General features: G+C 63.7%; 50 protein-coding genes and 1 tRNA gene (1 of these 51 running past the window's edge). 31 read left to right on the forward strand and 20 right to left on the reverse strand.

Annotated features, from left to right (window positions below; translation table 11 throughout):
• The 4 genes from aceE to lpdA all read left to right on the forward strand — a co-directional run.
• A partial coding sequence (aceE, locus tag ACO550_RS25305; protein ID WP_485994994.1) for a pyruvate dehydrogenase (acetyl-transferring), homodimeric type occupies positions 1–2214 on the forward strand: 2214 nt, incomplete at its 5' end.
• A gap of 199 nt (positions 2215–2413) precedes the next feature.
• Positions 2414–4069 (forward strand): dihydrolipoyllysine-residue acetyltransferase, encoded by a 1656-nt coding sequence (gene aceF, locus ACO550_RS25310; RefSeq protein ID WP_315596727.1) that lies wholly within the window; start codon positions 2414–2416, stop codon positions 4067–4069.
• A 165-nt stretch (positions 4070–4234) separates the two neighbouring features.
• The gene (locus tag ACO550_RS25315) at positions 4235–4855 is read left to right on the forward strand and encodes an MFS transporter (RefSeq protein WP_315596728.1); all 621 of its coding nucleotides are present in this window, start codon (positions 4235–4237) and stop codon (positions 4853–4855) included.
• Positions 4856–4895: 40 nt separating this feature from the next.
• Positions 4896–6680, forward strand: coding sequence for a dihydrolipoyl dehydrogenase (gene lpdA, locus ACO550_RS25320; RefSeq protein WP_315596729.1), 1785 nt, complete (start codon positions 4896–4898; stop codon positions 6678–6680).
• A 458-nt stretch (positions 6681–7138) separates the two neighbouring features.
• On the opposite strand, the gene phaP1 is transcribed toward lpdA, so the two are convergent.
• Positions 7139–7717 (reverse strand): TIGR01841 family phasin PhaP1, encoded by a 579-nt coding sequence (phaP1, locus tag ACO550_RS25325; protein WP_315596730.1) that lies wholly within the window; start codon positions 7715–7717, stop codon positions 7139–7141.
• A gap of 445 nt (positions 7718–8162) precedes the next feature.
• On the opposite strand from phaP1, the gene ACO550_RS25330 reads away from it, so the two are divergent.
• The 3 genes from ACO550_RS25330 (at position 8163) to ACO550_RS25340 (ending at position 10446) form a co-directional block, all read left to right on the forward strand.
• A complete protein-coding gene (locus ACO550_RS25330; protein ID WP_315596731.1) occupies positions 8163–9134 on the forward strand; it encodes a histone deacetylase in 972 nt (323 codons plus the stop codon).
• Positions 9135–9261: 127 nt separating this feature from the next.
• The gene (locus tag ACO550_RS25335) at positions 9262–9708 is read left to right on the forward strand and encodes a thioesterase family protein (RefSeq protein ID WP_315596732.1); all 447 of its coding nucleotides are present in this window, start codon (positions 9262–9264) and stop codon (positions 9706–9708) included.
• A 42-nt stretch (positions 9709–9750) separates the two neighbouring features.
• Positions 9751–10446 (forward strand): nitroreductase family protein, encoded by a 696-nt coding sequence (locus ACO550_RS25340; RefSeq protein WP_315596733.1) that lies wholly within the window; start codon positions 9751–9753, stop codon positions 10444–10446.
• 355 nt (positions 10447–10801) lie between these two features.
• On the opposite strand, the gene ACO550_RS25345 is transcribed toward ACO550_RS25340, so the two are convergent.
• On the reverse strand, positions 10802–10990 hold the full coding sequence (locus ACO550_RS25345) for a hypothetical protein (protein ID WP_485994995.1): 189 nt from the start codon (positions 10988–10990) through the stop codon (positions 10802–10804).
• Between ACO550_RS25345 and pbpG the strand changes: the two genes are divergently transcribed.
• On the forward strand, positions 10977–11942 hold the full coding sequence (gene pbpG, locus ACO550_RS25350) for a D-alanyl-D-alanine endopeptidase (protein WP_485994996.1): 966 nt from the start codon (positions 10977–10979) through the stop codon (positions 11940–11942). The genes ACO550_RS25345 and pbpG overlap by 14 nt on opposite strands.
• A gap of 92 nt (positions 11943–12034) precedes the next feature.
• Here pbpG and ACO550_RS25355 read toward each other — a convergent pair whose 3' ends face one another.
• Positions 12035–12820, reverse strand: a complete 786-nt coding sequence (locus tag ACO550_RS25355) for an IclR family transcriptional regulator domain-containing protein (protein WP_315596735.1) — start codon at positions 12818–12820, stop codon at positions 12035–12037.
• Between the two features lie 240 nt (positions 12821–13060).
• On the opposite strand from ACO550_RS25355, the gene ACO550_RS25360 reads away from it, so the two are divergent.
• The 3 genes from ACO550_RS25360 to ACO550_RS25370 are packed head-to-tail and all read left to right on the forward strand — an operon-like array spanning position 13061 to position 15483.
• The gene (locus tag ACO550_RS25360) at positions 13061–13786 is read left to right on the forward strand and encodes a (Fe-S)-binding protein (RefSeq protein ID WP_315596736.1); all 726 of its coding nucleotides are present in this window, start codon (positions 13061–13063) and stop codon (positions 13784–13786) included.
• A 21-nt stretch (positions 13787–13807) separates the two neighbouring features.
• Positions 13808–15220, forward strand: coding sequence for a LutB/LldF family L-lactate oxidation iron-sulfur protein (locus ACO550_RS25365; protein ID WP_485994997.1), 1413 nt, complete (start codon positions 13808–13810; stop codon positions 15218–15220).
• A complete protein-coding gene (locus ACO550_RS25370; RefSeq protein WP_315596738.1) occupies positions 15217–15483 on the forward strand; it encodes a hypothetical protein in 267 nt (88 codons plus the stop codon). The genes ACO550_RS25365 and ACO550_RS25370 overlap by 4 nt, the downstream gene beginning before the upstream one ends.
• Positions 15484–15545: 62 nt before the next feature.
• Here the strand turns inward: ACO550_RS25370 and ACO550_RS25375 are convergent, their stop codons facing one another.
• From ACO550_RS25375 to ACO550_RS25390, 4 genes are all read right to left on the reverse strand, one after another.
• A complete protein-coding gene (locus tag ACO550_RS25375) occupies positions 15546–16340 on the reverse strand; it encodes an ATP-binding cassette domain-containing protein (RefSeq protein ID WP_315596739.1) in 795 nt (264 codons plus the stop codon).
• Position 16341: 1 nt separating this feature from the next.
• A complete protein-coding gene (locus ACO550_RS25380; RefSeq protein ID WP_315596740.1) occupies positions 16342–17238 on the reverse strand; it encodes an ABC transporter permease in 897 nt (298 codons plus the stop codon).
• Positions 17239–17338: 100 nt separating this feature from the next.
• Positions 17339–18319, reverse strand: a complete 981-nt coding sequence (locus tag ACO550_RS25385) for an ABC transporter substrate binding protein (protein ID WP_315596752.1) — start codon at positions 18317–18319, stop codon at positions 17339–17341.
• 364 nt (positions 18320–18683) lie between these two features.
• Positions 18684–19196: a cytochrome P460 family protein gene (locus ACO550_RS25390; protein WP_315596741.1), complete on the reverse strand. Its 513-nt coding sequence runs from the start codon at positions 19194–19196 to the stop codon at positions 18684–18686.
• A gap of 383 nt (positions 19197–19579) precedes the next feature.
• On the opposite strand from ACO550_RS25390, the gene ACO550_RS25395 reads away from it, so the two are divergent.
• The 5 genes from ACO550_RS25395 (at position 19580) to ACO550_RS25415 (ending at position 28612) form a co-directional block, all read left to right on the forward strand.
• Positions 19580–19966 (forward strand): response regulator transcription factor, encoded by a 387-nt coding sequence (locus tag ACO550_RS25395; protein WP_315596742.1) that lies wholly within the window; start codon positions 19580–19582, stop codon positions 19964–19966.
• Between the two features lie 52 nt (positions 19967–20018).
• Positions 20019–21467 carry an aldehyde dehydrogenase family protein gene (locus tag ACO550_RS25400; protein ID WP_315596743.1) on the forward strand — a complete coding sequence of 483 codons (1449 nt, stop codon included), beginning with the start codon at positions 20019–20021 and terminating at the stop codon, positions 21465–21467.
• Positions 21468–21521: 54 nt separating this feature from the next.
• Positions 21522–26609, forward strand: coding sequence for a trifunctional serine/threonine-protein kinase/ATP-binding protein/sensor histidine kinase (locus ACO550_RS25405; protein ID WP_315596744.1), 5088 nt, complete (start codon positions 21522–21524; stop codon positions 26607–26609).
• 125 nt (positions 26610–26734) lie between these two features.
• Entirely contained in the window at positions 26735–27403 is a 669-nt protein-coding gene (locus ACO550_RS25410) for a response regulator transcription factor (protein ID WP_315596745.1), read from the forward strand.
• Positions 27404–27517: 114 nt separating this feature from the next.
• The gene (locus ACO550_RS25415) at positions 27518–28612 is read left to right on the forward strand and encodes a sensor histidine kinase (protein ID WP_315596746.1); all 1095 of its coding nucleotides are present in this window, start codon (positions 27518–27520) and stop codon (positions 28610–28612) included.
• 11 nt (positions 28613–28623) lie between these two features.
• Here ACO550_RS25415 and ACO550_RS25420 read toward each other — a convergent pair whose 3' ends face one another.
• Entirely contained in the window at positions 28624–29658 is a 1035-nt protein-coding gene (locus ACO550_RS25420) for a quinone-dependent dihydroorotate dehydrogenase (RefSeq protein ID WP_315596747.1), read from the reverse strand.
• Between the two features lie 83 nt (positions 29659–29741).
• On the reverse strand, positions 29742–30539 hold the full coding sequence (locus ACO550_RS25425; RefSeq protein ID WP_315596748.1) for an arginyltransferase: 798 nt from the start codon (positions 30537–30539) through the stop codon (positions 29742–29744).
• A gap of 164 nt (positions 30540–30703) precedes the next feature.
• On the opposite strand from ACO550_RS25425, the gene ACO550_RS25430 reads away from it, so the two are divergent.
• Positions 30704–31192, forward strand: a complete 489-nt coding sequence (locus ACO550_RS25430; protein ID WP_315596749.1) for a hypothetical protein — start codon at positions 30704–30706, stop codon at positions 31190–31192.
• A 5-nt stretch (positions 31193–31197) separates the two neighbouring features.
• Here ACO550_RS25430 and aat read toward each other — a convergent pair whose 3' ends face one another.
• A complete protein-coding gene (gene aat, locus ACO550_RS25435) occupies positions 31198–31944 on the reverse strand; it encodes a leucyl/phenylalanyl-tRNA--protein transferase (protein ID WP_485994998.1) in 747 nt (248 codons plus the stop codon).
• Between the two features lie 34 nt (positions 31945–31978).
• Positions 31979–32563: a zinc ribbon domain-containing protein gene (locus tag ACO550_RS25440; protein WP_315597790.1), complete on the reverse strand. Its 585-nt coding sequence runs from the start codon at positions 32561–32563 to the stop codon at positions 31979–31981.
• A gap of 97 nt (positions 32564–32660) precedes the next feature.
• On the opposite strand from ACO550_RS25440, the gene ACO550_RS25445 reads away from it, so the two are divergent.
• Complete coding sequence (locus tag ACO550_RS25445) at positions 32661–32816, forward strand: hypothetical protein (protein ID WP_315597791.1); 156 nt, start codon at positions 32661–32663, stop codon at positions 32814–32816.
• Here the strand turns inward: ACO550_RS25445 and ACO550_RS25450 are convergent.
• The 7 genes from ACO550_RS25450 to ACO550_RS25480 form a co-directional block, all read right to left on the reverse strand.
• Positions 32795–32871 (reverse strand) — tRNA-Met (locus ACO550_RS25450). The two genes, ACO550_RS25445 and ACO550_RS25450, sit on opposite strands and share 22 nt — an antisense overlap.
• Before the next feature lie 110 nt (positions 32872–32981).
• Positions 32982–33746, reverse strand: coding sequence for an RES family NAD+ phosphorylase (locus ACO550_RS25455; protein ID WP_315597792.1), 765 nt, complete (start codon positions 33744–33746; stop codon positions 32982–32984).
• Entirely contained in the window at positions 33706–34095 is a 390-nt protein-coding gene (locus tag ACO550_RS25460) for an antitoxin Xre/MbcA/ParS toxin-binding domain-containing protein (RefSeq protein ID WP_315597793.1), read from the reverse strand. Before ACO550_RS25460 ends, ACO550_RS25455 begins: the two co-directional genes overlap by 41 nt.
• Before the next feature lie 102 nt (positions 34096–34197).
• On the reverse strand, positions 34198–35445 hold the full coding sequence (gene boxA / locus ACO550_RS25465) for a benzoyl-CoA 2,3-epoxidase subunit BoxA (protein WP_315597794.1): 1248 nt from the start codon (positions 35443–35445) through the stop codon (positions 34198–34200).
• Positions 35446–35470: 25 nt separating this feature from the next.
• A complete protein-coding gene (boxB, locus tag ACO550_RS25470) occupies positions 35471–36895 on the reverse strand; it encodes a benzoyl-CoA 2,3-epoxidase subunit BoxB (RefSeq protein ID WP_315597795.1) in 1425 nt (474 codons plus the stop codon).
• A gap of 43 nt (positions 36896–36938) precedes the next feature.
• On the reverse strand, positions 36939–38618 hold the full coding sequence (boxC, locus tag ACO550_RS25475) for a 2,3-epoxybenzoyl-CoA dihydrolase (RefSeq protein ID WP_315597796.1): 1680 nt from the start codon (positions 38616–38618) through the stop codon (positions 36939–36941).
• A gap of 125 nt (positions 38619–38743) precedes the next feature.
• Positions 38744–39694 (reverse strand): shikimate kinase, encoded by a 951-nt coding sequence (locus ACO550_RS25480; protein ID WP_315597797.1) that lies wholly within the window; start codon positions 39692–39694, stop codon positions 38744–38746.
• 261 nt (positions 39695–39955) lie between these two features.
• Here ACO550_RS25480 and ACO550_RS25485 point away from each other — a divergent pair, with 261 nt between their 5' ends.
• The 8 genes from ACO550_RS25485 (at position 39956) to ACO550_RS25520 (ending at position 49568) form a co-directional block, all read left to right on the forward strand.
• On the forward strand, positions 39956–41638 hold the full coding sequence (locus ACO550_RS25485; RefSeq protein WP_315597798.1) for a benzoate-CoA ligase family protein: 1683 nt from the start codon (positions 39956–39958) through the stop codon (positions 41636–41638).
• Positions 41639–41686: 48 nt separating this feature from the next.
• Positions 41687–42502 (forward strand): alpha/beta fold hydrolase, encoded by an 816-nt coding sequence (locus ACO550_RS25490; protein WP_315597799.1) that lies wholly within the window; start codon positions 41687–41689, stop codon positions 42500–42502.
• Between the two features lie 77 nt (positions 42503–42579).
• Positions 42580–43800, forward strand: a complete 1221-nt coding sequence (locus ACO550_RS25495) for an ABC transporter substrate-binding protein (protein WP_315597800.1) — start codon at positions 42580–42582, stop codon at positions 43798–43800.
• Between the two features lie 28 nt (positions 43801–43828).
• Positions 43829–44695 (forward strand): branched-chain amino acid ABC transporter permease, encoded by an 867-nt coding sequence (locus tag ACO550_RS25500; RefSeq protein WP_315597801.1) that lies wholly within the window; start codon positions 43829–43831, stop codon positions 44693–44695.
• A gap of 16 nt (positions 44696–44711) precedes the next feature.
• Positions 44712–45776, forward strand: a complete 1065-nt coding sequence (locus tag ACO550_RS25505; RefSeq protein ID WP_315597802.1) for a branched-chain amino acid ABC transporter permease — start codon at positions 44712–44714, stop codon at positions 45774–45776.
• Between the two features lie 17 nt (positions 45777–45793).
• Complete coding sequence (locus ACO550_RS25510; RefSeq protein WP_485995002.1) at positions 45794–46579, forward strand: ABC transporter ATP-binding protein; 786 nt, start codon at positions 45794–45796, stop codon at positions 46577–46579.
• Entirely contained in the window at positions 46576–47292 is a 717-nt protein-coding gene (locus tag ACO550_RS25515; RefSeq protein WP_315597804.1) for an ABC transporter ATP-binding protein, read from the forward strand. The genes ACO550_RS25510 and ACO550_RS25515 overlap by 4 nt, the downstream gene beginning before the upstream one ends.
• A 374-nt stretch (positions 47293–47666) precedes the next feature.
• Positions 47667–49568, forward strand: coding sequence for a KUP/HAK/KT family potassium transporter (locus ACO550_RS25520; RefSeq protein ID WP_315597805.1), 1902 nt, complete (start codon positions 47667–47669; stop codon positions 49566–49568).
• Between the two features lie 66 nt (positions 49569–49634).
• Here the strand turns inward: ACO550_RS25520 and ACO550_RS25525 are convergent, their stop codons facing one another.
• On the reverse strand, positions 49635–51992 hold the full coding sequence (locus ACO550_RS25525) for a Tex-like N-terminal domain-containing protein (protein WP_315597806.1): 2358 nt from the start codon (positions 51990–51992) through the stop codon (positions 49635–49637).
• A gap of 177 nt (positions 51993–52169) precedes the next feature.
• Between ACO550_RS25525 and ACO550_RS25530 the strand changes: the two genes are divergently transcribed.
• From ACO550_RS25530 to yoaA, 3 genes are all read left to right on the forward strand, one after another.
• The gene (locus ACO550_RS25530) at positions 52170–52961 is read left to right on the forward strand and encodes a hypothetical protein (protein WP_315597807.1); all 792 of its coding nucleotides are present in this window, start codon (positions 52170–52172) and stop codon (positions 52959–52961) included.
• A gap of 57 nt (positions 52962–53018) precedes the next feature.
• Positions 53019–53222, forward strand: coding sequence for a DUF465 domain-containing protein (locus ACO550_RS25535; RefSeq protein WP_315597808.1), 204 nt, complete (start codon positions 53019–53021; stop codon positions 53220–53222).
• 102 nt (positions 53223–53324) lie between these two features.
• Positions 53325–55523, forward strand: a complete 2199-nt coding sequence (yoaA, locus tag ACO550_RS25540; RefSeq protein WP_485994999.1) for a DNA repair helicase YoaA — start codon at positions 53325–53327, stop codon at positions 55521–55523.
• Between the two features lie 42 nt (positions 55524–55565).
• On the opposite strand, the gene ACO550_RS25545 is transcribed toward yoaA, so the two are convergent.
• Complete coding sequence (locus ACO550_RS25545) at positions 55566–56276, reverse strand: response regulator (protein ID WP_315597809.1); 711 nt, start codon at positions 56274–56276, stop codon at positions 55566–55568.
• Positions 56277–56483: 207 nt separating this feature from the next.
• On the opposite strand from ACO550_RS25545, the gene ACO550_RS25550 reads away from it, so the two are divergent.
• Together ACO550_RS25550 and ACO550_RS25555 are read left to right on the forward strand one after the other, a co-directional pair.
• Entirely contained in the window at positions 56484–57524 is a 1041-nt protein-coding gene (locus ACO550_RS25550) for a polysaccharide biosynthesis/export family protein (protein WP_315597810.1), read from the forward strand.
• A protein-coding gene (locus ACO550_RS25555; protein ID WP_315597811.1) for an arsenate reductase/protein-tyrosine-phosphatase family protein crosses the window boundary here: on the forward strand, positions 57521–57671 show its start. It continues 287 nt past the right edge of the window; the window shows 151 of its 438 coding nt (coding positions 1–151); the start codon lies at positions 57521–57523; the stop codon falls past the right edge of the window. The genes ACO550_RS25550 and ACO550_RS25555 overlap by 4 nt, the downstream gene beginning before the upstream one ends.

A 57671-nucleotide genomic window follows, 5' to 3' on the forward strand; every position in this document is an offset into this window, starting at 1 on the left:
TTCCTGCTGGGCCGCCTGACCACCGAACAGCTCGACAACTTCCGCCAGGAAGTGGACGGCAAGGGCATCTCGTCGTACCCGCACCCGTGGCTGATGCCGGACTTCTGGCAATTCCCGACCGTGTCGATGGGCCTGGGCCCGATCATGGCCATCTACCAGGCACGCTTCATGAAGTACCTGGGCAGCCGCGGCCTGACGAACGCGGGCGACCGCAAGGTGTGGGCGTTCCTGGGCGACGGTGAAACCGACGAACCGGAATCGCTGGGCGCGATCGGCATGGCCGGCCGCGAGAAGCTGGACAACCTGGTCTTCGTGATCAACTGCAACCTGCAGCGCCTGGACGGTCCGGTGCGCGGCAACGGCAAGATCATCCAGGAACTGGAATCGGAATTCCGCGGCTCGGGCTGGAATGTGATCAAGGTGGTGTGGGGCAGCCGCTGGGACCAGCTGCTGGCGCGCGACACCAAGGGCCTGCTGATGAAGCGCATGATGGATTGCGTGGACGGCGAGTACCAGACCTTCAAGGCCAAGGACGGCGCCTACGTGCGCGAGCACTTCTTCAACACGCCGGAACTGAAGGCCATGGTGGCCGACTGGTCCGACGACGACATCTGGCGCCTGAACCGTGGCGGCCATGATCCGCACAAGGTGTACGCGGCCTACAAGGCGGCCAGCGAGCACAAGGGCCAGCCGACGCTGATCCTGGCCAAGACCATCAAGGGCTATGGCATGGGCGATGCCGGCCAGGCCATGAACGTGGCCCACCAGCAGAAGAAGATGCCGGTGGACGCGATCCGTGCGTTCCGCGACCAGTTCAACATCCCGGTGCCGGACGACAAGCTGGAAGACGTTCCGTACCTGACCTTCGACGAAGGTTCGAAGGAACTGGAATACATGCGCCAGGCGCGCATGAACCTGGGCGGCTACCTGCCGGCCCGCCGCCAGAAGGCCGACGCGCTGAAGGTGCCCGAGCTGTCGGCGTTCGACGCGCTGCTCAAGGCCACCGGCGAAGGCCGCGAAGTGTCCACCACGATGGCCTTCGTGCGGATCCTGAACACGCTGCTCAAGGACAAGCAGATTGGCAAGCACGTGGTGCCCATCGTGCCGGACGAGTCGCGCACCTTCGGGATGGAAGGCCTGTTCCGCCAGGTTGGTATCTGGAACCAGGAAGGCCAGAAGTACGTGCCGGAAGACCATGACCAGCTGATGTTCTACAAGGAATCGCAGACTGGCCAGGTGCTGCAGGAAGGCATCAACGAAGCCGGCGCGATGTGCGACTGGATCGCCGCCGCCACGTCGTACTCGACGCACGGCGTGCAGATGATTCCGTTCTACATCTACTACTCGATGTTCGGCATCCAGCGTATCGGCGACCTGTGCTGGGCGGCTGCCGACATGCGCTCGCGTGGCTTCCTGCTGGGCGGCACCTCGGGCCGTACCACGCTGAACGGTGAAGGCCTGCAGCACGAAGACGGCCACTCGCATGTGTTCCATGCCGTGATCCCGAACTGCATCTCGTACGATCCGACGTTCCAGTACGAACTGGCCGTGATCATGCAGGACGGCCTGCGCCGCATGTACGCCGAACAGGAAGACGTGTACTACTACCTGACGGTGATGAACGAGAACTACGAGCATCCGGAAATGCCGGCTGGCGTGGAGAAGGACATCGTCAAGGGCATGTACCAGTTCCGCAAGGGCGTGGAAAACAGCAACGCACCGCGCGTGCAGCTGCTGGGTTCGGGCACGATCTTCCGCGAAGTGATTGCCGCCGCCGACATGCTCAAGAAGGACTGGGGTGTGGAATCGGACATCTGGAGCTGCCCGAGCTTCACCGAACTGGCCCGCGAAGGCCAGGACACCGAGCGTCACAACCTGCTGAACCCGACCGAAGCCCCGCGCGAGTCGTTTGTCGCGCAGAAGCTCAAGGGCGTGCGCGGTCCGGTCATCGCCTCGACCGACTACATTCGTGCGTTTGCCGAGCAGATCCGTCCGTTCGTGCCGCGCCGCTATGTGGTACTGGGCACCGACGGCTTCGGCCGCTCGGATACCCGCGAGAAGCTGCGCCACTTCTTTGAAGTGGACCGCAACTGGGTGACGGTGGCCGCGCTGAAGGCGCTGGCCGACGAGGGTGCGATCGGTCGCGAGAAGGTGGCCGAAGCCATCAAGAAGTACAACCTCGACCCGAACAAGCCGAACCCGATGTCGGTCTGATTCCCGGACTTGCACGACTGAACCCCCGCAGCGCGGTATCCGACGCGCCGCGGGGCGCCCCCGGCTGAGCCGGTGGTGCCCCACGGCGCGGGTGATGCGCGGCAGCGTGACAGATGCGTGCGGCGAGAGTAACCTCGCCGGGCGTTTGTCGCGTTTGTCGTATCTGACCAGAGTGCCGGCTGCCCAGGAGAGACACTGAATGAGTCAAGCGATTGAAATCAAGGTGCCGGATATCGGCGACTATGACGCCGTTCCCGTCATCGAAGTGCATGTGAAGCCGGGCGACCAGATCAACGCGGAAGACGCGCTGGTCACGCTGGAGTCCGACAAGGCCACGATGGACGTGCCGTCGCCACAGGCCGGCACCGTCAAGGAAGTGCGGATCAAGGTGGGCGACAACGTGTCCGAAGGCTCGGTCCTGGTGATGCTGGAGCCTGCCGGCGCCGCCGCGTCGGCTCCGGCCCCCGCTGCCGCAGCACCCGCACCGGCCCCCGCTGCCGCCGCGCCCGCGCCGGCAGCTGCTGCTCCGGCCCCGGCCGCCGCGCCGGCTGGCGGTGGCGGTACGGTCGAGGTCAAGGTGCCCGACATTGGCGACTACGACGCCGTGCCCGTGATCGAAATCCATGTGAAGCCGGGTGACCAGATCAACGCGGAAGACGCGCTGGTGACGCTGGAGTCCGACAAGGCCACGATGGACGTGCCGGCCCCGCAAGGCGGCACCGTCAAGGAAGTCAAGGTCAAGGTTGGCGACAATGTGGCACAGGGCACGTTGATCCTGATCCTGGAAGCTGCAGGTGGTGCCGCGGCTGCCCCGGCGCCGGCACCGGCTGCAGCAGCGCCGGCTCCCGCGCCTGCCGCCGCCCCGGCTCCTGCCGCGGCTGCTCCCGCCCCGGCACCGGCTGCGGCCGCCGCACCGGCCCAAGGCGTCACGGGCAAGGCTGCTCACGCCAGCCCGTCGGTGCGCAAGTTTGCGCGCGAGCTCGGTGTCGATGTGTCCCGCGTACCGGGCTCCGGTCCCAAGGGCCGTATCACGCAGCAGGACGTGCAGGGCTTCGTGAAGGGCGTGATGTCCGGCCAGACCGCCGCGCCGGCGGCTGCCGCCGCCGCTGGGTCGGGCGTGGGCCTGGACCTGCTGCCGTGGCCGAAGGTTGATTTCACGCGCTTTGGCGAGGTGGAATCGAAGCCGTTGTCGCGCATCAAGAAGATCTCGGGCGCCAACCTGCATCGCAACTGGGTCATGATTCCGCACGTCACGAACTGTGACGAGGCCGACATCACCGACCTCGAAGCTTTCCGCGTACAGCTGAACAAGGAAAACGAGAAGGCCGGCATCAAGGTCACGATGCTCGCGTTCATGATCAAGGCCACCGTGGCGGCGCTGAAGAAGTTCCCGAACTTCAATGCATCGCTGGACGGCGACAACCTGGTGCTGAAGAAGTACTTCAACGTCGGGTTTGCGGCCGACACGCCGAATGGCCTGGTCGTTCCGGTGATCAAGGATGCCGACAAGAAGGGCGTGTTCCAGATCAGCCAGGAAATGGGCGAACTGGCCAAGCTGGCCCGCGACGGCAAGCTCAAGCCGGACCAGATGCAGGGCGGCTGCTTCTCGATCTCGTCGCTGGGCGGCATCGGTGGCACGTACTTCACGCCGATCATCAACGCGCCGGAAGTGGCCATCATGGGCGTATGCAAGTCGTACATGAAGCCGGTCTGGGACGGCAAGCAGTTCGAGCCGCGCCTGACGCTGCCACTGTCGCTGTCGTGGGATCACCGCGTGATCGACGGCGCCGAGGCGGCACGCTTCAACACGTACTTCGCCCAGTTGCTGGCCGATTTCCGCCGCATTCTGCTGTAAGCGGTCGCTTAAAGATGATTCTGGCGTCGTTGCGCGGCCTTGCCGTACCACTTGTACTGTCTGCGGCCGCGCGCCTAGCCAGAACCGCTTCGCTTCACCTTGAAGCAACCGCAACGCACACCGGCTTTGCCGGTGTGCGAACTGCGTGACGCTTGGAGAGGGTCCATGACTACCTGCGTTGTCGTACGTAAGGGTGACGAGGTGGCGATCGCGGCCGATGCGCTGGTGACGTTCGGCGACACGCGGCTGTCGCGTGCCTATGAGCGCAACCAGAAGGTGATTCCCGTGGGCGAGAGTTTCGTCGCGCTGGCGGGCACCACCGCGCATTTTCCGGTGATGCGCGCGCTGTTGACGGGCATGGGCGACGAATGCCGCCTGTTGACGCGCGACGATGTGTTCCGGACCTTCCTCAAGGTGCATGAACGGCTCAAGAACGAGTACTTCATCAACACCAAGGAAGACGAGGACGACCCTTATGAGTCATCGCAGATCGTCTGCCTGATCGCCAATCCGGGCGGCATCTATGGCGTCTATTCCTACCGCGAGGTGTTTTCGTTCGACCGCTTCTGGGGTATTGGCTCGGGCCGCAACTATGCGCTCGGGGCAATGCATGCGGTGTACGACCAGCCCGGCCTGGGTGCCGGGGACATTGCGCGGATCGGCGTCGATGCCGGGATCGAATTCGACAAGAGTTCGGCCGGACCGATCGATGTGCATACGGTGAAGCTTCAGATGACGCCCCTGCAGCCGGGCGACGTGGCAACCAACAACGACGGCGCGCCCTGACCCCGCGAGCGGGCGGGACGCGCATCCCAGGAGGAAAAGCATGAGTGTGATCGAAGTCAAGGTGCCGGATATCGGCGATTTCGACGCGGTGGAAGTGATCGAGGTGCTGGTCAAGGCCGGCGACACGGTCGAGGTAGAGCAGTCGCTGATCGTGCTGGAAAGCGACAAGGCCAGCATGGAAGTGCCGTCGTCGTCGGCCGGCAAGGTCGTGGACGTCAAGGTCAAGGTAGGCGACAAGGTGGCCAAGGGCACCGTGATCTGCACCGTGGAAGCGGGTGCGGCCGCAGCGCCGGCACCGGCTCCCGCCGCGGCGCCTGCTCCCGCGGCAGCCCCGGCACCGGCCGCTGCGCCGGCTGCGGCACCCACGGCCGCCAAGCACAGCGGCAGTGCCGACATCCAGTGCGACATGCTCGTGCTGGGCGCAGGCCCCGGCGGCTACTCGGCAGCCTTCCGCTCGGCGGACCTCGGCATGAACACGGTGCTGGTGGAGCGCTACGGCACGCTGGGCGGCGTCTGCCTGAACGTCGGTTGCATCCCGTCGAAGGCACTGCTGCATAACGCGGCCGTGATCGACGAGGCCAAGGCGCTGGCCGCGCACGGCATCCTGTTCGGCGAAGCCAAGATCGACCTGGACGGCCTGCGTCACTACAAGGAAAGCGTGGTCAACAAGCTGACCGGTGGTCTGGCTGGCATGGCCAAGTCGCGCAAGGTACAGGTGGTGCGCGGTATCGGCACGTTCCTCGACCCGAATCACCTCGAAGTGCAGGAAACCGAGGGCGATGCCAAGGCGACCAATGGCAAGAAGACCGTGATCCGCTTCGAGAAGGCGATCATCGCGGCCGGTAGCCAGGCCGTGAAGCTGCCGTTCATTCCTGAAGATCCGCGCATTTTCGATTCGACGGGCGCGCTGGAACTGCGCGATATCCCGAACAAGATGCTGGTGATCGGCGGCGGCATCATCGGCCTGGAAATGGCCACGGTGTACAGCACGCTGGGCGCACGCATCGACGTGGTGGAAATGCTCGACGGCCTGATGCAGGGCGCCGACCGGGACCTGGTCAAGGTCTGGGACAAGATGAACAAGCAGCGCTTCGACAACGTAATGCTGAAGACCAAGACGGTTGGCGTGGAAGCCAAGCCGGACGGCATCTACGTGAAGTTCGAAGGTGAGGGCGCGCCGGCTGAACCGGTTCGCTACGACGCGGTGCTGGTATCGGTGGGCCGCTCGCCGAACGGCAAGAAGATTGGTGCCGAGAAGGCTGGCGTGGCAGTGACCGACCGCGGCTTTATCGACGTCGACAACCAGTTGCGCACCAACGTGCCGCACATCTTCGCGATTGGCGACATCGTCGGCCAACCGATGCTGGCCCACAAGGCCGTGCACGAAGCCCACGTGGCCGCGGAAGCCGCCCATGGCGAGAAGGCGTACTTCGACGTCAAGCAGATTCCTTCGGTGGCCTACACCGATCCGGAAGTGGCCTGGGCCGGCCTGACCGAGGAACAGTGCAAGGCGCAGGGCATCAAGTACGGCAAGGGCGTATTCCCTTGGGCCGCCTCTGGCCGCGCCATCGCCAATGGCCGCGACGAAGGCTTCACCAAGCTGATCTTCGACGAGGAAACGCACCGCATCATCGGTGGCGGCATTGTCGGCACCCATGCGGGCGACCTGATCAGCGAAGTGTGCCTGGCCATCGAGATGGGCGCCGATGCCGTGGATATCGGCAAGACGATCCACCCGCACCCGACGCTGGGCGAATCGGTTGGCATGGCTGCGGAAATCTACGAAGGCGTCTGCACGGACGTACCGCCGCCGCGCAAGCGTTAAGCGCTGGAAGTTGCTGTAACTGCTGTAGCGAAGGAAACCCGCCATCAGGCGGGTTTCTTTTTGGGCAGTTGTTCAATTAACCGCCAAGATTTCAAACTCCACAAGCTACCGCCCCTCTCCCGCGATGCGGGAGAGGGGCGGGGGGAGAGGGCAAGGCCGCTCAAGCTGAGACGCGTCGCAATTTGAACCTCAGGCCCTCTCCCCCGACCCCTTGTATGTCGCGCGGGAGAGGGGAGCCTCTTGTAAAACCCAGACGAAAAAAATCCCGGCTACCTGCATGCAGGGGCCGGGCTGGAATCGATACCTTTTGGATTCAGTACCGAGGAGACATTGGTACGAGGCGATTGACGCTTGACTCAGTCATTCACCACCGTTGGCAAAACGTCCGCGCATAAGGCTGGGTAGGGCGCTTTGCCAACGGACCGGCCGAAGCCGGTACGCTGGAGTACTACGGGTGCTTAGGCAGCAGTTGCCGACTTCTTGGCAGCCGTGCGAGCCGTGGCGCTGGCTTGCTGGGCAGCCTTGGTCGCGGCGGTGGCAGCGGCCTGGAAGTTGGTCTCGGCCATTTCAACAGCCTGCTTCGTGGCCTTCTGGACCGACTCGTAGGCGTTGTTGGCGGCGGAGATTGCCGACTTCACGATAGCCACGGTCGATTCCGAACCTGCCGGTGCGTTCTTGGCGAAGTTGTCGACCAGGGCTTGCACGTTCTTGGTGCCTTCGGCCAGTTGGGCTTCAGCAACCTTGGTGAACTCGCTTTGGGTTTCCGAAGCGATTTCATACAGGTGGCGCGTGTAGGCCAGGGTCTTTTCGGCAACCGGTTGCACGAGCGATGCCTGGATGGCCAGCAGTTCCTGGGCATCCTTGGCGGACAGCGCCTTCTTGGCGTTGTCGACGTTTTCGGCGAACGTAGCCTTGACCACTTGCAGGTTCAGCTCAACCAGCTTCTCGACGCCTTCGAAGGCTTTCGAGGTCAGGCCGAACAGGGTCTCGAGGTTGGCTTTTTGTGCGGCTGCAACTTGTTCAGGGGTCAGGATCATTGCTGGTCTCCAGTGGTGAACTTCAAGGTCAAGCAAAAGTGAAATTAAGCCGCCCAGATGTCAAAGCCATGACTTATGTCTTGACTAGCCCGAGCGTGTATCTATTTGTGGGCGTCAGGCTGGGTCGTGTAAAACTTCCCTGCCTTTGATGCGCCGCAACAATTCCAATTCTAAGAAAACCAAGATGGGTGTCAAGCGGTTTTTGTGCATCGCACAAAAAATAGTCCGGTGAAACGGTCTGCAAGGGCAGGAAAATCCACGTGGAGCCCATGGGGCAAGGGTTTATCCTGATCTCCGCGCGTGGTGCGGCGCCAGAAATTCAGGCGTTTCAAGCGCCATGCGGCGACGCAGCCGGCTCGGTGCTACCATCGCTGACTGCCCGGTCGGCGAATGATGCCAAAGCATCACAAGCGACCCGTTTGTCCGCACCCGCCCCCAACCCTCGATGCTTGCCTTTTACGCCGACCACTTTGTCCTGCCGCTGCCGCCGGGGCATCGCTTCCCGATGCGCAAATACAGCATGCTGCGCGATGCCGTGCTGCGCGACTTGCCGGAGGTGCAGCTGCATGAGGCGCCGCGCGCCGACGACGCGGCGCTGGCCTTGGCGCACACCGCCGAATACATCGCCGCGGTCTCGGGCGGCCAGCTCGATCCGGCACGCCAGCGCGAGATCGGTTTTCCGTGGTCGCATGAAATGGTGGAACGCTCACGGCGTTCGGCCGGTGCCACGATGGCTGCGTGCCGTACGGCGCTCGACCAGGGTATAGCGGTCAACCTCGCGGGCGGCACGCACCATGCGTATGCCGACAAGGGCGGTGGCTTCTGCGTGTTCAACGATGCTGCAATTGCCGCGCGCCATTTGCAGCGGGATGAAGTCGGGCAACGCGTGCGTCGCGTGGCGGTCATCGATCTCGACGTGCACCAGGGCAACGGCACTGCCTCGATCCTGCGCGACGATCCGAGCGTGTTCACGTTGTCGCTGCACGGCGAGAAGAACTATCCGTTCCGCAAGGAGGCCAGCGACCTCGATGTCGGCTTGCCCGATGGTTGCGATGACGATGGATATGCGCAGGCGTTGGCCGGTGCGCTCGACACGCTGCAGGCGCGCTTCGCGCCCGACCTGCTGGTCTACCTGGCGGGTGCCGACCCACACGAGGATGACCGCCTGGGGCGGTTGCGCCTGACGATGGCAGGTCTTGCGCGGCGCGACACGATGGTGTTCGACTTTGCCCTGGCTCGCCGGCTGCCGATTGCGGTCGCCATGGCGGGTGGCTACGGCAACCAGATCGAGAACACTGTGGCGGTGCACACGCAAACCGTCACGCTGGCGTCGCACTATCACGCCCTCTATCACGCCCAGTATTGCGCATCGCAGAACCGCGTCATCGCGCCTGGCGTGGCAACGCAAGCAACATGAACGTTGCAGATAAAGAAAAAAGTTTGGAACCTTGCGGCAAACCGTACGCTCATACGAACCTGTCGTGTGGCTGTGGCATCGCAATTCAAGATTCCGTCTCTCATGGACGTCCACTGATTCATCATCGATGAAGCCTGAACCCGATCGTCGCGGTGCGTATGCGCACTTCCAATCCATCACGACACGTTGGATGGATAACGATGTCTATGGTCACGTGAACAACGTTGTCTACTACAGTTACTTTGATACCGTTGTTAATACGTACCTGATTCGCGAAGGCGTGCTCGACATCGAGGCAGGCCCGACCATCGGCCTGGTGATCGAGACGCAGTGCAATTACTTCTCGTCGCTGAGCTTTCCCGATACGGTCGTAGCCGGTTTGCGCGTGGCGAAGCTTGGCAATTCGAGCGTGCGCTACGAAGTCGGTTTGTTCTGCAACGACGATGACGTGGCTGCGGCGCAGGGACACTTCGTTCACGTGTACGTGGATCGCGCGACGCGCAGGCCGGTGGCATTGCCGCCCGCGTTGCGCCAGGCATTGCAGCGGCTGGTGGTGAACCAGCCGGACCAATGAGCAGGATTTGAGGAATTCAAGGAATTGAGGAGACCGCAGAGCATGTCGAATCCCGGTGACGCAGCGATCGTTGATCGCGCCATCACGACCCGCCGTTCGGTGCGCGCGTTCCTGGACGCGCCGGTGCCGCGCGAAACCGTCGAGGAGATCCTTGCGGTGGCCAGCCGCGCGCCGTCTGGTACCAACACGCAGCCGTGGAAGGTCTATGTGTTGTCGGGCGACGCCAAGGCGCGCTTCTGTGCCGACGTGCTGGCCGCCTACGACGACCCCGAGCGCGATTCAAAGTATCGCGAGGAATATCCGTACTATCCGCGCGAATGGGCCGACCCGTACCTGGCGCGTCGGCGCAAGGTTGGCTGGGACCTGTACAGCCTGCTGGAGATTCGTCGCGAGGACAAGGCGCGCATGCACGAGCAGCATGCGCGCAATTTCCGTTTCTTCGATGCGCCGGTTGGCCTGATCTTCACGATCGACCGGATCATGGAGCAGGGCAGTTGGCTCGACTACGGCATGTTCCTGCAAAGCATCATGGTGGCGGCACGCGCACGGGGTCTCGATACCTGCCCGCAAGCCGCCTTTACGCAATTTCACAGCATCATCAAGCAGCAACTGAGGCTGACCGAGGAGGAGATGGTTGTGTGCGGGATGTCGCTGGGCTATGCAGACCCGAATGCGACAGCCAATCAGTTGACGACGGAACGTGAACCGGTAAGCGGGTTCGTGCGTTTCCTCTCATGATTTGCCCTGATTTGCCATCAGGATTCTGCCATGCAGGCCGATATCGACGTATAGATGATGTAGAGGGACAGGTCGTTGCAGTGGATTGTCGACACCGATGTCGGCATCGATGTCGACGTGACGGTTGATGCTCAGCGACCGACCGAAGTGTTGTTTTTGAGTTGGCGGGTAAATGTCTTAAACGTCTCTTTTCCCGTAATGTGGAAATGTTTGCGAATCAAACTTTAAAGAGCCGCTGTAAGTCATTAATCTTGCTAAGAATTTCTTAATTTCCTAAACTAGCGCCATTCCGCACTAGCGCTGAACAGACCATGTTCCGGACCGAATCCTTTATGTCTCGACTTTTCGGCCTTCCTCAATTGACCGCCCTCGCCACTACGGCGCTGGTATCGGTTGCCCTGATGGCCGCGCCGGCCACGTACGCAGCGACGAAGTCGACTGCGGCGAAAACGTCGGCGAAAAAGACCGAAAAAGCTTCTAAAACAAGCAAAAAAACCGCTTCCGAAAAGGTGGCGGCGTCTCCACGCAAGGTGATTGTCGTCAAGAACGGCAAGCGAACAGCCGTAGCCAGCCATGCCGCGCCGGTCCGGGCGGCCTTCGTGCCGGCCAAGCCGTCGCTGGGTGAGGCGATGGGCTTGCGCGATACCGATGACGCGCTGTCGCTGCGTTCGTCGGTTGCGCTGGTGATGGACCAGAACACCAATGAGGTGTTGTTCCAGAAGAATCCGACGGCCGTGCTGCCGATTGCTTCGATCACCAAGCTGATGACGGCCCTGGTGGTGATGGATTCGCGCCTGCCAATGGATGAAATGCTGACGGTGTCCGAGGACGATCGCGACACCGAGAAGCACAGCAGCTCGCGCCTGCGTTTCGGCACCACGCTGACCCGCCACGAGATGCTGTTGCTGGCACTGATGTCTTCGGAGAATCGCGCCGCCTCGGTGCTGGGTCGCAGCTATCCGGGCGGTTTGCCGGCGTTTGTCGGCGCCATGAACAAGAAGGCGCGCGAGCTTGGCATGAACGACAGCCACTTTGTCGATTCGAGCGGCTTGTCGAGCAGCAATGTGTCGAGCGCGATGGACCTGGCACGCCTGGTCAACGCTGCGTACCGCAATCCGACCATCCGCGAGTTCTCGACCCAGACCGAACATGAAGTGAACGTGCTCGGCCGCACGCAGCACTACGTAAGCACGAACCGCCTGGTGCGCGGCGGCAGCTGGGATATCGGCCTGCAGAAGACTGGCTACATCTCCGAGGCGGGGCAGTGCCTGGTGATGCAGACGCGTGTGAACGACCGCAACGTGGTGATGGTGTTCCTGGATTCGGTTGGCAAGCTGTCACGCTTTGCCGATGCCACGCGCGTCCGTACCTGGCTCGAGCATCAACCGTCGACGGCAGGGGGCCAACCGCGCCCTTTCCCTTCAACGCCCAATCTTACGCAGGGTCCTAAATCCCCTGCGGCGATCCTGGTATCGCAGCAGTCGCACGGCACCTGAGCTGTTGCCGTTGCGCATGGAAAACGCGCCGTCGGGCTACTGCCCCCGGCGCGTTCTTTTTTGTGCTGCGATTGCCCAATGGGCGTTCGAGGTCAGGCGATGGGCTCCGACACGTAGCCCATGCCGCGTGAGATCTGCAGGGCCGTGTCCTTGAGATTCTGCAGCCAGCTGTCCTGCAGGCGGTCCGCCGGTGCCGACAGCGACAGGCCTGCCACAAGCCGGCGCGAATCGTCATAGATGCCAGCGGCGATGCAGCGCACGCCAAGCTCCAGTTCCTCGTTGTCGCGTGCATAGCCATTCGAGCGTACCCAGCTCAACTCGCGTTCCAGCTTGGAAATGTCGGTAATCGACGTGCGGGTATGCCCGGCCAGCCCTGTGCGCGTGGCGTAATTGCGCACACGCGCCGATTCATCGGCTGCCAGGAACAGCTTGCCGACCGAGGTCAGGTGCAGCGGCGCGCGGCCACCTATGGCGCGCACCACCTGCATGCCCGAACGTTCGCTGTAGGCACGTTCGATATAAACGATTTCGTCGCCCTGGCGTACCGACAGGTTGACGGTCTGTCCGGTCACGCGATGCAGTGCACGCATCGGCGCCAGCGCCGCATCTCGCACCGACAGGCGCGCCTTTACCAGGTTGCCCAGCTCCAGCAGGCGCATGCCCAGCCGGTAGCTGCCCGGATCGGATCGATCCACAAAGCGGCAGGCCACCATGTCGTTCAGGATCCGGTGCGCGGTCGAGGGATGCAGCCCCGTGGCCAGCGAGAGTTCCTTCAGGCTGACGGGATCCGCGTGCTGGGCCAGCGCGTCCAGCAGCGTCATCATGCGCTCGATCACCTGGATCGAGGTCTTGCCGGGTGACTTGTCTGCTTCTGCCATGTGAAAAATGTTGCCTTGCGGCAAATTAAGCGTCTGCCTGATTCTATCTCGCATTGTGAAAATTTCAACTGGTGAAACGTGATTCCCGAGATTTCATTCCAGAGATTGCGCGGTGAGCGCACACGCAGCATGAGCCACATTAGGTGTCGGGCTGAGCAAGTTTGCGGCGCGCGATGCTCGCAGCGGCGTGGCGAAGGCGCATAATTGCGAGGTTTCAGGGTCTGGAAGAAAAGGGAAACAATGCGAATCGGACTGTTCGCCACCTGTCTGGTGGACCTCATGCGCCCGGAAATCGGGTTCTCCGTGCTCAAGTTGCTGGAATCCGCCGGTTATGAGGTCATGGTGCCCGAGGCCCAGACGTGCTGCGGACAGCCGGCGTACAACTCTGGCGAACGTGCGGTATCGCGCGACCTGGCCGAGAAATTCCTGCGCGAGTTCGAGATGTTCGACTACGTGGTCGTACCGTCGGGTTCATGCGGCGGCATGATCAGCCATCACTACCAGGACTTGCTGCGCGACGATCCCGAATTGCATGGCCGCTACGAGCGGTTGCGCGAACGCGTGTTTGAACTGACCGATTTCCTGGTCAATGTGGCGAAGGTCGATGCGCTCGATTCAGGTTTTTCCGGCCATGTCACTTACCACGACTCCTGCTCGGGGTTGCGCGAACTCGGCGTCAAGCAGCAGCCGCGCGCGCTACTTGGCAAGCTGCCCAACGTGCAACTGACCGAGATGAAGGATTGCGAGGCGTGCTGCGGTTTCGGCGGTACGTTCTCGGTCAAGTACGGCAACATCTCCACGGCGATCGTCGATGAGAAGTGCGCCAATATCAAGGCCAGCGGTGCCGACGCGGTAGTGCTCGGCGACCTCGGCTGCATGCTCAATATCGAAGGTCGCCTGCGGCGTTCCGGCGATTCGCGCACCCGCGTGCTCCATATCGCGCAGGTGCTGGCCGGCGACGCCTGAGCAAAAACGGGAGCCCCCACGATGCAAGTGCACAGCATGGAATTCAAGGCGCGTGCCGGTCAGAAACTGGCCGATCAGCGCCTGCAACAGAACCTGAAGAAACTGTCCACGAAGTTTGTGACCGCACGCGCTGATGCGATCCGCGACATCGACTTCGATGCCACGCGCGCCGCGCTGAAGGAGCGCCGCAACCGCGCGCTTGAAAACCTCGACGTCTGGCTGGCCACGTTCGAGGAGAACGCCACCAGGCGCGGCGCCACGGTGCTATTTGCCGAAAGCACGGCCGATGCGGCAAGGCTGGTGGCCGAGATTGCCCAGAAGCATGGCGTCAGGAAGGTCATCAAGAGCAAGTCGATGGTGACCGAGGAAATGCGCCTGAACCAGGTGCTGGGCGAGATGGGCGTGCAGAGCATCGAGACCTATCTCGGCGAGTACATCCTGCAGATCAATGACGCCGAGCCTCCCTCGCACATCATTGCGCCGGTCATCCACAAGGACAAGGACGAGATTGCGGACCTGTTTGCCAAGGTCCACAACAAGCCGCGCCTGACCGATATTCCCGAGATGACGCGCGAGGCGCGCGAGGTGTTGCGCCCGGAATTCCTGTCCGCCGACATGGGCGTGACCGGAGGCAACTTCATCATTGCCGAAACCGGTTCGGTTGCCGTGGTCACCAACGAAGGCAACGAGGGCATGTGCACGATCATGCCGCGTGTGCATGTGGCCGTAACCGGTATCGAGAAGGTGCTCCCAACGCTGGAAGACCTGGCCACCGTGATGCGACTGCTGCCGCGTTCGGCGACGGGACAGGCCATCTCGAACTATTTTTCGCTGCTGACCGGGCCGCGCGCCGAAGGCGAACGCGATGGCCCCGAGCACATGTACTTCGTACTGGTCGACGGCGGCCGCAGTGGTCTGATCGGCGGCGAATTCCAGGAGATGCTGCGCTGTATCCGCTGCGGCGCGTGCATGAACCACTGCCCGGTGTACCAGAAGATTGGCGGACACGCCTATGGGTGGGTCTATCCTGGTCCGATGGGCAGTGTGCTGACGCCGAGCTATGTCGGTCTGGCCAACGCCGTGGACCTGCCGCAGGCGGCCACGCTGTGCGGCGAATGCAACCGGGTATGTCCCGCGTCGATCCCGCTGTCCGACCTGCTGCGCAAGCTGCGTGAAAAGCAGATGGAGCGTCATCTGCGGCCGTGGCAGGAGCGTCTGGCATTGCAGGCGTGGGGCTACGTAGCGCGTCGCCCAGGCCTGTATGCGTTCATGACGCGCGTTGGCGCACGTATCCTGTCGCGCATGGGCGGGCACAGCAAGCTGATTGCGAGCCTGCCGATGGCCGGCAAGGGCTGGACCGAAACACGCGACATGCCGGCCCCGAGCGGCCGCACGTTCCGCGAGCTCTACAAGGAAAGGAGGGCGCGTTCATGAGCGCCAATCAGGCAACGCTGGCAACCATGCGCCAGACACTGGAAGCACACCTGGCCGGCAATCTGCCGGTTAGCGATCTGATCGCGCAATGGCGCACCATGGCATCGTCGCTGACGTTGCCACCAGTCTTTGGTCAGGCAATGGAAGAGTTGCTGCGCCGCATGGAGATGTCGGCATCATTCGCGCAGGACAGCTGCTCGTTTTCGAGCACGGCGATTACCGACCAGCTGAAGAAGTGGCTGGACAAGGCCGGGACCGTTTGAACTGCTGAGGGAAGATCCCCTCTCCCGCCTGGCGGGAGAGGGGAGCACACCAGTACCGTAACTCAGCTCAGCAGCAACGCATCGTCGTCGAGTTGCTCGTGCCGCGTCTGCTCGAACATCTTGAGCAGGTCGGGTACATCGAGCCCCTTGCGCTGGTCGCCCGAAACGTCGAGCACTACCTGTCCCTGATGCAGCATCACGGTGCGCTGGCCATAGTCCAGCGCCTGGCGCATCGAGTGCGTGACCATCATCGTCGTCAGCTGGCTTTCCTCGACGATGCGTGCGGTCAGCTCCAGCACGAATGCTGCCGTTTTCGGATCCAGTGCAGCCGTATGCTCGTCGAGCAGCAGGATGCGCGACGGCTGCAGCGAGGCCATCAGCAGGCTCACTGCCTGGCGCTGGCCGCCCGACAGCAGGCCGATGCGGTCGGTCAGGCGGTTTTCCAGCCCGAGGTTCAACAGGCGCAGCTTGTCGCGGAACAGGTCGCGCGACGGCTTGTTCAGCGCCGGGCGGAAGCCGCGACGCGAGCCGCGCGCCATCGCCAGTGCCATGTTTTCCTCGATCGTCAACGCTTCGCAGGTGCCCGCCATCGGGTCCTGGAAGACGCGGGCCACCAGATGAGCGCGGTCCCAGGCAGGCTGGCGCGTGACATCGGTGTCGTCGATCATGATGCGGCCACTGTCGACCATCGTGTCGCCGCTGACGGCGTTGAGGAAGGTCGACTTGCCCGCGCCATTCGAGCCGATCACGGCCACGAACTGGCCGGCCGGGATCTCGAGGCTCAGGCCGCGCAGTGCGCGGTTCTCGATCGGCGTGCCCGGATTGAAGGTCAGCTTCAGGTTTTCAGCGCGCAACATCTCAGGCACCTCCGTTCTTGCGGGCGAACAGCTTCTTGCGCGTGGCCGGCAACACCAGCGCCAGCGTCACGAGCGCCGCGGTCACGAGGTTCAGGTCCTGCGCCTTGAGGCCGATGAACTCGGAGTTCAACGCCAGTGCGATGAAGAAGCGATAGAGGATCGCGCCAATCACCACGGCCAGCGTCACATACACGAGGCGGCGCGCCGGAATGATGGTTTCGCCGATGATCACGGCGGCCAGGCCGATCACGATCGTGCCGATACCCATCGAGATATCGGAACCGCCCTGCGTTTGCGCGAACAGCGCGCCGGCCAGGGCCACGAGTGCGTTGGAGAGCGCCATGCCGGCCAGCGTGGCGCGGCCGGTGGGTACGCCCTGGGAGCGTGCCATGCGCGGGTTTGCGCCGGTCGCACGCATGGCCAGGCCAAGTTGCGACGAGAAGAACCAGTCCAGTGCCAGCTTGGCCACCACGACCACCACCAACAGCAGCACGGGGCGCAGCACGTAGTCCGGCATCCATTCCGGTTGCAGGATCGTGAAGATGGTCGGTTCGGTGATCAGCGGCACGTTAGGACGGCCCATGATGCGCAGGTTGACCGAGTACAGCGCGATCATCATCAGGATACTGGCCAGCAGGTCCATGATCTTGAGCCGTACATTGAGCCAGCCCGTGACGAAGCCAGCCATCGCACCGGCCACGATCGCCACCAGCGTGGCCACGAACGGGTCCTGGCCGGCGGCGATCAGCGTGGCCGCGACCGCGCCACCCAGCGGGAAGCTGCCATCGACAGTCAGGTCGGGGAAGTTGAGGATGCGGAACGAGATCAGCACCCCGAGCGCCACAAGGCTGAAGATCAGGCCGATCTCCAGGGCGCCCAGCAGGGAAAAGAGGGACATTGGGAAAATCCTTTGCAGGCCATCCGGCCGGCCCGGATAGGGCCATCGGGGGCGCTTCCGTCCGCGCACCGCAGGGTAGGGTGCGCGGAACCGGAGGGTATTACTTGATAACGGTCTTGGCTTCCTTGATCAGGTCCGGCGACAGCGCCACGCCTTGCTTCTCGGCGGCGCCCGTGTTCACGAACAGTTCAAGGTTGTCGGAAGTCTGCGAGGCGATCGCGCCGGGCTTCTCGCCCTTCAGGATACGCACCACGACCTTGCCGGTCTGGTGACCGAGGTCACCGTAGTTGATGCCCAGCGCGGCAACGGCGCCACGCTTGACGCTGTCGGTGTCGGCGGCCACCAGCGGGATCTTCGATTCGTTGGCGACCTTGACCAGCGATTCGTAGGCCGACACCACGTTGTTGTCGGTGTTCGTGTAGATCACGTCGACCTTGCCGATCAGGCTCTTGGCGGCCGGGCCGATGTCCACGGTACGCGGGGCGGCGGCTTCCTTGAGCGACATGCCCTGCTTGGCCAGCAGGTCCTTCAGTTCCTTGACCACCACCACCGAGTTGGCTTCACCGGGGTTGTAGACCATGCCGACGGTCTTGGCCTTGGGCACCACGCGCTTGATCAGCGACACCTGCTTGTCCAGCGGCAGCTTGTCCGACACGCCGGTCACATTGGTGCCCGTCGCGCTCCAGCTCTTCACCAGTTGTGCGGCGACCGGATCGGTCACGCCCGAGTACACCACGGGCACGGTCTTGGTGGCGGCCACCACGGCCTGGGCCGACGGCGTGGCGATGGCCACGATGGCGCTCGGCTGGTCGCCCACGAACTTGCGGGCGATCTGTGCCGCCGTGCCCGGGTTGCCCTGGGCGCTCTGGTATTCCCACTTCAGGTTCTTGTCGGCGTCGTAGCCGGCCGTCTTCAGTTCGTCGCGCACGCCGTCGCGGATAGCGTCGAGTGCAGGGTGATCCACGATCGACAGGACCTTCACGGTTGCGGTCTGGGCCTGCGCGGCGCCGCCGTAGAGCAGGGCCAGCGCAATCGCGCTGCCGAGGATGGTCTGGGTAGTGGATGCCTTGAGACGCAGCATGTAGTTGTTCTCCCCCGAAGGATCGGTGCTTTCAGTCATTCAGCCGCAAATGGTACGACAGCCGTCCTGGCGGGCGGCCGCAGACGCGGGAGCGTACTGCGGCGCAACCCGGCGGTCCTGATGCGGATGTCGTGCGCCCGGCGGCAGGTGCAGGCGCGCGCGTGGCCGCATCGGATACGACGGCGCGAAGCCTGCGAGCATACCATTTTCGGGGTGTGGGTGGCTCGCTTTTAGTGCTGCATAGCGGCATATCCTGCTGAAAAACACCGTAAGAGCGGAGGCGTGCCGCAAATTATTGCGTCAAAAAGCCGAATTCGGCGTGATTGCGCTCATCGGTGAGCACGGGCCCGGAGTACAAATTGCGTCATGGCGCAAGGCGGGTAAACACATAGTCGCGATCCTTCACCCGCGACGCATGGCAGGCGAAACAGGTCTGGTGCTGCGCTTCGTCCGCGGGCTTGCCGTTGATAAAGCGCCCGTAACCCCAACCGCCCGACGCCGCGTATTTCTTCGAGTCCTTGACCATTACCTGCACCGTGGTGGCCTGCGCCGGCACCAGCGCGGGCTCGAAATCCGGCGACTGGGTGTACTTCCAGGCCAGCTTCACCAGCACCGCGCCATCGGGGAACGGCAGCTGGCCGCGCTTGTAGGCATCGATCGCGATCTGGTTGCCGACCACGGTACGTAGTTCGTTGAGCGGGGCACCTTCGAGCGCCGGTCCCACCAGTTCCCATTTGCGATAGCCGTCAGGGATCGTCACGCCATAGATCGGCGATGCATTCTCCCTGGCCGATGGCTTGTCAGCGGCGACGGAAGCGACTGCGAACAGCGTGGCGGCGGTGGCCAGGCCAAATACGGCGGCGTGCATGGGTTTCATGGTCATTCCTCAGGACCGTTGATCGAACTCCCATTGATGCGTGGCCGTGTATAGCGCGTATGTCGTGCAATCGCCGGCCGTGTATCGACATGAATCGGTGCACCGTGGCGACACATGCCGATACAAAAGCGACGAGCCTTGTATGTACCTGTATCTGGACTTGGCGCCGATACGTCGGATGACAGAAATGCTGTCCCGTTGCTACGGGCGCGATACGCGAGCCTTCTACATTGGCTGCAAGGGCTGCAACGTACCGGGGTTTCTCCCGACGCGGATATACGGACATATGATGGCGCCAAAGCAGAGGCAGGCTGTATGTTGGGGCAAACGGCAACGCGTGGACCCGTGTCTACGTGTTGCACCGATCCTGAGCGAGAACGCCGTTGTCACCACCTACTCCTGAACTCGTTTCGATTGTCGACGACGATCCCTCCATCCGGGCCTCCACCGCGAGCCTGGTCCGTTCATTCGGATGGGAGGCGCACGCGTTCGCGTCGGCAATTGCCTTTCTGGAGTCGGATGCGTTGTGCCGCACGCGCTGTCTGATCTGCGATGTGCAGATGCCCGTGATCGATGGAATCGCGTTGCTGGAGCGGCTTGAAAACGCGGGCATCCGCTTGCCGACACTGTTTATCACGGCCTATGCGTCGCCCAGGCTGCTGAGGCTCGTGCAAGCCAGTTCGGCCATGCATCTGGTGGAAAAACCGATCGACGCCGCGGAGCTCGAAGCCTGGATCGTGCGTGCCCTGGATAGTCACGCGGGGCGATAGCGCGCGAGGGACGGAACAGAACGGAACAGAACGGAATGGAATGGGAAACAGCATGCAAAGACTGAACAGTGCCTATATCGGTGGCGAATTCGTGACCGTGCAGGGTTCGGAAACCGTGGAGGTTGCCAATCCGGCGACGGAAGAAGTCATCGGTACCGTGACGCTGGGTAACCGCGAGGACGCGAAGCGCGCGATTGCCGCCGCCAATCGCGCGCAGTCGATGCTGCGTCATACCGGCAAGGCGGAGCGTATCGACATGCTCCGGCGCCTGCAGTCCGCGGTGCTCAAGCACACGGACCGGATCCGGGAAGTCACCATCGACGAATATGGGGCACCGCAGGCACGGGCCCAATGGGTCAGCCGCTATGCATCGCAGTGCTTTGAAAATGCGGCGCAGATACTGCAGGACTATCCGCTGGAGCGTGCCGCGGGTGGCGCCAGCGTGGTGATGGAACCGGTCGGTGTGGCCGCACTGATCGCGCCATGGAACAGCACGGCCGGCACGGTTTGCAGCAAGCTCGCGTCGGCGCTTGCCGCCGGATGTGCCTCGGTCATCAAGCCCAGCGAACTGAGCCCGATCCAGACCCAGGTCCTCTGCGAAGCGTTGCATGAAGCCGGCTTGCCGTCAGGGGTCTTCAATGTCGTGCTGGGACGCGGCACCGATGTCGGCGATGAGATCAGTACCAGCGCCGGCATTGCCAGGATCTCGTTCACAGGGTCGACGCAGACGGGCAAGACGATTGCGCGCGCAGCCCTTGAAACGATGAAGCGCGTCAGCCTCGCGCTTTCGGGAAAGTCCGCCGCCATTGTGCTGGACGATGCCGATCTCGCCAGTGCGCTGCCATTGGCGGTCAATGCCGCATTCATGAACAACGGCCAGGCGTGCGTGGCGGGTTCCCGTCTGCTGGTGCCGCGGGCGCGCATGGCCGAGGTTGTGAAGCAGGTGCGGGCCATCGTCGCCGGCATGGTGGTCGGCGACCCCCGCGATCCCGCCACCACGCTTGGCCCGTTGGCGAGCCAGGGCCAGTTCGAACGCGTGCAGCACTACATCCGGCGCGGCCGCGAGCAGGGCGCGGAACTGGTTGCCGGTGGCGAAGGCCGGCCAGACGGCATTGCCAGGGGCTGGTTTGTCCGGCCCACGGTACTTGCCAACGTGCGCAACGATATGGATATCGCGCGCGAGGAAATCTTCGGCCCGGTGCTGTCGATATTGGCCTACGACAGCGAGCAGGAGGCGATCGCAATTGCGAACGATTCGATCTATGGCCTGCACGGCTACATCTTCTCGGCGCAACCACAGCGCGCGCGCAATATCGCGGACAGTCTGCAGGTCGGAACGGTGCTCATCAACCGCATCGATCCTGATATGCTGGCGCCCTTCGGGGGCGTCAAGCAGTCGGGCATCGGACGGGAGTTCGGCGCTGCCGGACTGGAGGCATTCCTGGAGCCCAAAACAATAGCAATGCCCGTCGCATCGGCGGGGAACGACAAAGGGAAATGATCCGATGCGCATGCGGCATGGCGGCGGATCTGTACAGGGAGTCCGCCAGTTCCTATGAATGAAGCCGGCATATCAACGCGAAGTTTCATCGATCTGCACGCCGGTACGCCACGCCTCGAGCGTGCCTGGACCAACGATGCGCCACCAGTCCTGATTGCAGGCCGCGGCAGTTCGTCGCCCGCTGCGCTGTCGGCGTTGCAACGCGAGTACGCGCTGCGCGGTTGCCTCGAAGGCAGTTGGTCCGCGGTGCCGCAGGCATTGCTGCCGCATGGCAACGGCGCACTGCTGGTGCTTGCGGACCCGGGCGGCCAGCCGATTCCCGTTGGCGATACGTTGCGCGAAGGGGTGGAGAGCTTTCTGTCGCTGGCGATCGGGCTGACCACTGCGGTGACGGCCATGCATGCGGCGGGCGTGATCCATCGCGCGCTGAGTCCGACCCGCTTCCTGGTCGATGACCACGGCAAGGCGTACCTGACAGGGTTTGGTTTTGCGGCACGGACCGGCCACGATGGTGGTACGGCTGCGGATGCCGGTGTCGACAGTATCGAGTGGGACGATGCCAGCATTGTCTACATGGCGCCGGAACTCGCGGCGCGCATGAACGTGCCGGTGGACCAGCGGGCCGACCTGTATTCGCTGGGCTGCATCTTCTATGAGCGGCTTGTGGGCCGTCCTCCGTTCGATGCTGCCGATACCGCGGCACGCGTGCATGCGCACGCGACCCATCGGCCGCGGCGCCCGGGCGAGATTGCCGAGGGCGTGCCCGAGCCGGTTTCACAGATGGTGATGCGCCTGCTGGAGAAGTCGCCCGAGCACCGCTACGCAGGTGCCGCGGACCTGCTGGCCGATCTGCATCGATGCCATGCGCTGTATCGGCTGCATGGCCATATCCCATCGTTTGCCGTCGATGCCAGTGCGGCCATGCAGAGCTTGCGGCGCACGGATCGGGTGTTCGGGCGCGACCATGAAACGGCCGCGCTGCTGGCGCTGTATCGACAGGTCGCCACGACCGGCCAGTGCCGTGTCGCATGGGTCGCGGGCCATTCAGGCATCGGCAAGTCCTCGCTGCTACGTACGGCCGTGGCGCGCATGCAGGCGGACGGGGGCACGCTGGTTGCCCTGGGCAAGAGCGAAGCGGCGCGCCAGGGGGTTCCCTATGCGGCGCTGATGCCAGTGCTGGGTAGCCTGCTGCAATTCGTGCTGGGATGCCCCGAGCACGAATTCGCTGCCTGGCGGGACCGGATCAGTGCGGCGACCGTTGCGGTCTCGCGAACGCTGGCGGCATTCCTGCCGGCGCTCGCCACGATTCTCGGCACGCAGCCGGGTGCGCCCGAGGCACCCGATGCATCGCCTGCGCTTGAACGCGAACGCGTGCTGGTGGCCATGGCCCGCCTGATCGGATGCTTTGCGACGCCGGCGCGGCCGCTGGTGATGGTGCTCGACGACCTGCAGTGGGCCGACGTGGGTTCGTTGCAGGTGCTGGAGCGCCTGTTGCGCGACCATACCGATGCGGCCATTCTGGTACTTGGCGCATACCGGCCAACGGAGATCGATGCAGATCATCCATTGCACCTCCCCGGGCTGGCCGATGTGGCAACGGCATTGCGCCTGGACCTCGGGCCGCTCGACGAAGGTGCCTTGCGCCACTGGATGGCGCGAGTGCTGCACCAGGATGCGGGCCTGCTCGACGGGCTGGCCGAAGTCGTCGGCCGCAAGACCGGACGCAATCCGTTCCATATCCAGCAACTGATCCGCATGCTCGCCGACGATGGACTGCTGGCGTACGACGAGGAAGCTGCGTTGTGGCGCTGGAGTATCGAACGCATTGCAGCGCACCGCGGTGCGGACGATATGACGGGTTTGCTCACGCACGAACTTGGCCAGTTGCCTGCGGATACGCAGCATGCATTACGAATCCTCGCCTGCCTGGGGGATTCCGCCTCCACGGCATTGCTGGCGCATGCAGCGGATATGAGCGAGACGCAACTGCGGGAATGTCTGCGGGCCGCATCCGACGCGGGAAGCATCCAGTGCGATGGCGACAACTGGACATTCCGGCATGACCGGATTCGCGAAACCGTCTATGCAGCAACGCCCGAGTCCGGGCGGCCACAGCTTCACCTTGCCATCGCGCGGCGCCTGCTGACCCTTGACCGTGCCGCACGCGACGTGTTTGCGCTGGCGATGCAATGCAACCTGGCGTTTCCGGCAGTTGTCGATCAGGTGGAGCGCGAGCAATTCGCACGGTTGAACCTGGCGGCAGGCCGCGAGGCCAAGGCCGCGACCGCGCACCATTCCGCGTTGGGATTTTTCCGCGCGGCCTTGCGTTTCCTCGGGGATGCCAGCATCAGCCCCGATGGCCTGGCTACGCGCATGCTGTGCGGCGAAGCCGAGTTCATGACCGGCGACCTAGATACCGCCGAGTCGCGGCTGGCAGCGCTGCAAGGTGTGGCTGGCGACGGGATCTTCGGCGCGGACCTCACGCGCTTGCGCTCAGCCTTGTACACGACGCTGGGTCGTTTCGATCTGGCGCTCGACGTCGGGCTGGCATTCCTGGCCAAGGCCGGCATCGCCATGCCGGCCGCGCCCGACGATGCCGATATCGATCGCGAGTATGCAAGGTTGCGTGAATCGATGGATCACCATGGCATGACCGGACTGCGCGATCTGCCGGTTGCCCAGGACCCATTGTGGCGAGCCATCGCAGATATCTTTGCCGACCTGATACCGCCCGCGCTGTACACGAATCAGCATCTGGTCGACATGATCCTGCTGCGTGCCATCAACCTGGCCATCGCGCATGGCTACTCGGATGCCTCGGCCGATGTCTGTGTCTGCATGAACCAGATCTTCGGGGTTCGATACGGCGACTATGCGAGTGCCAAGGCGTTCGGAGAACTGGCGCTGCATCTTGTCGATGAACGTGGATTGGGGCGTTACCGTGGCCGCGTGTACATGACCTATGGAACGCTGGTGGTGCCTTGGGCATTGCCTGCCAGGGCCGCGCGCGATTTCATTCGCCGCGCGCTCGATATCACGATCGAAGCCGGCGACCATACCTTTGCCATCTATTGCAGTCGTAATGAAGCTACCGGCATGCTGTTCGCCGGTGACTTCCTCGATGAGGTGCGCGCAACCGTCGCGCGCGGACTGGCTCTGGCGCGCGACGCCAATTTCCAGCTGGTCGTCGACGCACTGCTGGCGCAATGGCAGTTGCTGGCGCAATTGCAGGATGGCGCACCCGACCCGCACGAAGCCCCGGCGCCAATGCCGGCGCCAGGCGCGCCTACCACGCTGGTGGACTTCGCGTTCTGGGTCTATCGGCTGCAGGCCGCACTGCTGTACGGCGACTTGCCGACGGCGCTGGAAGCACGCCAGCGGGCCGAGGCGTGCGCGAGCTTTGCGCGGTCGTTTGCGGAAACCGGGGACCTCGCATTCTATGGCGCGCTGGCACTGCTGGCATTGCCGGCGCGCGATGCGGAACAACGTGTGGCGCTGGAGCAGAACCTGAAGCAGCTCGAGGCCTGGGCCGAAGCGTGCCCCGAGAATTTTACCGGCCGCCTGGCGCTGGTGCGTGCCGAACTGGCGCGCGTGGAAGGCAGCGCGCTGGAGGCCGGCGAGGCTTATGCACGTGCGGTCTCGCATGCGCGGCGCCATGGTTTCACACAGGTGGAAGCGTTGGCTGCCGAGCGCGCCGGATACTTTCATGATGAGCGGGGCAACGACGTGCCGGCACAGGGTTACCTGCGTCACGCACGTGGTGCGTGGCAGCGGTGGGGCGCTTCGGCCAAGGCGCGGCAACTGCAGGCCAGGTATCCGGCTGTCTTCGACACCGACGAGATCGGGCCGGCCGTCAGCCGCCTGCAGGAACTTGATGTCCAGGCGGTGCTGCGGATCTCGAATGCCCTGGCCAGCGACATCGTGCCCGCGCGCCTGGTCGAGACGCTGTTGCGTACCGCGCTGGAAAGCGCCGGCGCCGCGCAAGGTGCGCTGGTGCTGTTGCGCGACGGCAAATGGCATGTTCCAGCCGTGGCCGCCGTCGAGGACGGCAATATCGCGATCGAGCAGGAGGATCGTCCGCTCGACGGCGAGGTGCTGCCGGTGTCGCTCGTGCATGCCGTGGCACGCACGCAGGCGGGCATCGTGCTTGGCGATGCGCGCGAATCGGCGGCGTTTGCACAGGACACCTACATGCTGCGCAAGCGCCCGCGCTCGGTGCTATGCGTGCCGTTGATGCGCTATGCAAAGCTGGTCGGCGTGCTGTATCTGGAAAACAGCCTTGCCACGCAGGTATTCACGCCCACCAAGGCAGCCGTGCTGGAGGTGATCGCGTCGCAGGCTGCATTCGCGCTGGAAAATGCCAGGCTCTATGAAGACCTCGTGGAGCAGAACCACAAGCGTGCGGCGGCCGAGGAGCAACTGCGCGCGGCGCTGGGTGCGCTCGATCGTGCAAGCCGGCTCAAGGCAATGGGTGAGTTGGTGGCGTCGATCGTCCACGAGGTAGGGCAGCCGATCGCGGCGGTCGACACATCAGCCAGCGCCGCCCTGCGCTGGCTTGGGCGCACGCCCCCCGAGATCGGTGAGGCACGGGACATGCTGGCCCATATCAGCCGCAGTGCCACCCGGGCCAAGAGCATCATCCAGGGGCTGCGGGCGCGTTCGCAGAGGGCGGAGCCGCAGTTCACCAGCGTCGATCTGGGCGATGCGCTACGCGAGGCCGCGACACTGGTGGCCGGCCAGCTTTCACGGCTGGGTGTGGCGCTCGAAACCCGGGGGCTCGAAGCCAGTATCTACGTGCACGGCGATCGTATCCAGTTGCAGCAGGTCGTCATCAACCTGCTCACCAATGGTGCCGAATCGATGTCGGACGTCGAGTCGTCGCAACGATCCCTGCTGCTTGCCTGCGGTGTGGAAGCGGGCGGACTCGTGCGCGTGACCGTGGAAGACAGCGGTTGCGGCATCGATCCCGCAATTGCCGACCGCCTGCTGGAGCCGCTGTTCACGACCAAGGAAACCGGCATGGGCATGGGGCTGGCCATTTCCCAGTCGATCGTGGCGGCCCATGATGGCACGCTGGCGTTGTTGCCGCGCGCGCAAGGTGGAACGCGTGCGTCATTCACGCTTGCGTGCCTGACCCACTGAGGTGCCTATCCTTTCGTATATGCCGGCCCCTATCTGCGTATGGCACGCGGAATCTCCGCGATGGCATCTGCTACCTTGTCGTCGCGTTATCCTCCATCGAATGACCCTGTATTACCGATTGCACCATGCCTGATTCCAACCGTTCTTCCACGTCCTCGACGGCGCGGCCATCCGACCAGAGAACCGTCCATGTGGTGGATGACGATGACCTGGTGCGCGGCGCGCTGACGGGCCTGCTGCGCTCGATCGATCTCAAGGTCGAATCGTTCGCATCGGTCGAGGACTTTCTTGCGGCGCCCAGGGCGCCAGGTCCCTCCTGCCTGGTGCTCGATGTCAGGCTGCGCGGGCAAAGTGGGCTGACGTTCCAGAAATCGCTGGTGGATCGCGGGCAGCCGCATATCCCCATCGTCTTCATGACGGGCCACGGCGACATTGCAATGACTGTCAAGGCGATGAAGGCTGGTGCCATCGATTTCCTGACCAAGCCGTTCCGCGACCAGGACATGATCGAGGCGGTGATGGCCGCGCTTGATCGCGATGCGAAGCGTCTCGAGGCCGAGCAGGCCACGGGCGCATTACGCCATTGCTGGGAGTCCCTGACTGCCCGCGAGCGCGAGGTGCTGCATCATGTGGCGGCCGGACTCATGAACAAGCAGATTGCCGCCGAGATGGGCGTGGCCGAGATTACCGCGAAGATTCATCGCGGACAGGCGATGCGCAAGATGAACGCGCGCTCGGTGGCCGAACTGGTCCGCATGATGCAGGTACTGGATCCCGCGCCGGGCATGCAGTGAGCGCGGAGTAAATCTTCGTATAGGGTAGGCGACCCCGTGTCTGATGGTGCGTTGACCTGAACCATGGTGTCATACGTCCGGGCCGCCTGCTGAGGCGGTGAACGGAGAATGACAATGACCATGCCCATGCACCCGGCAGCAACGCACGGCCCCTCCTCGCGATCTTCCTCGCCACCATCCCCGGCGTCCGCTTCGCAACCGGGAGCGGCTGTAACGCGCATCAAGAGCCTGTGTGGCGACGCCCTGGCGCAGTATGGTCGCTTCCGTATCAGGGCATCGATGGTTCTGCTGGCGTCGCTGGTGGTCTGCGGGTGGCTGGCTCTTCATGACCTGCTGGCCCATATGCCGCTGTTCGCCGAAGTCGTCGTCTATGGCGTGCTGGCGTGCGCTGCCGGACTCGCGATCGTCGCCGCGCTATGCATGGCACATATCGTGGCCGTACGCGCGGCAATCGCGGCGCTGGCATCGACGATCGAAGCGCTGCCATCGGAGGGTGCGGCCCGGTTCCTGCCGGCGCAGGGGCCGGCAAGCGTCGTGCGGCTGATCCAGTCGATCAACGGCGCGCGGCGCGGGTGCTTGGAGCGGGAAGCCGAACTGCTGGCCGTGCAGGCGTCCTACGCCCACGATCTCCGTACCCCGATGACGCGCATGATCCTGCGCTGCGAACTGGTCGAGGATGAAACGCTTCGCAACGCGATGGAGCGCGATCTCGATGAGATGCGCGAACTTGCCGAGGCAAGCCTGGCTTGCGCCCGGATGCAAGGCAGTGCCGCCCAGCCGTTCCGCCATGTCGATGCTGACGGCCTGCTCGAGACGCTGGTGGCGAACTATCGCGATGCCGGACGCACGGTCGGGCTGGAAGGGCACATCGGCCATTCGCTGGTTACCTGCCCGCATGCGTTGCGCCGGATTCTGGTCAACCTGATCGACAACGCGCTGCGCTATGGCAGCGATGTGCGCTTGCTGGTACGCAACGAAGCAGGGCGCCTGAACCTGGCGATCGTGGATTCGGGGCCGGGCATTGCCCCCGCGCAAATGGAGTCGGTCTTCCTGCCCTGGTATCGATCACCGGAAACCGCGGGGCACGCGCCGGGCAGCGGGTTGGGCCTGGCCATTGCACGCAGGCTCGCGCTCGCGATCCGCGGCGATCTCAAGCTGGAAAACCGCGTCGAAGGCGGGCTCGAGGCCAGGCTGACGCTGCCCCTCTGACGCGGACGGGATTACCCGCGCAGTGCGGCGGCGCAGTCGCGCACCAGCGTGGGGCCACGATAGATCAGGCCGCTGTACACCTGCACGAGCTGTGCGCCCGCGTCGATCTTGGCGCGCGCACCCGCGCCGTCGAAGATGCCGCCCACGCCGATGATCGGCAGCGCATCGCCAATCACCTTGCGCAATTCGCGTACCACGCGCGTCGATGCCTCGAATACCGGACGCCCGGACAAACCGCCGGCTTCCTCAGCATGCGGCAGGCCCTTGACCGCACCGCGCTCAATCGTCGTGTTGGTGGCGATTACGCCATCGATCTGATGACGCACCAGCGCATCACCGATATTGCGGATCTGGTCGTCGTCGAGATCGGGGGCGATTTTCAGCGTGACGGGCACGTAGCGCTTGTGCTGGTCGGCCAGGCGCTGCTGCGCGGCCTTGAGCGTGGAAAGCAGGCTGTCCAGCTCGCTTGCGCCCTGCAACTGGCGCAGGTTCTTGGTGTTCGGCGACGAAATGTTCACCGTTACGTAGCTGGCGTGTGGATAGACGCGTTCAAGGCAATACAGGTAGTCGTCGGCGGCGCGTTCGATCGGGGTATCGGCGTTCTTGCCGATGTTCAGCCCCAGTACACCGCCCTCGGCCTTCCAGCGCGATGCCTGCACATTGCGGACAAAGGCATCGACGCCGCCATTGTTGAACCCCATGCGATTGATCAGCGCATCGGCTTGCGGCAGGCGGAACATGCGTGGGCGCGGGTTGCCCGGCTGGGCGCGTGGCGTCACCGTGCCCACTTCGATAAAGCCGAAGCCAAACGCGGCCAGGCCGTCGATATAGGCGCCGTCCTTGTCGAGGCCGGCGGCCAGGCCCACGGGATTGGGAAAGCGCAGGCCCATCACGGTGCGCGGGTCGGCGGCGATGCTGTTGCCGATGCAGCCGGCCAGGCCCATGCGCTGCGCGCGCATCAGGTTATTGAGCGTGAAATGGTGGGCGTCCTCCGCATCCATCGAAAACAGGGCGGGGCGGAACAGGGGGTAGAGCGCGTTGAGCACGGGTGGGGCGCGGCGATGCCGGCGGAAGTCGGAACCAGGGCGGCATTGTAGCCGCTCGGGACCTGCCCGGACCCAAAAACCGGCTATTCCTGGGCGGGGCCCGGTTGGGCCTGCGGCTGCGGCCCGGATGCCGCGGCGAGGTCCTCGAACGCGTGCCACTGGTTGCCGGTCAGCACCTGCAGCGGCTGGAAGCGCGCCTTGTAGGCCATCTTGCGGCTGTCGGCAATCCAGTAGCCCAGGTACAGGTGCGGCAGGCCCAGTTCGCGGGTCTGGTTGATCTGCCAGAGGATGTTGTAGGTACCGTAGCTGGCACCGGCAATCACCGGGTCATAGAACGTGTAGACCGATGACAGGCCATCGTCGAGCACATCGATCATGCTGACCATGCGCAGGCGGCCGGCCTCGGGCGACCCGGGCGGCTCGCGGAACTCAACCAGCCGCGAGTTGACGCGGCTTTGCAACAGGAACTGCTCGTACTGGTCGCGGCTGTCCTGGTCCATGCCGCCGCCGGCATGCCGCATCGACTGGTAAAGCAGATAGAGCGCGTAGTGTTCCTCGACATAGGTCAGCGGCGCCACCAACGCCTGCAGGCCCTGGTGCTGTCGCCACGCGCGGCGCTGGCCGCGGTCGGGCTTGAACTGGTCCACCAGCACGCGGCACGGCGTGCACGCGCGGCATTCGTCGCAATAGGGGCGATAGGTAAAAATGCCACTGCGGCGGAAACCGGCCCGCACCAGCCGCGAATAGACGTCGGCATTGATCAGGTGCGCCGGCGTGGCTACCTGCGAGCGGGCCATGCGGCCTTCCAGATAGCTGCAAGCGTATGGCGCTGTCGCATAAAACTGCAGCGCCGATAGCGGAAGTTCCTTCAGCTTGCTCATGACGTCGATGGGGGCGGGCGCGTCGGGCGCCTGCATGTCGGGCCTGAGTGGCAGTCTATCAGACGCAATCGGAGCGCGTCTGCGCCCTTTTTCAGATTCATCGCATAGCCATGGGGTGGCGCGGTGCCTACGATGTGTGGCATCTGACACTCAAGGAGAAAAAAATGGCTTCGCTGGCTTCCACTGCTTCCCCGGCCGCCATGGGGGCGCTCGCTTATGCCGGTGACACCGGCTATCAGCAGGAAGGCAAGACGCACTCGCCGGACCGGGATCGCAACCGGTTGCGCCGCTATGCGGACATGGCTTCCGTTGCCAGCGTGGGTGTGGCTCTGCTTGCGGCACTGTTCCTGATCCTTGATCACCAGCACAAGGCGTTCAGCGACATCGTCAAGGCGGAGGTCGCGCCGCTGGCTGCGGCAATGGGGGAGATGGACAAACGGCTGACCTCAAGGATCGACGAGGTGGAAAAGGTCCTGACCATGAAGATCGATGGGCTCGGCGTCCGTATGGACCAAATGGACAAGCGCATGGACCAACTGGACAAGCGTATGGACCAACTGGACAAACGCATGGATCGCTTTGAGCACCGCATGGAACGGTTTGAAGATCGCGCCGGCAACGGCGCTGCTGGCCCGCGAGGGGCCGATCGGTGACGCATTTAGTCGAGTTGGTTCGACTGGGCCCAGCGTGCCAGTGCGGACTTGTCGAAGCGCCAGGGATCGATGGTGGGTTGTGATGCCGCAGTCCGCACATGGGCGACGAAATCGGCGCGCGGGATCGCTTCGGCACCCAGCGAAGCCAGATGGTCGGTTTCCTGCTGGCAGTCGATCATCGTAACGCCATGAGACTCCAGGAAGCCGCACAGCGCCGCCAGTGCGATCTTCGAGGCATCGGTGCGATGGGCGAACATCGATTCACCGTAGAACATGCGCCCCAACGCCACGCCGTAGAGGCCACCCACGCGCTGGCCGCGATACCAGGTCTCGACCGAATGCGCGAGGCCGTTACGATGCAATGCGCTGTATGCCGCGACGATATCGTCCGTAATCCACGTGCCTAGCTGGCCGTCGCGTGGCGTCATTGCGCAGGCGCGCATGACCGCCTCGAAGTCGTAGTCGACGCGGATTTCCCAGTCGGGGTCGCGCAGCACGCGCCGCAATGTCTTGCGAAACGATAGGGATATCTTCAGTGACTGTGGCGCCAGCACCATGCGAGGGTCGGTGCTCCACCACAGGACTGGCTGACCTTCCGAATACCAAGGGAAGATGCCCTGGCGGTAGGCCAGCAGCAGGCGCTGTGGCGTGAGGTCACGGCTGGCTGCGAGCAGTCCGGGTGCGTCGCTGGCCTGGCCAAGCGCGCGCTCGACCGGCGGAAACGGATCCTGCGGGTCGAGCCAGGTAATCATGGGGCAAGTTTGGCGGCGCGCGGACGCGTCGCCGTCAGGGAGTAACCGTGGCGCGGCTCGTCAGCGGCCGCATCGGCTTGTCGATGTCGAGCGTATGCAGGCGGAAGCTGGCGTCGGCGATGCGGCCCGCGGCTCGGTCCGCAAAGAAGCAGCGCAGCGTATGGATCACGGTCGGGAAGGCCAGGTCGTCCCACGGTATGTCGGCTTCGTCCACGAGCTTGACTTCCAGGCTCTCCTCACCGGGTGCAATGTCGAGGTCCTTGAGCTGCGCAAGGTAGAACAGATGCACCTGATGCACATGCGGAACGTTCAACATCGAGAACAGTTCGCCAACCTCCACGCGTGCGCCAGCTTCTTCAAGCGTTTCGCGCGAAGCTGCCTGGGCAGTGGTCTCGCCGATTTCCATGAAGCCGGCAGGCAGCGTCCAGAACCCGTAGCGGGGTTCGATCGCGCGCTTGCAGATCAGGATCTTGTCTTCCCAGACAGGAATCGTGCCGACAACATTGCGCGGATTGACGTAGTGAATGGTGCCGCAGCCATCGCACACGCTGCGCGGGCGGTTATCGCCTTCTGGCACGCGCAGTACTACCGCATGGCCGCAGTTCGAGCAGAATTTCATTGGAAGCGTCCGGGAAGAATGGGGGCAAGTGTATCACCGCGCCGGCCCCTCGCTTGGTTGCCGGCGTGGGGTGCCGCGCATTACGGCGTTGCGGGCCATGGGCACAACCAATGGCCGCAACGAAAGGGGATACAACGAGACGGGCGCTGAAAAACAAAAAACCCGCCAGTGGGCGGGTTTGCTGTGCGACGGGTACCGAACGATCGATATTGATGACTTCGCTGGTTCGGTTGGTTGCGGGGGCAGGATTTGAACCTGCGACCTTCGGGTTATGAGCCCGACGAGCTGCCAGACTGCTCCACCCCGCGTCCGTCGAAGCTGAGATTATAGGGCAGCCGTTGGCGCATTGCAACAGGAACTTAATACTTCCTGAAAACCGGCATGCTCACTTGGTTTGAGCGATTCCAGTGCGGGGCGTTCAGCCCGTTGCGGGACTTTCGCTTGTGCGCTGCCGCAGGCCTTGCCAGTACGCGCTTTCGAACTCGAAACTGTCGCGCTGTTGCAGGTCGTCGCGCTGCCAGATGACGCGATCGTGGCGCACGGTCAGCATCCACGTAGTGGTAGCCAATGGCTGTGGCGGATCGAATGCGCGTGGCGTCAGCACTGCGGCGCAGATGCCGGGTGCCGGATCGCGTACCGAGGTATAGCGGATCAAGCCGATGTTGGCTTCGCGCGCGATACGCGCAAACGACTGGCAGGCACTGTGATCGTTCGGGTCGGTCCAGTATGCGGCGTCGTCTGCAAACGGTGCATTGTCCAGTGCCACGCCTTCTGTTCTGACGCCGACCTGGAACAGGGTCTGGGCGCGCGCATCGATGCGCGGCAGGTCGGGGCAGTCCAGCAGGAACTTCCAGCGCCAGTATCCAAGCTCCGCGCAGGCCGTGCGAATGGATTCTGCGCCGTAGAACACGCCGGGATCCTGGTCGCTACGAAAACGCGAGCCCCACTCGGCGGGCGGATAGCGGAACGGTGTGAAGATCAGGTAATGGAGGTGACGTGCGTCGACCGGGATTGCCGGTTTGCCGGCGTCGAGCACGGCCTCGAGGACGGCCTGCTCCTCGAGCGTGTCTACCAGCGGCATCGTGGAAACCACATGCTGGGCCTCGACGGCCCGCCAGAGCGTGAGCGCAAACGGCTTGCGCTCAGACGCGACCGCGTGTGGCGTCCAGGTAGTGAACGACACGGACAAGACCTTCGGTGGTTCGGATCAGTTCGAGCGGCTTGCCGCCAAGTGCGAGGTTGTCGTGGGTCAGCCACAGTCGGGCCTGCTCGTCGTGACCCAGGATCGCGTCGAGCGAGCGGAACAGTCGCACGAACAGCACGGCGAATTCCCATTCCTTGCGATGCGTGTCCAGAATGTACCCGCCCGATGCCATGCGGGAAACCGATGCGGTGCTGATGCCCAGCACGCTAGCCACGATAGCCTGGCTGATACCCAGGAAGCCGGCCGCACGCATGACGGCCTTGGTTAGCGTCACGCCGCGGTCGGGGCTGTCGCCGGGGTTTGTCTCCGGAATCTGCCTCGATTGCATCGCCTATGCTCCTGTTTCTTGAGAAACATTATAGGCGCTCGATTTCAGAAGGGAAGGCGCAATTCATGGGCTGCGCCAAGTGCACGCGCAGCCCACCCGGAACTAGTACGTTTCGATGTGCAATCGGCCTTCGGATCGCAACTGTGCCTCGACGGCCTGCCAGGACTGACCCGCTTCCGCACATACATCGCCAAACGCTTCCAGCACGCCTTCCTCCATGCCCCGCAGGCCGCAGATATAGACGTAGCCATGGGGGTCGGCGAGCAATGCGGCCACGGCGGCCGAGGCTTCGCGAATTGCGTCCTGTACATAGCGACGCGGCACAGTCGGGTCGCGCGAAAACGCAAAGTGGATGTCCAGGAAATCCTTTGGCAGTTTCAGCAGTGGGCCGAAGTAGGGCAGTTCGCGCTGGTTGCGTGCGCCGAAGAACAGCAGCCGGCGTCCGCCAAAGTGCTGCATGTTGCGCCGCATCCGCTCGGTCATGGCGCGCATCGGCGCGGAACCGGTACCGGTGCAGATCATCATGACGCTGGCCTGCTGGTGATTTGGCATCAGGAACGTACTACCGAACGGTCCGACCACCTGTACCGTATCGCCCTTGTTCAGGTCGCACAGGAAGTTCGAAGCTACGCCTTGTACCGGCTTGCCATCGTGGTCGCTGTCCACGCGTTTCACGGTCAGCGCCAGGTTGTTGTAGCCGGGGCGTTCGCCGTCGCGTGCGCTGGCTACCGAGTACATGCGGATGTAGTGCGGCTTGCCCGACGCATCGACACCAGGAGGTACCACACCGATGGCCTGGCCTTCGAGCACCGGAAAGAACTGGTTGCCGAAGTCGAGCACGATATGGTGGATATCGCTCGACGCATCGGCTTCGGTGAGTCGGTAGTTGCCTGCCACGGTGGCCGTCAACGGATCGCGCACGCCGTGCAGGTTCAGGTAGGGATGGGCGGCTGACCAGGGTGCCCTGGCCGAGGTGTGCCGGCTGGTCTCGACCTGCTGCACCGCGACCGGCATGCTGGTTGCCCCGGCTTCCTCGATGGCATGGTTGGCCGCGGCCGCGGCATCGATCTCGGCTTCCGGCAACGGCAGTTCGGCAGGCAGTTCGTCCCACAGCAACTGGGCCTCGATTGGATATGCCTGACCCTTGAACATCGTGCGCCAGTTGTCGATGGCGCCCGTGGGGCACGGCGACAGGCAGGCTCCGCAGCCATTGCAGACGTCGGCCTTGACCACATAGTTGCGGTCATCGTGCGTGATGGCATCGATCGGGCAGGTGTCTTCGCAGGTGTTGCAGCGAATGCAGATTTCCGGATCGATCAGATGTTGCTTGATGATGTCGGCGGCGCCCATGATCAGTTTTCCGAAATGCGCTGGCTTAGTTGAAGCGGACGTAATCGAAGTCCACCGGTTGGCGGTTGATGCCCATGGCCGGTGGCGCGATCCAGTTGGCGAACTTGCCCGGTTCCACCACGCGGCCCATCAGCGATGCCACGAACCTGCGGTCGGCGTCGGTAGCCAGCCATTTGTCCTGGCTGGCGTTCCATTCGGCTTCGCTGATGACTTCTCCGGCCGGCGATACGTGCAGGTTGGCGAGTGAACCGATCTTGCGGTTGAATGCCTTGTGCGGCACGCTCAGGCGGAACGGGATTCCGGCCTTCTCGATGACCTTGTTCCAGCGCGCCACCCCGCCCACGGAATCCTTGATGTAGTCGTCGCGCAGCACTTCGTTCAAGGCATTGAGCATCGGCACTTCACGCTCCCCAAGCTTGCCGTCCTTTACTTCGAGAATACGGTAGACATCGCCTTTCAACACGTGGTCGTCCGCGCGCTTGCCTTCCTCGAACCGACCCTTGAGGCCTGCGCTGTAGAACGTTGCGGCATTCGACGACTGGTCCGCGCCAAACAGGTCGATGGTCACGCTGTAGTGGAAGTTCAGGTAACGCTGGATGGTCTCCAGGTCGATCACGCCCGCGGCACGCACATCGGCAGGGTCCTGGATATCGCGCTCGCGCATGACTTCACAGGTGCGCTGGATCACGCGTGACACGCCCGATTCGCCCACAAACATGTGATGAGCTTCCTCGGTCAGCATGAAGCGCGTGGTGCGCGCCAGCGGGTCAAAACCGGACTCGGCCAGTGCGCACAGCTGGAACTTGCCGTCTCGGTCGGTGAAGTACGTGAACATGAAGAACGACAGCCAATCGGGCGTGCGTTCATTGAAGGCCCCCAGGATGCGCGGGTTGTCTTCGTCGCCGGAGCGGCGGCCCAGTAGCGCTTCCGCCTCCTCGCGGCCGTCGCGGCCGAAGTGGCGATGCAGCAGGTACACCATGGCCCACAGGTGGCGGCCTTCCTCCACGTTGACCTGGAACAGGTTGCGCAGGTCATAGAGCGATGGGGCAGTCAGTCCCAGGTGGCGTTGCTGTTCCACGGACGCGGGCTCGGTGTCGCCCTGCGTGACGATGATGCGGCGCAGGTTGGCACGATGTTCGCCGGGCACTTCCTGCCACGCGGCTTCGCCCTTGTGTTCGCCAAAGTGGATCTTGCGTTCGGCATCGGCCGGTTGCAGGAAGATTCCCCAGCGATAGTCGGGCATCTTGACATGGCCGAAGTGCGCCCAGCCCGAGGGATCCACCGATACCGCGGTGCGCAGGTACACGTCGAATTCGTGCGATCCGTCGGGCCCCATGTCGCGCCACCAGTCCAGGAAGGCCGGTTGCCAATGTTCCAGTGCGCGTTGCAGCGCGCGGTCTTCTGACAGATTGACGTTGTTCGGGATCTTCTGGCTGTAGTCGATGCTCATCGCGGGTCTCCTCTTGTATTTGGCGGTGATGCCGGGGCAGTGGTCAGACCCGGTCCCAGTCGAAGCGCGCCTTGTTGCCGGTGCCGAATACCTTGAGGGCGCCGTGTTCGCCAACCGCATTGGGGCGGTTGAAGATCCAGTTCTGCCAGGCCGTCAGGCGCCCGAAGATGCGCGTTTCCATGGTCTCGTGCCCGCCGAAGCGCAGGTTGGCTTCAAGCCCGGTCAGCGCATCTGGCGACAGGCTCGCGCGTTCCTCGATGGCAATGCGGATTTCGTCCGCCCAGTCGATGTCGTCGGGCGCGGCCGTGACCAGTCCCAATGCCTCGGCCGCGGGGCCATCGAGCGGCGTGCCTGCCTGCTCGCGCACGGCGGCGAGCGCGTCCGCTTCCTCGTAGAACCGTGCGGCCAGCCGGGTCAGGCCGTTCGGCATCGGGTAGCAGCCGAAGTTGGCGGCACTTGCCACGATGCGTGGTGCGTCGTCCGGGGTCTCTGGCAATTGCAGCATGTAGCTTCGATCGGCGGCCAGTGCCAGTTCCAGCAATGTGCCGGCAAAGCATGAGCCCGGTTCGATCAAAGCGAAAAGGCTGCGCGACGACACGTCGAGCCGTGCCAGGGTGCGGCGCAGCATGCCGATGGTCTCGCGCACGAACCAGTGGTTCGCATGGGTTTGCATGGCATTGTCGGCAGCCAGCACCTGGGTAGCATCGCCCTCGGTCTTGAGGATCCACATGCCGATGTCCAGATGGTTGGTGCGCAACGTCAGGATGGCATCGTCAAGCTCGCGTGCCATCTTGAGCGGCCACCAGTCGGCGCCAGCCGCGACGATGCCGTCAAGCTCCTGCGGCGGCGTGGCAGTGGGTGCGGCCACGGTAATCGTTGCGTGACGCGCGTCACGGTCGATATCGACACGCACCGTTTCATATGCGTAGCCGTCGTCCAGTACTTCGCGCGACAGCGGTGTCAGGGCAATGCCACTGGCGCCGGCCGGCCGGTCACTCTGTTCGGCCAATGCCAGCGCACGTGCGCGCACGTGCTCCGCAAATGCCGCGGGTTTGACGACCTCATCCACCAGTCGCCAGTCGCGGGCGCGCTGGCCCCGCACGCCTTCGGTGGTCAGGCAGAAGATATCGGCGTGATCGCGGCGCACGCGGCGCTTGTCGGTCACGCGCGTCAGCCCGCCGGTTCCCGGCAGCACGCCGAGCAGGGGCACCTCAGGGAGGCTGACGGCCGACGAGCGGTCGTCGATCAGCACGATTTCGTCGCAGGCCAGTGCCAGTTCATATCCGCCGCCTGCCGTGGTGCCGTTGCAGGCTGCAATGAACTTGATGCCGGAGTGGCGGCTGGCATCCTCGATGCCATTGCGCGTTTCGTTGGTGAACTTGCAGAAGTTCACTTTCCACGCATGGCTCGACTTGCCGAGCATGAAGATATTGGCGCCCGAACAGAAGATGCGGTCCCTAGTGCTGGTGATCACCACGGTGCGCACTTCGGGATGCTCGAACCGGATCCGCTGCAGCGCATCGTGCAATTCGATATCCACGCCGAGATCGTAGGAGTTGAGTTTCAGCGCATAGCCCGGACGCAAGCCACCTGCCTCGTCCACATGCATTGCCAGTGTGGCAACCGCGCCGTCGAAGCTCAGTTGCCAATGGCGGTATTGGTCGGGATGTCGCTCAAACGTGACCGGCGCGGCAGGCGCGCTCGTGGCGGTATCCGTCGGCATGGGGGCTGTCTCCTTGGTGCACTATAGTGCTATGTCGTTTGACATGAAATATAGTGCACGACATGGGGCGACGCAAGTGCAGCCTGATGTGCGGGCGCACATGGGCCCGCGCGGGGGCAACGCGCTCAGGTGCCGGTGGGGCGTAGTTCGGACTGGAGTGCCTGTAACGACGATGCGGCGTCTTGCCCGCTGGTGTCGATCGATACATCGGCGCGTGAATAGAGTGGTGTGCGCGCCTGCAGGATGCGGCGCAGGTCCGTCATGGCCTCGCGGTTGCCTTCCATCGGGCGCATGTCGCCCTGGGCTACCACGCGCGCCATATGTTCCTCGGGTGACGTGCGTACCCAGACCGTGAAGCAGCGTGACAGCAGCAGGTTGAACGTGGCCGGTTCCGATACCAGGCTGCCCGGCGTGGCCAGCACCATTGTGTCGTGCTCGCGCAGCACGCGCTCGAGCGCGCGCATTTCATAGCGGCGATACGCGGCCTGCCCATAAAGGGAGTGGATTTCGGACAGGCTGGCGCCGGCTTCCTGCTCGATGGCCGTATTGAGTTCGACGAATGGCATGCCTTCGGCGGCGGCCAGCGCGCGCCCCAACGTTGATTTGCCCGCGCCGCGCAGGCCGATCAGGGCAATCCGGCGGTGGCGCGCGTCGCGTGATTCGGCCGGGGACAGTGCCTGGCGCGCTGCCTCGCTCACGCGTGCCAGGTCGCCAGTTGGCAGTTGGGCCAGCCACTGCACCAGTTGCGAGAATTCGGTGGCGCGATGGCCGGTTTGTCCCGCCGGGTCGGCATGGCTGTCCACCTCGGCCAGCACGACGGGTAGGGGAACGTTCAAGGCATGTGCCACCTGGCGCAGCAGCAGCACCGACGCATTGCCCGTACCTGTTTCAAGATTGGCCAGGTAGCGCTCGGAAACATCGGCGCCGCGCGCCAGGTCCTTGCGCGACATGCCGCGTGCGGCGCGTAGCGACCGGATGCGCTCGCCAAGCTGGGTCAGATAGGGGTCGCGCTCCGCCGGGGTGCGTTGGTCGGGGCGGGTATCGGGAGTCAGAAGCGTTTCCGGATCACGACGCATGCTTGGATTCTTGAATATGGGTAGGGCTGGGCGCGGGCATTATACGGGCAGCAAGTATGCGTTCAGCAAAGTCCGCGGCGGCTCGGCCTGATTGAAGTTATATAGTGCATACCCTTGCTTGCATAGTAGTTGATATGAAATAAAATGCATAAAAATCGGCGGCGGAGAGGAAGGCGCTGTCGTTACAAGAACACCAGCTGAAGCCATATCGGGCACGCGCGATGGCGCGATGACGATTCCGATGGCCAGAGGAGTGGAGACATGACGCCCCCGATCACCAGCATTGCGCCCGTTGCCGGCACGGCGACAGACGCGGTGTCCCCGGTTGTATCCAACGTGGTTCCGGCGCCGGTGAGCGACACCACGGTAGCGGTATTGCCGGCGCGATATAACGCTGCCGATGACCTGCTGACGCGCAACCTTCTGGCAGGCCGCGGCGCCAAGACCGCCTATATCGACGATATGGGCAGCGTCAGCTTTGCTGAACTCGATACGCGTTGCCGCCGGTTTGCCGCGGCGCTGCATGAGGCTGGCTTCCGGCGCGACGAGCGCATATTGCTGTGCGCACTCGACACCATCGATTTCCCCACCGTATTCCTGGGCTGCCTGCTGGCCGGCGTGGTGCCGGTGGCAGTCAACACATTGCTGACTGCTGACGACTACGCGTACATGCTAGAACACAGCGGCGCGCGTGCCGTGGTGGTATCTGCGCCGTTGCTGCCGACCATGCGTGCCGCGCTCGACAAGGCGGCACTGGCACCCGACTTGATCGTCGCCGCGCCGTACGGCAATGAGGCTGCGGAGCAGGCGACGGTAACGTTGGCCAATATGCTGGCCAATGCCGGGGCACTCGCGACAGTGGCGCCGACCGGTCCCGACGACATGGCATTCTGGCTCTATTCATCGGGCTCGACGGGGCGGCCCAAAGGCACCGTGCACACGCATGACAACCTGTTCCATACCGCCGACCTGTATGCGCGCCAGGTGCTCGGCATGCGCGAGGACGATGTCGTGTTTTCGGCTGCCAAGCTGTTCTTCGCCTATGGGCTTGGCAATGCGCTGACGTTCCCGCTGTCGGTCGGCGCGACCACGGTGCTGATGGCCGAACGGCCGACACCGCAAGCGGTGTTCCGGCGCCTGACCGAGTATCGGCCCACGATCTTCTGCGGCGTGCCCACGCTGTTCGCAGGCATGCTGGCCGCAGCCGATCTGCCGGCGCGCGGCAATGTGGCCCTGCGCGTCTGTACCTCGGCCGGCGAGGCGTTGCCGCGCGATATTGGCGATCGTTTCCTGGCGCATTTCGGGTGCGACATCCTTGACGGCATAGGTTCGACCGAGATGCTGCACATCTTCCTGTCCAACCGGCCTGGAGACGTGCGCTACGGCACTACCGGCAGGCCAGTGCCAGGCTATGAACTGAAGCTGCTCGACGAGCGTGGCGAGCCATGTGCCGCCGGGGAAATCGGCGATCTCTACATCAAGGGTCCTTCCGCAGCGCTGATGTACTGGTCCAATCGCGACAAGAGCCGTGACACGTTCGTGGGCGTGTGGACGCGCAGTGGTGACAAGTATGTGTGCGATACCGATGGCTACTACACCTATGCGGGCCGCAGCGACGACATGCTCAAGGTGGGCGGAATCTACGTATCGCCGTTCGAAGTGGAGGCGGCGCTGGCCCAGCACCCCGCAATCCTGGAAGCCGCGGTGATAGGGGTGGCCGATGCCGCCGACCTGGTCAAGCCCAAGGCGTTCGTGGTGCTGCGCCCGGGGCAGCAGTGGCACGACGGGATGGCGGCCGAGTTGCAGGCCTTCGTCAAAACGAAACTGGCGCCGTACAAGTATCCGCGCCAGATTGAATGCGTGGACGAGTTGCCCAAGACCGCGACGGGCAAGATCCAGCGTTTCCGATTGCGTCAGCGTGAAGAAGCGGCGCGCCGGCCGTGACAAGGCTGATGGCATGCAGGCGACGTGGATGGTGAAATGGGTGGTGAAATGAGCAGTGAACTGGTTCGTATCCCGTTCGACGGGCGGCAGATCGATATCGAATGCCAGTGGTTACGCGCGGACCGCATGCGGCGTCCCCTGGTGGTATTTCTGCATGAAGGGCTCGGCTCGATCAGCATGTGGCGCGACTTTCCGCGCCAGGTCTGCGAAGCGGGCGATTTCCGCGGGCTGGTGTTCTCGCGCTATGGTTATGGCCGGTCCACGGCGCGGCCTCCGGCAGAAAAATGGGGTGTCGATTTCATGCATCGCCAGGCACGCGAGGCGTTGCCGGCGCTGTTCGAGGCCCTCGAAATTGGCCCGGGTCGCCGCCATGGCAGGCCCTGGCTGCTGGGCCATAGCGATGGGGGATCGATTGCACTGATCTACGGTGCAAGTTTTCCCGATGCCGTGGATGGCCTGACGGTGCTGGCGCCGCATATCGTCGTCGAGGACCTGTCGGTGCACAGCATTGCCGCCACGCGCGAGACGTACCTGGGCACCGATCTGCGCGCACGGCTGGCGCGCCATCATCACGATGTGGAGTCGGCATTCTGGGGCTGGAACGATATCTGGCTGAACCCTGACTTCCGCCGTTTTGACCTGCGCCCGTTGCTGGCCGATATTCGCTGCCCGGTGCTTGCGGTGCAGGGCGAGGACGATGAATACGGCACCATGGCACAGATAGAGGGTATCCATCGATATGCCCCGCAAACCGTACTGCTTAAACTCGCGCGCTGTGGGCACTCGCCACACCGCGACCAGACGGGTGCATTGACGGCGGCGAGCGCGGCGTTTATAACCACACATACTTCAATCCTAAAATAATTGGCGACGATGGCCGGAACGACCCCGGCCAATGCTGCGCGGCGCCCATCGGCTTCAGACCACCAGGAGGAGATTCCATGCATCGCGATGCATTGCGCAGGCTGCTGCACGCTCGTCGACTGACGGTTTCATTTGGCGCCGCAGCAGTGCTGGCCGCCGGTTCCGGCGCCGTGGCCCAAACCGCCGCCCCGGCCGCCCCGGCGGCGGGTGGCAAGATCAAGGTCGGCTTCATGCTGCCGTACACGGGCACCTATGCGGCGCTCGGCACCGCCATCGAGAACGGTTTCCGGATGTATGTGCAGCAGCAAGGTGGCAAGCTCGGCGGGCGCGATGTGGAATATTTCAAGGTCGATGACGAATCCGATCCGGCCAAGGCCCCGGAAAACGCCACCAAACTGATCCGGCGCGACCAGGTCGATGTCGTAGTGGGCACCGTGCATTCCGGCGTGCAGATGGGGATCGTCAAGGTCGCCAAGGAAAATAACACGCTGCTGATCATTCCGAACGCCGGCGTGGATGAAGCCACGGGGCCGCTGTGTGGGCCCAATATCTTCCGCTCGTCGTTTTCGAACTGGCAGCCCGGTTATGCCATGGGCCATGTGCTCGGTGAGCGGGGCCTGAAGAAGGTGGTCACGCTGACGTGGAAGTACGCGGCGGGTGAACAGTCGGTCAAGGGCTTCAAGGAAGCGTTCGAGGCCAAGGGCGGCAAGGTGGTGAAGGAGTTGAGCCTGCCATTCCCGAACGTGGAATTCCAGGCGCTGATCACTGAAGTGGCATCGCTGAAGCCCGATGCCGTGTTCGTGTTCTTTGCCGGCGGCGGTGCGGTCAAGTTCGTCAAGGACTGGCAGGCTGCGGGCCTCAAGGACAAGATTCCGCTGTACGGCTCGGGCTTCCTGACCGATGGCACGCTCGAAGCGCAAGGCGCGGCCGCGCAAGGGCTGGAAACCACGCTGCACTATGCCGATGGCCTGGCCAATGCGCGTGACAAGACCTTCCGTCTCGATTACGCCAAGACCTTCAAACTGCAACCCGACGTCTACGCGGTGCAGGGCTACGACGCGGCCCAACTGCTGGCGGCAGGTGCCGGTGCGGTCAAGGGCGACATGACGCGCAAGCCCGAGATCATCAAGGCCATGGAGACAGCCAAGGTGGACAGCCCGCGCGGCACGTTCACGCTGTCGAAAGCCCATAACCCGGTGCAGGACTTCTACCTGCGCCGTGTCGATGGCCGCGAGAACAAGGTCAGCAGCGTGGCGGTCAAGGCGCTGGCCGACCCGGCACGCGGTTGCCGTCTCTGATGCGCCGGCCGCGACGGATGGCATAGCGATGGATGTTGTTTCCTTCCTGATCCAGTGCCTGAACAGCGTGCAGTACGGCCTGCTGCTGTTCCTGGTGGCCAGTGGGCTGACGCTGATCTTCGGCATCATGGGCGTGATCAACCTCGCCCATGGCAGCTTCTACATGCTGGGTGCCTATCTGGCATTCACGCTGGCCAGCCTGACGGGCAACCTGTTCATCGCGCTGCCGCTGGGCATTGTGCTGGCCGTGCTGTTTGGCTACGTGCTCGAATGGGCGTTCTTCAGCTACCTGTACCAGCGCGATCACCTGCAGCAGGTGCTGATGACATACGGCCTGATCCTGGTGTTCGAGGAATTGCGCAGCCTCCTGGTGGGAGACGACGTGCATGGCGTGCCAGTACCGGCGCTGCTCGACGGGGCGCTGCCGATCGGCAATGACATGACCTATCCGGTGTACCGGCTGTTTATCTCGGCGGTCTGCCTGCTGGTGGCGGGTGCGATGTATTACGTGATTCGCCGCACGCGGGTGGGCATGATGATCCGCGCGGGTGCTACCAATCGCGAGATGGTGCAATCGCTTGGCATCAATGTGACCGTGCTCTACCGTTTTGTCTTCGCGCTGGGCGTGGCGCTGGCCGTGCTGGCGGGAATGATCGCGTCACCGGTCTCGTCCGTGTATCCGGGTATGGGCGGGCAGGTATTGATCATCTGCTTCGTGGTGGTGGTGATAGGTGGTATCGGTTCGGTCAAGGGCGCCATGGTGGCGTCGCTGCTGATCGGTTTTGTCGATACCTTCGGCAAGGTGTTCTGGCAGGATGCGGCCGGTGTGCTCGTGTACCTGTTGATGGCCGTGATCTTGCTGTGGAAGCCGCAAGGGCTGTTCCGCGCGGGTTGAGCAGGAAACGACTGACATGCAAACCGATTTCTCGACGCCCGGGCAACGCGAAGTGGGGCGGCCCGCGTGGCTGGCGGCGGCAGGCTGGATCATGGCACTGGCCGTGCTGTGTGCCGCGCCGCTGGTGCTGAGCGCCGACAGTCACAAGTACTACATCGAGCTGCTCAGCAAGGTCATGATCATGGCGATCTTCGCGCTGTCCCTGCAATTGCTGATTGGCTATACGGGACTGGTCAGCCTGGGGCACGCCGCGTACTTCGCCATGTCGGCCTATGCCACGGCGATGCTGGCGCCCGAGAGCGGGGCGGGCAATGGCTGGTTGCTGCTGCTCGGTGCGGTAGGTGCCGCGGGAGCGCTGGCGCTGGTTGTCGGCGCGCTGGTGCTCCGAACGCGAGGCATCTACTTCATCATGGTGACGCTGGCGTTTGCGCAGATGGTGTACTTCGTTTTTCACGACACCAAGATTGCCGGCGGCAGCGATGGCACCTATATCTATTTCCGGCCGGAGTTCGGGCTATTCTCGGAGCGGCCGCTGACGGTCAACGAGCCGGTGCAGTTCTACTGGCTGGTGCTGGCCGCGCTGGTGCTGACGCTGGCGCTGCTGGCACTGTTGCTGCGCTCGCGCTTCGGTCATGCCCTGGTGGGTATCCGGCATAACGAGCAGCGCATGCGCGCGGCCGGGTACGCGACCTACCGCTACCAGCTCGGCGCGTTTGTCGCGGGCGGCATGCTGGCCGGGCTGGCTGGCTACCTTTATGCCATCCAGTTCGGCTTCGTGAATCCCGAGATCGCGTCGTGGCACCAGTCCGGCAACGCGATGCTGATGGTGATCCTGGGCGGCGTGGGCAGTCTGGCCGGCGCGGTGCTGGGGGCGTTTTCGTTCGTGCTGCTGGCGGAATGTTTCAGCGCCATGACCAGGCACTGGCAACTGTTGATGGGGGCCTTCATCATTGCCGCCGTGGCGCTGCTGCCGCGCGGGCTGGTGAGCGTGCCCGCGGTATTGCGCCATCGCTCGCCGCGTCGCACGCGCCGTGACGGTGCGGCGCCGGGGTCGAATACGCACGGCCGGGAGGCAACATGAGCACCGGTACATCGCTTATGTCGGGTACGCCGGTTCCGCCAGCTGCGTCGCTTCCCGTGATGCAGGCGCAGATGTTGTCGCGGCGCTTTGGTGGCCTGACCGCGGTCAACCAGGTTGACCTGTCGCTGCATCTGAACGAGATCCACGCCGTGATTGGCACCAATGGCGCGGGCAAGTCGACACTGATCAACCTGTTGTCGGGCGAGCTGGCGCCGTCGGAAGGCCGGCTGTATCTGCAGGGACAGGACGTGACTGGGTGGGCGCAGCCGAAACTGGCGCGGCATGGTGTCGGGCGTAGCTACCAGCGCAACAACATCTTCCTGCCCCTGACCGTGCGCGAGAATTGCCGGCTAGCCGCGCAGTCCCGCGCCCAGCGCGCCTGGAGGCTCTGGGAGCCCGCGCAAGCCTGCCGTACCAGCCGTGCCCTGGCTGACGAGGCGCTCGAGCGCGCGGGGCTGAGCCAGCATGCCGGACGCGTGGCCAGCGAACTCGCCCACGGCCAGAAGCGCCAGCTCGAAGTAGCGATGTGCCTGGCCACCGAACCGGTGGCACTGTTGCTGGATGAACCGCTGGCGGGCATGGGCGCCGAGGAGTCGGCCCGCATGCTCGACCTGCTGCGCGGGTTGCGCGAAGGGCATGCGATCCTGCTGGTCGAACATGACATGGAAGCCGTGTTTGCCGTGGCGGACCGTATCACGGTGATGGTCAACGGCACGGTGATCGCCTCGGGCGACCCGGCCGGCATACGGGCCAACCACGAGGTGCAACTGGCCTACCTGGGTGAAGAGGAGGGCGCAGCATGAGCGCCGCCGCCATTATTGAAGCCACGGGCATCAACGCCTGGTACGGTTCGAGCCATGTGCTGCGCGGGATCGATTTCCGTGTGGGCGCAGGCGAGACCGTCGGGCTGCTGGGCCGTAACGGCATGGGCAAGAGCACGCTGTTGCGGACCCTGCTGGGCCATGTACGCGAACGTGAAGGCCAGATCCGCGTGGCTGCGCGTGACATGTCGCGTGCGCGACCGTATGAAGTGGCCCGGCTTGGCGTGGCCTATGTGCCGGAAGGGCGCGGCATCTTCCCGAACCTGAGCGTACGCGAGAATCTGCTGATGGCGGCCAGGCCCGGTTGCAATGGGCGCAAGGACTGGGACGAAGCGCGCGTGCTCGACCTGTTCCCGCGCCTCAAGGAGCGTCTGTCGCACGGCGGACAACAGTTGTCCGGTGGCGAGCAGCAAATGCTGTCGATCGGCCGCGCGCTGATGACCAATCCCGATTGCCTGATCCTTGACGAGGCCACCGAAGGGCTGGCGCCAAAGATCGTCCATGAGATCTGGAATGTCATCGCCACGGTGCGCGCCACCGGCATTGCCTCGATCGTGGTCGATCGCAACTACCGCGCGGTGCTCGCTCATGCCGAGCGCGTGGTGGTGCTTGAAAAAGGCCTGGTCGTGATGGCCGGGCCGGCCGCGGAACTGGCTGCGGCGCCTGCCGCCCTCGACCGCTATCTCGGCGTCTGACGCAAGAGTCCAAAAAGAGTCTTTAAAGTCACTTTATGTCGTGCGCTCGCCACGCTCCGATGGTGGGCGAACCCACCATCACAATGCTGCCAGGGCTTGACCGCGCTCAGCTTCTTTCCCATGCTTGTTCGGTTGCGTCGCCGGCTTCGGCATTTCCATAGTGGTCGTCTTACGGCACTTCATCTAGAATGCGCGCGTTTGTGCAATGCAATAGAAGCAGAGAAGGCCAATACGCCCCATCGGGGACCGGAACCGCTTGCGTGAGAGAAACTGTGCCTGAAAATCCACTTTTGTGGGGTTGCTTGCCGGATGCCATGCCATGGCAACCTGCGCCGGGTACGGGAGGCGCGAGCTGGTCCACCTGACCCAATTCCATGACCCAGTCCGCAACCACCAGTCACTATTTCGTTGAGAGTCCGAGCACACGTGCGCTCGTGATAGGCGCAATCGGTGTCGTCTTTGGCGACATCGGCACCAGCCCTCTCTATGCCCTGAAGGAATGCTTCAGCAAGGATCACGGCATTCCGTTCAGCCCCGAGGCGGTCCTCGGCATCATCTCGCTGCTGTTCTGGGCGATGATCATCGTCGTTTCGATCAAGTACGTCCTGTTCGTGATGCGGGCCGACAACGACGGCGAGGGCGGGGTGCTGGCGCTGATGGCGCTGGCATTGCGCACGGCGGCGCCACGCTCGCGCATGGCGAAGCTGATCATGATGTCGGCCATCTTCGGCGCCTGCATGTTCTATGGTGACGCGGTGATCACGCCCGCGATCTCGGTGCTTTCCGCCGTGGAAGGGCTGGAAATCGCTTCGCCGGCGCTGTCGCATTTCGTGATCCCGATCACGCTCTCGATCCTGTGCGTGCTGTTCTTTATCCAGCGTCACGGCACCAGCGCGGTGGGCAAGCTGTTCGGCCCGATCATGGTGGCGTGGTTCCTTGCGTTGGGCGCGTTGGGCGTGTTCAACCTGATGCAGTCGCCGGTGATCCTGAAGGCCATCAACCCCTGGTATGGCGTGTCGTTCCTGATCGAACACTCGCTGCAGGCCTTTATCGTGCTGGGTAGTGTGTTCCTGGTGCTGACGGGCGCCGAGGCGTTGTATATCGACATGGGCCACTTCGGCGCGAAGCCGATCCGCTACGGCTGGTTCGTGCTGGTGATGCCATGCCTGATGCTCAATTACTTCGGCCAGGGTGCCATGTTGCTTGTCAATCCCGAAGCCATTGCCAATCCATTCTTCCTGATGGTGCCGGAGCTATTGCAATTACCGATGGTGCTGCTGGCCACGGCGGCTACGGTGATTGCATCGCAGGCGGTGATCTCGGGTGCATTCTCGCTGACCAGCCAGGCCATTCAGCTTGGTTTCCTGCCACGCATGCGCATCCAGTACACCTCGGCGGCGGAAATTGGCCAGATCTACCTGCCGGTCATCAACTGGGCGCTGCTGGTGCTCGTGATATGCGTGGTGTTGTCGTTCAAGAAGTCGGAGAACCTGGCAGCCGCCTACGGTATCGCCGTGACCACGACCATGCTGATCACGACGTTCCTTGCGGTCATCGTCATGCGGCGCTTCTGGAAGTGGAATCCGGTGCTGGTGACGGTGCTTGGTTCGACGTTCCTGGTGGTGGACCTGGCGTTTTTCGCGGCTAACCTGCTCAAGGTGGCCGAGGGCGGCTGGTTCCCGCTGCTGATGGGCTCCACGGCGTTCTTCCTGCTGATGACCTGGCATAGCGGGCGCAAGCTGCTGCGCGCGCGCAGTCTTGAAGACGGTATTCCGCTGGAGCCGTTCATTGCCGGCCTGCTGGCCCATCCGCCGCACCGCGTCGAAGGCACCGCAGTGTTCCTGACCGGCAGTACCGACTCGGTGCCCGTGTCGTTGCTGCACAACCTCAAGCACAACCGCGTGCTACATGAGCGCGTGGTGTTCCTGAGCTTTGTGACGCGCGATATTCCTTACGTCGACGACGATCATCGCCTGACCTGCAAGGACCTGGGCGGTGGCGTGTTCATCCTGCGGTCGGAGTACGGTTTCAAGGAGACCCCGGACGTGCAGCGCGTGCTGGACCTTGCCCAGCGCAAGCTAGACATGCATTTCGAGTTGATGGAAACATCGTTCTTCATCGCCCGCGAAACGGTGATTCCGTCGAAGCTGCCCGGCATGTCAATGTGGCGCGAAAGCCTGTTCGCGTGGATGCATCAGAACGGCGCCAAGCCGTCGGACTTCTTCTCGATTCCGGCCAACCGCGTAGTGGAGTTGGGGACGAAGGTGGAGATCTGAGTTCCTGGTCTGGCATGCAAAACGCCCCGCAGATGCGGGGCGTTTTAGTTTGCGATGTCGAGTTGCCTAGCGCTTCAGCTTCGCAAATGCTGCGGCTAGCGCGCCTTGCTGTTCCGGCTCGCGACGGCCAGCGTTGCCGCCGCGATTGCCACCGTTGCGCTGGCCACGATCGGCAGGGCGATCGCCGCCACCGGTACGTGCCGCGGCTTGGCCCGGCTCGTCGTCCAGACGCATGGTCAAGCCGATACGGTTGCGCTTGATGTCCACTTCCATCACCTTGACCTTCACGATCTGGCCGGCCTTGACCACTTCGTGCGCGTCCTTGACGAACTTGCTCGACAGCGCCGAGATATGGACCAGGCCGTCCTGGTGCACGCCGATATCGACGAACGCGCCGAAGGCTGCCACGTTGGTGACCACGCCTTCCAGGATCATGCCGGGTTGCAGGTCCTTGACGTCTTCCACGCCTTCCTGGAACGTCGCGGTCTTGAACTCGGGGCGCGGGTCGCGACCCGGCTTCTCGAGTTCGGTCAGGATGTCGCGCACGGTAGGCAGCCCGAACTTGTCATCGGCGAACTGCTGTGCAGACACGCCACGCAGCGCGTCACGGTTGCCCATCACGTCGGGCAGGCCCTTCTTGATGTGGTCCAGGATCTTTTGAACCACCGGGTACGCTTCAGGGTGCACCGACGAGCGGTCCAGCGGATTGTCGCCATCGTTGACGCGCAGGAAGCCGGCGGCCTGTTCGAACGTCTTGTCACCAAGGCGCGGCACCTTCTTCAGCGAGTCCCGGTTGGCGAACGCGCCATTGGCATCGCGATAGTCGACGATATTGCGCGCCAGTACCGAGTTCAGGCCCGAGACACGCGCCAGCAGCGGGGCGGAAGCGGTGTTCACATCCACGCCCACGGCGTTCACGCAATCTTCGACCACGGCATCGAGCGCACGGGCCAGTTCGCGCTGGTTCACATCGTGCTGGTACTGGCCCACGCCGATCGATTTCGGGTCGATCTTGACGAGTTCGGCCAGCGGGTCCTGCAGGCGGCGTGCGATCGACACTGCGCCACGCAGCGAAACGTCGAGCTCCGGGAACTCCTTGGCGGCCAGTTCCGATGCGGAGTAGACCGAGGCGCCCGCTTCGCTGACCACGATCTTGGTCAGCTTCAGCTCGGGTGCGCCTTTCATCAGGTCCTGCACGAGCTTGTCGGTCTCACGGCTGGCGGTGCCGTTGCCGATCGAGCATAGTGCCACGTTGTGCTGTTTTGCCAGGCGAGCCAAGGTGGCCAGCGAGCCGGCCCAGTCGCGGCGCGGTTCGTGCGGGTAGATCGTCGCGGTGTCGAGCAGCTTGCCCGTATGGTCGACCACGGCGATCTTGCAGCCCGTGCGGATGCCCGGATCGACGCCCATCACGGACTTCGGGCCGGCCGGCGCGGCCAGCAACAGTTCGTGAAGGTTGCGGCCGAACACCTTGATGGCTTCGCCCTCGGCGGTTTCGCGCAATTGCGTCAGCAGTTCGGTTTCCAGGTGCGGCTGCACCTTGACGCGCCAGCACCAGCGGCAGACATCGCCAAGCCACTTGTCGGCCGGGCGGTTCTGGTTCTGGATGCCCACATGGCGCGCAATCATGCCTTCGCATGGATGCGGCACCATGGCGTCCTGTTCCTCGCCCAGGCCCAGCTTGACCATCAGCACGCCGGCATTGCGGCCGCGGAACAGTGCCAGCGCGCGGTGCGACGGCACCGTGCGGATCGTTTCGCTGTACTGGTAGTAGTCGCGGAACTTCTCTTCCTCGGCGGTCTCCTTGCCTTCCATGACCGACGACGACACCACGCCGTTGTTCCACAGGTGCTCGCGCAGCTTGCCCAGCAACTCGGCGGTTTCGCCAAACTGCTCGGACAGGATGTCGCGGGCGCCGTCCAGTGCGGCCTTTACGTCGGGCACGCCACCTTCGGCAGTGGGGTTGCCGTTGACGAATTTGGCGGCTTCGGCCTGCGGGTCGAGCGTCGGGTCGGCCAGCAGTGCCTGCGCCAGCGGCTCGAGACCGCATTCGCGCGCAATCTGGGCGCGTGTACGGCGTTTCGGCTTGTAGGGCAGGTAGAGATCTTCGAGCGTCTGCTTGGTGTCGGCCGCTTCAATGGCAGCGCGCAGTTCGTCGGTCAGCTTGCCCTGTTCCTCGATCGAGGCCAGGATCGTGGCACGTCGATCTTCCATGTCGCGCAGGTACAGCAGGCGTTCTTCCAGCGTACGCAAATGCGTGTCATCGAGATTGCCGGTCACTTCCTTGCGGTAGCGGGCGATAAACGGCACCGTGGCACCCTCGTCGAGCAGTTCGACGGCAGCTGCAACCTGGCGGGGTTGCACGGACAGTTCGGCCGCGATCAGCGACACAATCTTTTGCAGGACGGAAGCAGGCAGATTGGACATCGAGAAAACGAGTCAGTCGAAAGCGGGGCATTGTGCCATAAGCGCGAAGCGGTCCCGGTGACGGGAAGGCACCTTTTACGTCCTCTTATCGAGGCGCTGCGCGTATGGAATCTGGCGGACACATATTGCAATGCCGCCGCCCGGGTCCGAAGTGGTCCCGGATGCTAGAATCCGGGCATGATCGTCAAGCCCAAACCGGCCGTCATGGCTCTCCCGGTTTCCACTTCGCTTACCACCCTCGCGCTTACCACCCTGGCGCTGGCCGCGTTGCTGCTGGCTGCGCCGTTGCGCGAGGCCCACGCACAGGCGTCCGCGCCGGCCGCCGCCGCGCGTGCGCCTGCAGCGGCGATACCGCCAGATCCGGGCCAGCCGCGTGACTTCGAGGCCGAGCGCAAGGCCATCGGCGATTCGCGTGCCTGGACCAACTACCGTTTTGCGAAGGCGGAGCGCGAGTGCTACAGCAAGTTCCTGGTCAATAGCTGCATCGAGAAGGCCAAGGACGCGCAGCGCGAAGAATTGCATGTGCTGCGTGCGAAGGATCTGGAAGTCGGCGATGCGGAGCGCGCCTACAAGGCGGCCCAGCGCGATCGCGAGCAGGCCATTCGCCGCGCCGAGTACGAGGCCAGCCAGCCGGGCCGGGCGGCCAATGAGCAAGCCAGCCGCGATGCGTATGACCGCAAGCAGCAGGAGCAGGCGCTTCGCGATGCGCAGGCCAGTGGCCAGGCGCCCCAGCGGGCGGCCAATGCACAGGCGTACCAGAAGAAGCAGGACGACTTCAATTCGCGCATGCAGGAGGCCCAGCAGAAGGGCACCGAGCAGGCGCGCCAGCGGCAGGAAAATACCAAGGCTTACCAGCAGAAGCAGGCTGACGCCGCGCAACGCCAGAAAGACCTGGACGAGCGCCGAGCCAAGGCCGAGGAAAAGAAGAAGGAAGGGTCGAGTTCGACGCCGAGCCCGTTCGGGTTCTGAGTCGTTTGCTGGGGTCGGGCGGAGGCTATGCCGCCGCTGGGAGCAGGAAGGCGCAACATGGACGAAAATCTCAATACGCTGCAGCGGCAGATCATCGAGCTGCAGATTGAACACCGCGACCTCGATTTCCTGATCGATCGCCTTTGTGCGGATCCCGCGCACGACGAATTGCAGCTGCGCCGCCTGAAGAAGCGCCGGCTCAAGCTCAAGGATGCGATCACCTTGCTGCAGTTGCATCTCGAACCCGACGTCCCCGCCTGATTCCCACGCGCGGTACTTCCGACGGTACCTTCGCGCCGTACCTTCGCAAAATATCCTCGCCGTGGCACGAGCGTGTGCCGCAGACATCGAAGAAATCCCATCTTGCCCGATTCGACCGACGATCTCCTACCCGATCACGCCGAGGCGTCCGAACCAGCGGAGTCGCTGGGCGAAGTCGTTGCCGCGGCATCGGCCAGCCAGGCTGCCTCGCAGTCCGCGCAACTGGCAACAATGTTTGCCGAGACCGGCACGCTGGCCACGGCCATTCCCGGCTATCGTCCCCGCGCAGCACAGCAGAAGATGGCCGAAGCGGTGGCCAATGCCATCTCGCAGAACGACACCGTGATCGTCGAGGCGGGTACCGGCACGGGCAAGACCTTTGCGTATCTGGTGCCCGCGATGCTCTGGGGCGGCAAGGTAATCCTGTCGACCGGGACCAAGAACCTGCAGGACCAGTTGTTCCTGCGCGATATTCCCACGGTGCGGCACGCGTTGAACGTGCCGGTCTCGGTATCGCTGCTCAAGGGCCGCGCCAACTACGTATGCCACTATCATCTGGAGCGCGCGCAGGCCAATGGCCGGCTGGCGTCGAAGCAGGACGCGGCGTGGCTGCGCGATATCGCGCGCTTTGCAATGACCACGTCGACGGGCGACAAGGCCGAGCTGGCGGCAGTGCCCGAGAATGCGCCGGTCTGGCAGATGGTGACATCCACGCGGGATAACTGCCTGGGTAGCGAATGCCCGCATTACAAGGAATGCTTTGTGATGCGCGCCCGCAAGGAGGCACAGCAGGCCGATGTCGTAGTGGTCAACCATCATCTGTTCTTTGCCGATGTGGTGCTGCGCGACACCGGCATGGCCGAACTGCTGCCGGCGGCCAATACGGTGATCTTCGACGAAGCACACCAGTTGCCCGAAACCGCGACATTGTTCTTCGGCGAGACCTTGTCGACCAGCCAGTTGCTCGAACTCGCGCGAGATACGGTGGCCGAAGGCCTGTCCCATGCCCGCGATGCCGTGGACTGGGTCGCACTGGGCGCGCCACTGGAACGTGCGGCGCGCGATTTGCGCCTGGCATTCGGCAGGGACAACGCGCGCATGGCATTGGGTCAGATCGATGCCGATCCGCGCACGCGCGAACCGTTCTACGAAACCCTCGACGCGCTGGATACGGCGCTATCGGATTTTGTCGAGGCATTGGAATCGCAGGCGGAACGGGCCGAAACGCTCGAGCAGTGCCATCGGCGCGCGGTGGAAATCGCGCAGCGGCTGGCCGCGTGGCGCGACGATCGTGTTGCCGTGGCTCCTGCTTCCACGCCTGCGGACGCTTCCGAACAGGAGGGCAGTGTGGAAGCTGCCGCCGAGGCCGCACCGCAGACCGGACCGGCCCAGCTTGGCCCCGACACCGTGCGCTGGGTGGAAGTGTTCTCGCAAACGGTGCAGCTGCACCGCACGCCGTTGTCGATCGCGCCGATCTTTACCCGGCAGCGCACCGGGCAGCCGCGCGCGTGGGTGTTTACCTCGGCGACGTTGTCCGTCAAAGGCAATTTCACGCACTATGCCGCCCAGCTTGGGCTGGACAAGGACCGCTCGCTGACGTTGCCGAGTCCGTTCGACTATGCAAAGCAGGGCTTGCTCTACGTGCCGCGCGACATGCCGCCGCCGAATTCGCCGCAGTTCACGGAAGCCGTGGTGGAGCGGGCACTGCCGCTGATCGAAGCGGCAGGCGGCCGTACCTTCCTGCTTTGCACTACGCTGCGCGCGGTGCAAAAGGCTTCGGACATGCTGTACGACCTGTTTGCCGAACGCGGCCTCAATCTGCCGTTGCTGGTGCAGGGCCAGGCCAGCCGCACCGAATTGCTCGATCGCTTCCGTCAGCTGGGCAATGCAGTACTGGTGGGTAGCCAGAGTTTCTGGGAGGGTGTCGATGTCCGCGGCGAGGCGTTGTCGCTGGTCATCATCGACAAGCTGCCGTTCGCGCCGCCCGATGACCCCGTACTCGCGGCGCGCATGGAAGTGCTGCAGAAAAAGGGTCTGAGCCCGTTCGCGGCACATCAGTTGCCGCATGCCGTGATTACGCTGAAACAGGGTGCGGGACGGCTTATCCGTTCCGAGTCGGACCGGGGTGTGCTGGCCATCTGCGACACACGGCTGGTGGAAAAACCCTACGGCCGGCAGATCTGGCAGAGCCTGCCTCCCTTCACGCGCACGCGTGAAGCCGGGACGGTGGTACGTTTCCTGGAGTCGCTGGGAAACCGTTCAGGCGCGGACGCCGACACGGCTGAGTCTTCGGAAGACTGACCTGTCGGAGGGTGCTGCCGGTTGCAGCAATTCGCGCTTCAATCAGTTCAATCCATTTGACCGTGCGTAGCGGAACAGGTCGGCATCGGTGCGGATGCTGAGTTTCGTCATGGCTTTGCGCTTGTGGCTGCTGATGGTCTTGATGCTACGGTGCAGATGCATGGAAATCCGCGAAACCGACATGCCGACCGTGTACAGCCGCAGGACTTCGATCTCGCTTGGGGTCAACGGCGTCGGCTTGCCAGACGTGATCCTGATGTTCGCTTCGCTGCCATGGTTGCCGGTCGGACAACCGAGGTGCGAGGCGTGCAGGTAGGCCGTCTCGATTGCCGTCACAAGCTCGGCCATGTCGGTACCCTTGTTGAGAACACCAAGCGCACCGATGCGGCGCAGGCTGCCAAGCAATGCCGGATGACTGAGGTTGGTCAGTACCACGGTGCGCACGTCGGGAAACAGGCGGCGGATCATGCCAAGCATGACCAGTCCATCGGGACCATGTTCGCCGGGCATGTGGAAATCCGTGACCAGCACATCGCATGGCGTGGTCGACATCAAAGCCAGCAAGCCATCAGGATGGTGGGCAGTGCCGACTATCTGTATATGAGGCGTCCCTGACAATATCCAGCGTACGCCTTCAATGATCAGGGGGTGGTCATCTGCGAGATGTACCCGAATCAACGGTGGGCGGGTCATGGTCGATTCTTTTGCCGGCTCGAATCGTAAAAATACTGCACGCCATATGCATGGCGACATCGAAGAAATTCTAGAAATAGCCGTTTCTGCCGGATCTCCCCCTGCCAGGGCTGCGGCGTTATTGGAATCAGATTATTCCTAGGGGAGTCTGGGCAGTGGCTCGCTAAGATCGCGTCGGTTTCTGGGACGTGCGAGATGCGAGCGAAAACATGCCTGACGGCGGTACTGGTTAGTACCGTGTTGGTTGGTTGTACATTGGCGCCAGGTATGCGGGCAGATCGGGACCTGCCGGTGGCCACCGAGGAGTCGCCGGAGGGCGTCACGCCCATTTCATGGGATCTGGTCAAGACGCTGAGCTCGGAGCCAAGGCGCGTCAGCCAGGATCTTGATGCGTTGCTCACCCCGCCGCAACCGTACCGCATTGGTCCCGCCGATATCCTGTCGATCGTGGTGTGGGACCACCCCGAGTTGGTGTTCCCGACCCAGACCTATACCGCGGGTATCGGATTCGAGAACTCTGCCTATAGCGGTGCGCCCAGCGTGCCGGGCTATGTGGTCAGCCAGCAGGGGCACATCCAGTTTCCGTACGTCGGTACCATGAAGGTGGCGGGTCTCACCGCGGAGGATGTGCGGGAACGTCTGACTCGCTCGCTGGCGCGCGTGGTGCATGCACCGCAGGTAACCGTGCGCGTGCTCGCATATCGGAGTCAGCGCATCTATGTCGACGGCGAGGTCAGGTCGCCAGGCTCCCAGTTTGTTGACGATGTTCCGATGACCCTCGTGGAGGCGCTTGGACGCGCCGGAGGTATCAACGGCAGTAGCGGCGACAGCAGTCGCATCCGTGTGTCCCGCAAGGACCGTAGCTGGATCATCGATCTTCCTGCGCTATTGCAGGCCGGACGCGACCCCTCAGGCATCCAGTTGCGCGGTGGCGACCTCGTGCACGTCGCACCGCGCGAGGACGGCAAGGTGTTCGTGCTGGGCGAGGTCAACAAGCCGCTGGCGGTGTTGCCGCGCAATGGCAGCCTGACGCTTGGCGAAGCATTGGGCGAGGCGGGAGGTGTCAACCCCCGAACCAGCGATCCGCGGCAGATCTACGTGGTACGCAGGCATGCAGCAGGACGCCCCGAGGTCTTCCATATCGATGCGCACTCACCCGTGGCACTTGCGCTGGCCGAAGGTTTTCCGCTGCGGCCGCGCGATGTGGTCTACGTGGACGCGGGCGACATCACGCGCTGGGCGCGCGTTGTGAACCAGTTGATCCCCAGCGCGCAATTCGTCAATGCCACCGCGAGCACCCTGAAATGACCCGCGTCGTGCTTGTCGTGTGCGTGGGCAACATCTGTCGCAGCCCGATGGCGATGGGGCTGTTGGGCCAGTCGTTGCCGGGCTTCACCGTACGCTCGGCCGGGCTACATGCGATGCCGGGTGCGCCAGTTGACCCGCTTGCGGCCG

Source organism: Cupriavidus sp., assembly GCF_057315035.1.

What these genes read in the sequence shown, in the direction of transcription:
- aceF (WP_315596727.1), top strand. Translation starts at nt 2,414, where the DNA reads ATGAGTCAAGCGATTGAAATCAAGGTGCCGGATATCGGCGACTATGAC.
- ACO550_RS25315 (WP_315596728.1), top strand. Translation starts at nt 4,235, where the DNA reads ATGACTACCTGCGTTGTCGTACGTAAGGGTGACGAGGTGGCGATCGCG.
- lpdA (WP_315596729.1), top strand. Translation starts at nt 4,896, where the DNA reads ATGAGTGTGATCGAAGTCAAGGTGCCGGATATCGGCGATTTCGACGCG.
- phaP1 (WP_315596730.1), bottom strand. Translation starts at nt 7,717, where the DNA reads ATGATCCTGACCCCTGAACAAGTTGCAGCCGCACAAAAAGCCAACCTC.
- ACO550_RS25330 (WP_315596731.1), top strand. Translation starts at nt 8,163, where the DNA reads ATGCTTGCCTTTTACGCCGACCACTTTGTCCTGCCGCTGCCGCCGGGG.
- ACO550_RS25335 (WP_315596732.1), top strand. Translation starts at nt 9,262, where the DNA reads ATGAAGCCTGAACCCGATCGTCGCGGTGCGTATGCGCACTTCCAATCC.
- ACO550_RS25340 (WP_315596733.1), top strand. Translation starts at nt 9,751, where the DNA reads ATGTCGAATCCCGGTGACGCAGCGATCGTTGATCGCGCCATCACGACC.
- ACO550_RS25355 (WP_315596735.1), bottom strand. Translation starts at nt 12,820, where the DNA reads ATGGCAGAAGCAGACAAGTCACCCGGCAAGACCTCGATCCAGGTGATC.
- ACO550_RS25360 (WP_315596736.1), top strand. Translation starts at nt 13,061, where the DNA reads ATGCGAATCGGACTGTTCGCCACCTGTCTGGTGGACCTCATGCGCCCG.
- ACO550_RS25365 (WP_485994997.1), top strand. Translation starts at nt 13,808, where the DNA reads ATGCAAGTGCACAGCATGGAATTCAAGGCGCGTGCCGGTCAGAAACTG.
- ACO550_RS25370 (WP_315596738.1), top strand. Translation starts at nt 15,217, where the DNA reads ATGAGCGCCAATCAGGCAACGCTGGCAACCATGCGCCAGACACTGGAA.
- ACO550_RS25375 (WP_315596739.1), bottom strand. Translation starts at nt 16,340, where the DNA reads ATGTTGCGCGCTGAAAACCTGAAGCTGACCTTCAATCCGGGCACGCCG.
- ACO550_RS25380 (WP_315596740.1), bottom strand. Translation starts at nt 17,238, where the DNA reads ATGTCCCTCTTTTCCCTGCTGGGCGCCCTGGAGATCGGCCTGATCTTC.
- ACO550_RS25385 (WP_315596752.1), bottom strand. Translation starts at nt 18,319, where the DNA reads ATGCTGCGTCTCAAGGCATCCACTACCCAGACCATCCTCGGCAGCGCG.
- ACO550_RS25390 (WP_315596741.1), bottom strand. Translation starts at nt 19,196, where the DNA reads ATGAAACCCATGCACGCCGCCGTATTTGGCCTGGCCACCGCCGCCACG.
- ACO550_RS25400 (WP_315596743.1), top strand. Translation starts at nt 20,019, where the DNA reads ATGCAAAGACTGAACAGTGCCTATATCGGTGGCGAATTCGTGACCGTG.
- ACO550_RS25405 (WP_315596744.1), top strand. Translation starts at nt 21,522, where the DNA reads ATGAATGAAGCCGGCATATCAACGCGAAGTTTCATCGATCTGCACGCC.
- ACO550_RS25410 (WP_315596745.1), top strand. Translation starts at nt 26,735, where the DNA reads ATGCCTGATTCCAACCGTTCTTCCACGTCCTCGACGGCGCGGCCATCC.
- ACO550_RS25415 (WP_315596746.1), top strand. Translation starts at nt 27,518, where the DNA reads ATGACCATGCCCATGCACCCGGCAGCAACGCACGGCCCCTCCTCGCGA.
- ACO550_RS25425 (WP_315596748.1), bottom strand. Translation starts at nt 30,539, where the DNA reads ATGAGCAAGCTGAAGGAACTTCCGCTATCGGCGCTGCAGTTTTATGCG.
- ACO550_RS25430 (WP_315596749.1), top strand. Translation starts at nt 30,704, where the DNA reads ATGGCTTCGCTGGCTTCCACTGCTTCCCCGGCCGCCATGGGGGCGCTC.
- aat (WP_485994998.1), bottom strand. Translation starts at nt 31,944, where the DNA reads ATGATTACCTGGCTCGACCCGCAGGATCCGTTTCCGCCGGTCGAGCGC.
- ACO550_RS25440 (WP_315597790.1), bottom strand. Translation starts at nt 32,563, where the DNA reads ATGAAATTCTGCTCGAACTGCGGCCATGCGGTAGTACTGCGCGTGCCA.
- ACO550_RS25445 (WP_315597791.1), top strand. Translation starts at nt 32,661, where the DNA reads ATGGGCACAACCAATGGCCGCAACGAAAGGGGATACAACGAGACGGGC.
- ACO550_RS25460 (WP_315597793.1), bottom strand. Translation starts at nt 34,095, where the DNA reads ATGCAATCGAGGCAGATTCCGGAGACAAACCCCGGCGACAGCCCCGAC.
- boxA (WP_315597794.1), bottom strand. Translation starts at nt 35,445, where the DNA reads ATGGGCGCCGCCGACATCATCAAGCAACATCTGATCGATCCGGAAATC.
- boxB (WP_315597795.1), bottom strand. Translation starts at nt 36,895, where the DNA reads ATGAGCATCGACTACAGCCAGAAGATCCCGAACAACGTCAATCTGTCA.
- boxC (WP_315597796.1), bottom strand. Translation starts at nt 38,618, where the DNA reads ATGCCGACGGATACCGCCACGAGCGCGCCTGCCGCGCCGGTCACGTTT.
- ACO550_RS25480 (WP_315597797.1), bottom strand. Translation starts at nt 39,694, where the DNA reads ATGCGTCGTGATCCGGAAACGCTTCTGACTCCCGATACCCGCCCCGAC.
- ACO550_RS25485 (WP_315597798.1), top strand. Translation starts at nt 39,956, where the DNA reads ATGACGCCCCCGATCACCAGCATTGCGCCCGTTGCCGGCACGGCGACA.
- ACO550_RS25490 (WP_315597799.1), top strand. Translation starts at nt 41,687, where the DNA reads ATGAGCAGTGAACTGGTTCGTATCCCGTTCGACGGGCGGCAGATCGAT.
- ACO550_RS25495 (WP_315597800.1), top strand. Translation starts at nt 42,580, where the DNA reads ATGCATCGCGATGCATTGCGCAGGCTGCTGCACGCTCGTCGACTGACG.
- ACO550_RS25500 (WP_315597801.1), top strand. Translation starts at nt 43,829, where the DNA reads ATGGATGTTGTTTCCTTCCTGATCCAGTGCCTGAACAGCGTGCAGTAC.
- ACO550_RS25505 (WP_315597802.1), top strand. Translation starts at nt 44,712, where the DNA reads ATGCAAACCGATTTCTCGACGCCCGGGCAACGCGAAGTGGGGCGGCCC.
- ACO550_RS25510 (WP_485995002.1), top strand. Translation starts at nt 45,794, where the DNA reads ATGTCGGGTACGCCGGTTCCGCCAGCTGCGTCGCTTCCCGTGATGCAG.
- ACO550_RS25515 (WP_315597804.1), top strand. Translation starts at nt 46,576, where the DNA reads ATGAGCGCCGCCGCCATTATTGAAGCCACGGGCATCAACGCCTGGTAC.
- ACO550_RS25520 (WP_315597805.1), top strand. Translation starts at nt 47,667, where the DNA reads ATGACCCAGTCCGCAACCACCAGTCACTATTTCGTTGAGAGTCCGAGC.
- ACO550_RS25525 (WP_315597806.1), bottom strand. Translation starts at nt 51,992, where the DNA reads ATGTCCAATCTGCCTGCTTCCGTCCTGCAAAAGATTGTGTCGCTGATC.
- ACO550_RS25530 (WP_315597807.1), top strand. Translation starts at nt 52,170, where the DNA reads ATGATCGTCAAGCCCAAACCGGCCGTCATGGCTCTCCCGGTTTCCACT.
- ACO550_RS25535 (WP_315597808.1), top strand. Translation starts at nt 53,019, where the DNA reads ATGGACGAAAATCTCAATACGCTGCAGCGGCAGATCATCGAGCTGCAG.
- ACO550_RS25545 (WP_315597809.1), bottom strand. Translation starts at nt 56,276, where the DNA reads ATGTCGCCATGCATATGGCGTGCAGTATTTTTACGATTCGAGCCGGCA.
- ACO550_RS25550 (WP_315597810.1), top strand. Translation starts at nt 56,484, where the DNA reads ATGCGGGCAGATCGGGACCTGCCGGTGGCCACCGAGGAGTCGCCGGAG.